Below are 56,444 nucleotides of genomic sequence, written 5' to 3' on the forward strand. Positions count from 1 at the left end.
CCGTTGGTCGTGATCGTCGTCGGCGTGGAATTGCCGGCGCTCGAGCCGACCGTCGCCGAGGCCGCCCCGCCCGAGCCGCCATCGCCGCCCGCCCCGCCGATCGAGGCGTTGATCGTCAATCCATATTGCTCGGTGGAATCGGGGAAGGTCGTCGTCGCGGTGGAGGCATCGCCGCCCGAGCCGCCGCCGCCACCGATCGATTGCACGAGGATGCCGTGCGAGCTTGCCCCGTTGGTGGTGATCGAGGAGGCGTCGGCCAGGGTGGCGGAGGCCGTGCCGCCGCTGCCGCCGTCGCCACCCGATCCGCCGAGCGCGAACTGCGCATTGAGGGTCAGCGTGAAATCGGGATCCTCGGGGTCGATCGGTATGCCCGTGGTGATCGCGCTCGCCGACGACGAGCCGCCCGTTCCGCCGCCGCCACCGATCGACTGGACCAGCATGCCGATCGCATCGTGTGCGCCGTCGACGGTCGTTCCGGTCTCGATCGACGTCTGCGTGAGGTCGGCGGAGGCAGTGTTGCCCGCACCGCCGCCTTTGGCCATCCCGCCGAGCGCGAAGCCGACGGAGATAAGGCCGAAGGACCGGCTGCTGGCGTTGCCGCCAGAGCCGCCGCCGCCGCCGATCGACTGGACCTTCACGCCCGCCGCCTGACTGCCGCCGGTGGTGATCGTGCCGTTGTCGAGGGTGACGTTCGCCGTGCCGCCGTTCCCGCCGGCGCTCCCGGAGCCGCCGATGCTCATCTGCACGTAGTCGATGGCCGTCACCGTGGTGGCATCGCCGCCCGAGCCGCCGCCGCCGCCGACCGACTGGGCGAAGACGCCTGTCGCGCCCCGGCCAGCGGTCGCCACGTCGAAGGCCTGCGTGTTGGCGACGGTGACGTCACCGCCGACCCCGCCGCCGCCGGACTGCCCGCCGATCGCCGCGGTCGGAATGTTGAGGACGCCGCCGGAAAAGGCGTCGCCGCCATTGCCCCCGCCGCCGCCGACGGACTGGGCGAAAAGGCCGTAAGCGTAGCCGCCGCGCGTCTTGATCTTGCCGACGTCGGTGATGTCGACCGTGCCGCCGTCGCCGCCGCCGCCGCCATTTGTGCCGAGGGTGAAGACGCCGTAGCTGTTGCCGTCGCTCTTGCGCGGCTTGCCGGAGGCGCTGCCGCCGCCACCGCCGACGGACTGCGCATGGACGCCGATCGCCGCGTCCGCGTTCGTCGTCACGCTGTTGGTGTTGCCGACCGTAACCTTGCCGGGCGCCGTTCCCGAATCCGATCCGCCGGTCCCGCCGATCGACAGGATCGCGGTGGAGACGCCGGCCGCACCGCCCGCGCCGACGATCGATTGGGCGAGGATGCCGGCCGCGCCATAGCCGTTGGTGACGATCGTGCCGTCATTGGTGACCTCGACCGTGCCGCTCTCGCCGCCCGAGCCCCCGCTGCCGCCGAGCGCCACACCGACCGCGTTCGCGACGCCACCGGAGCCGCCGCCACCACCGATCGATTGGGCGAGGATCCCGTTGGCCTGGATGCCCTTCGTGTTGATCGACCCGCCGGAGGCGACCGTAACGCTGACATCGCTGCCGATGCCGCCCTTACCGCCCGCGCCGCTCGCGCCGCCGAAGAGACCGTTGAAGTCCCCGCCATCGCCACCGCCGCCGCCGACGGACTAGGCGAGGATGCCGTGCGCGAAGTCGAGCTTGCTGCCGATCCGGTTCGTGCCGTCGGTCGTGATCACGCCGCTCGTCAGCGTCACGTCGACCGTGCCGCCATTGCCGCCCCCACCGGCCGATCCTGGGCTTCCGAAGACGACGTTGCCGGCACCACCATCGCCGCCGAACTGGCCGATCGACTGGGCGACCACGCCGCGCCCGGAATCGTTGCCGGCCGAGGAGGCCTCCGCCTTGATCGACTGGTCGGCCGTAATGTCGAGCGTGACCGAAACGTCACCCGCATTGCCACCGTTGCCGCCACGGGAATCGTTTGCGTTCGACAATCCGGCCCCGCCGGTGCCCCCTTGGCTGACCGCGAGGATCCCGTCGACGGCCGTGCCGGCGGCGAGCACCGCGATCCCGTCGCTCGAGAACGTGCTCGCGGGCATACTGACGGTGACGGAGCCGCCCGCCCCGCCGTTCCCGCCAGGCTCGCCATGCTGGCCCACGCCGCCGGTGCCGCCGGTCGAGATCGCCACGATCGTGCCGCTCTGATCGGTCGATGCGATCGTGCCGGACTGTGTGGCGCGAGCCGAACCGAAGACGTTCACGTCGACGGCGCCACCGACGCCCCCGGCCCCACCGGGTGCGAAGTTGCTGTCGACGCCGACATCATAGGAATAGCCGCCGTCCCCGCCGGTGCTTTCGGCGTAGACGCCGCGGAACGCCCCGTCGGTCGCCTGCCCGAAGGCGGTCACCGAATAGTTTGCCGTAAGGGTCACGGAGCCGCCCGCGCCCCCGGTGCTGCTGCCGCCGCCGCCTTGCGTCTCACCGTTGGAGGAGTTGTATGCGTTGGGGCCGCGCCCGCCTGCGGACTGCCCCCAGACACCGTAGACACTCTGGGCCGTCAAAGGATTGTCGGCGCTTCCGGTCACGATATTGCCGACGTCGACCTGGACCGTCCCGCCCGCGCCACCATTCCCGCCGAGCGGCATGAAGTTCGCGCCTTCATTGCCGCGGCCGCCCGTCCCGCCGATGCTGGAGACCCGCAACGCGGCGATCGTGCCGGGGCCCGTCACCCCGGAAATGCTGGTCAGGATCGTGTTGCTGCTCGCCTCGCCATTATAAGTAACGTTGCCGCCGGCCCCACCGGCGCCGCCGTTGCTCTTATTGTTCGAGTTGTCGTCGTTCCCGTTGCCGCCGGTCGAGATGAAGCGCGCGGCCTCCATCTCATAGGCGGTGCTGGCATATTCGTTGATCGTGTAGGTCGCACTGCTCGGCGGGGTGATCGTCAGGTCGCCACCCTGTCCGCCCGCCGACGGACCATTCGATGATCCGTTGCCGCCGACGGTGTTGACCCATGTGCCGTAGAGATAGTTGCTCGGGTTGCCGTCACCGGGCAACGAGACGTCGATGTCGCTGTTGTAGACGAAGGTCCCGCCGCCCCCGTTACCACCCGGCGTGTCCCCGCTGCCGGCCGATCCGTTGGACGTGTACAGAAACGGCTTGTCCGTGGTGGTGCCATTATCAAAAATGCAAGTATCGCCGCTGGGCTCGCAGCCATAACTGTTCTGTGCCAGGGCCATTTGCGGAAAGAATAACGCGCAGGACGACAGAACCGTCGACACCATGAGCGTCTGTTGAAACGGAATGGCACGCGTGGAAATTTTCATGGCTACCTGCACAATGTACAGGCGCGTTATTGCTGCCCACCAAGGCCGGCACAAGTTAATTAACCCGCCTTGGCGTCGTTCGGCGTGCATTGTTGGTTTATGGTGACAGTCAGGCGTTCAGCGCCCACGAATACGATCGTTAACCCAGATAAAATTGATGTGATGGACGCCTAACGATCGATCGATTGCTTTCAAACCTTGCCTCAATGTCAACCTATGCACCGTCATCAGTGCGGATGCCCGTCGCCCGGACGGCGGGGAGCACGCCTCACCGCCGTCAGCCCGCGAGCCGAAGGATCGTCGCCTCATAGCCGTGCGCCGCATCCACGACGTCGGCGACCGCGACGCGCTCCTCGTCGGTGTGGAACTGCGCCGGATCGCCGGGGCCCCATTTCACCGCCTCGATCCCATTGACGATGAGATAGCCGGCATCGAGCGAGCCCGGCGAATAGAAGGTGTCGCGTTCGGCGAGCCCCGCCTGCGCCAGCGCGGACTGGATCGACGACACCAGCGGGCCGGCTTCGTCGACGATCGAGCCGTACATGAAGGGCCCGCGCTCCACCTCGATCGCGAGCGGCGCATCGAGCGTGAACGCCTCTCGCAGGCCAGCAAGGACCGTCTCCGGCTCCTCTCCCGGCATCAGGCGGCGATCGAACATCATCCGCGCCTCGGACTGGACGGTGTGGGTGGCGTTGGGCGCGGTGCGGATCGCGGTGCACGTCAGCGTCGCGGGGCCGAGCGCATCGTGCGAGGGAAGGTCCGCGCCGATCGCCTCGGCGCGCTCCAAAAGGATGCGCACGCCCTTCGTCACGTCGACGCCCGCCCATGGCGTGCTGCTGTGGCTCGATTTGCCGTGGATCGTCACGTCGACATCGAGCCGGCCGCGATTGCCGAGCGCGATCTTGCCACCCGTTCCGATCGCGAGGATCCCGAAGCGCGGCGTCGCGCCGAGCGCGTCGAGCGCCACCGCGACGGCGTCGTGCCGGCCGGTCTCGCCGGCGGTGAGGAGCGCGAAACCGACGCGGCGCTTGAGCCGCCCGCCCGTTGCGGCGCTGATGAAGGCGGCGAGCGTCGCGGCGAGCGCCGATTTCTGCTCGCTCACCCCGCGCCCACGCACCGCGCCGCCGTCATGCTCGCCCGCGAACGGGTCACGCATCCGGTTCGCCGGATGCGTCATGGCGTAACCGAGGAGGAGAAGCGGCATCTCGGTCCCCGCCGGTCCTGCTTCCGCGATGAGGTTGCCGAAGCTGTCGATGCGGGTCGCAATGCCCGCCTCTTCGAGGAGCGGGCGCACGGCCTCGGTCACGAAGGAGAGCACGGCCGGATCGGCCTCCATCATGTCCGTCTGCTCGCTCGGATGGCGCACGAAACGCTGCATCCAGGTGACGAGGCGGTCTTCTGTGATGGGCAGATGGCTCATGGACGGCTCCTGCGTTCGGTGCGCGGGGACAGCGTTCCGAAAGTTTTCGACAAGATGTCGAGCGCGGCGCGCCGGTCGGGCTTGCCGGCGTCCGTGCGCGGCAACCCGTCGACGACGAGGACGGCGCGGGGAATGGCGAAGGTCGGACCGTTCGTGGCGCAGAACTCCTGCACCTCGACCGGCGCGAGGGATATGCCGGGCCGCGGCGCGACGAGCGCCGCCGGCGCGAACGACTTCGTGGTGTGCGGCAGGGGAACGACGATGACATCGTTCACCGAAGACAGCTTCAGGATGAGATTTTCGACATCCTTCGGATAGAGATTTTCGCCCCCGCAGGAAAACATGTCGTCGCTGCGGCCGACGAAATAGAGAAAGCCGTCACCATCCTTGCGGAAGATGTCGCCGGTCTTCAGCCATCCGTCCTGGAGCCGTTCGGCGGTGAGGTCCGGCCGGCCGGCATAGGCGGTGAGCACATAGGGGCTGCGGATCCACAATTCGCCGAAGGTCGCGCTTTCGCCGCCGGCCTCGTCCACCAGCTTGCCCTCATATTCCGGGGCGATGACGCCGACGCTGCCCTTCGGCGTCGGCCGTCCGTCCCCATGCGCGCGCGTCGGCCCACCCCCTTCGGTGAGGCCATAGCTCTCCTTGATCGCGACACCCGGAAAGGCGGCGGCAAGGCGCTCGCTCAACTCCTCCGGGACGGCGGAGGAGCCCATCGAAAGGGTTTCGAGGGCGGAGAAATCGAGGGTCTCGACTAGATCCGTCTCGCGCAAGATGTCGGCGAACATCGCCGGGACGCCGCCGCAGATCGTGACGCGATGGCGCGCGAGCGCCTCGAGATAAAGGCGCGGCTTGAAGGCGCGCATGATGACGACGGACGCGCCGCCTCGAAGCATCGGCTTGATCGTCCCGCGCATCGCATTCTTGTGGAACATCGGGGCGGCGACGATGCCGCGCTCCTCCGCGCGGCGCGGCCAATATTCCTCGCTATGCTCGATCCCCCAGAGCATCCCGCCATGGGTGAGGACGATGCCCTTCGGCACCCCTGTGGAGCCGGCCGTATACGGCTGGAACGCCTGATCCTCGAAGCGCATCGTCGCCACATGATCGGACGGCGCGGCCGCCTCGAAGAGCGCGCGCCATGCCCGCCAACGGCCTTTCCCCGAGCCGGAGAGATCGATGAGCGTTCCCGCCTCCATCTCGCCCGCGAGAGCGTCGAGCGCCGGCGTTTCGGCCAGATCGGCGAGGAGACCTGTGGCGCCGCAATCCTTGAGGACGAAGCGCAGCACATCGAGCGGAAGGCGCGGATTGAGGAAGGCCGGGATCGCGCCGAGCCGCATCAAAGCGAGGAAGATCACGAGGAAGGTGTGCGAGTTCGGCAGCGCCATCGCAAGGCGCGTGCCGCGCGTCACGCCGAGACCCTCGAAGAGGCCGACCGCCTTACGGATCGCCGCTTCGAGATCGTCATAGGTGAGGACGATCTCGCCCGCGCCCGAGATGTCGATGATGGCGACCCGGTCGCCCGGAACCGGCCGCGCCGCGACGAAGGCGCCGAGATTGCAGGCCGGGTGAAGGTCGGGGATCCGCGCCAAAGTCGGCCGGTCGATGGGGCTCGATGCGGCCGCCATGTCAGTGTGCCTTGGCGGGCGCGGTGGCCGGCGCGGTGGCGTTCATCGTCTCCCCGAAGGTGAGGACGACCTTGCCGACGACCTCCCGCCCCTCGAGCAGACGGTGCCCCTCCGCCGCGTCGGTCGCCGGAAGGACGTGGCTGATCAGCGGCCGCACGCCGCCATCGGCGACGAGGGCGAGCGACTTGGCGATATCGTCCTGGGTGTAGCCGTTGGAGCCGAGGATCTGGAGCTCGCGCGTCCAGATATAGCGGATGTCTGTTTTCGGGTCGAAACCACCCGTCGCCCCGCAGGTCACGAGGCGGGCGCGCCGTTTCATCGCCCGCAGCGACGGCACCCAGGTGTCGCCCCCGGTATAGTTCATCACGAGATCGACGCCGGTCTTGCCGGAAAAGCGCCAGGCGGCGGCGCTGAAATCCTCAGCCGCGCTGTCGACGACGAGATCGGCGCCCAGCTCTTGCAGCGGCGCGAGCTTCGCCGCGCCACGGGTGACGGCGATCACCGAGGCCCCGGCCCGCTTGGCGAGCTGGATCCCGGCCGTGCCGACACCGCCGCTCGCCCCGACGATGAGGACCATTTCGCCCGCCTGCATGTGGCCGATCGTGTCGAGCATTCGGAAGGCGGTCGCGAAGTTGATCGGCACGGCCGCGGCGGTGACATAGTCCATTCCGTCCGGCAGCGGCAGGATGTGGGTCGCAGGAACCCGCGCCATCTCCGCCATGCCGCCTTGCGTCTCCTCCCCCATCATCCCGTCCGGCGTCATCGGGTTGACGGCGACGCGGTCGCCCACCGACCACCCCGTCACCTCGCTCCCGCACGCGACGATCTCGCCCGCGATGTCACCGCCCGAGATGAACGGTGTCTGCACCGGAAAGCCCGGCATTCCGCGGCGCACGAACACGTCGAGATGGTTCATGCCGACGGCGTGCACCTTGATCACGACATCGCCGGGACGGGGCTCGGGATCGGGCCACTCCCGATAAGCGAGACCTTCGATGCCTCCCTGCTTTTCGATTACGACGGCTTTCATCGACGTTTCTCCCACGCGGCCGGACAGGGCCGCCTCTCATATCGTTCGGGCCGCCGGACCGTGCGGCCCGGCGAGGATGGAAAAGGGGTCAGGTGTTGGTCCGCACGTCGGTGCGGCGCCAGGAGATGAGGTATTCGGCGAGGCCGACGGCGCCATAGAGCACCATCCCGAGGATCACGGTGACGCCGACGCCGACGAACATGAGGTCGGTCCGCATGCTCGTCCCCCCATAGAGGATGAGGTAGCCGAGCCCGGAGTTCGCGCCGACCCATTCGGCGACGATCGCGCCGATCACCGCCGCCGCCATCGAGATCTTCAACCCGGCGAAGAAGTAGGGAATGCTCGACGGGAACTGCACCTTGCGGAAAATCACGCTCGTCGACGGCGTCACGAGGCGGACGAGATCGATGGCGTTCGGATCGGCCGACCGGAGGCCCTGCACGACGTTCACCGCCGTCGGAAAGAAGCACACCAGCGCCGTGACGATCACCTTCGGCAGGATGCCCGTGCCGAACCAGATGACGAGGAGCGGCGCGACGGCGAGCTTCGGCACCGTCTGCGAGACGATGAGGAAGGGGTAGACGATCCGCTCGGCGACCGACCAGCGCACGATGAGATAAGCGAGCCCCACCGCGACCGCATTGCCGACGAGGAAGCCGAGCAGGATCTCGTAGGTCGTCGTCCAGGTGTGCCCCCACAAAGCCGGTCCGAGATTGATCCCGGCCCGCACGATGCGCTCCGGGCTCGGCAGGATGAAGGCGCTGACGCCGAACAGGTCGACATAGAGCTGCCACGCGATGATGAAGGCGACGAAGCTGAGCACCGGCGGTGCGTAATAGAGCGCTTTGCGCCCGATCGACCGGATCGAAAACACCGGCATGACTATACGTCCTTCCGATTGGAGCACGGCCCGCATCCGTCCGGCCCGCTGGTTGGCCCGGTACCATCCGCCCGCACCGACGGAAATCGGATCCGAACGGCGTGGCGTTTCGCGGGGCGTGGCATGACGTCGAGCAAGGGAACGGAACTAGATGCGCGCATCGTCGGTCATCCGGCCCGGCGAGGCGGCGCCCGAGGCTCTAGTGGTAGCCGACATCGGCCTCGAGCTCGTCGAGGAGGACGCGGCAATGCTCCACGAACTCCATCTGAAGCCGGTGATCCTTCGTCCGCGGCCGGCCGAGATCGATGGGGCGGATCAGCCCCACCTTTCCCGGCCGCGCCGTCATCACGATGACGACGTCGGACAGGAACACCGCCTCCTGCACAGAATGGGTGACGAAGAGGACGGTTTTCTTGTCCCGCTTCCAGATGTCGAGAAGGTCGAAGGCCATCCGGTCCCGCGTCAGCGCGTCGAGCGCGCCGAACGGCTCGTCCATCAGAAGGACCGAGGGGCCGAACGCGAGGGCCCGGGCGATCGACACGCGCTGCTGCATCCCGCCGGAGAGCTGGTGCGGCATGTGCCGCTCGAATCCGCCGAGGCCGACGAGGTCGATATAATGACGCGCCGTCTCCTGCCGCTTGCGCCGCGGAACGCCCTGCAATTCGAGCAGGAAGCCCACATTCTCGATCACGTTGCGCCATTGGAGGAGCACCGGCGACTGGAAGACGACGCCGAGAAGCCCGTTCGTCCGCGCATTCTCCGGGTCGACCCCGCCGACGCTGACCGACCCGGAGGTCGGGTTGAGAAAGCCCGCGACGAGGCGCAGAAGGGTGGACTTGCCGCACCCCGAGGGCCCGAGGATCGACACGAACTCCTGAGGTCGCACATCGAAGGAGACGTCCTTCAAGGCTTCCACCTCGTTCGCCGTGCCGCGACCGTAGACGAGGCCGATATTCTGGAACCGGATCGCGGGGTGGGCGGCGGTCTGCGCCGCCCCGTCCGCACCCGGTCGGGCGTCGGTCATTGCCGTGCTCACGAGGCGGGGCCGTATCATGTTCAGTCGAGGTTGGCGATGAGGTCGGCCGGATCGTAGGCCGTGTCGATCAGGCCCGCGGAGGCGAACGTCTCGTAAGTGCTTTGCCAGCCCTCCACGCTCTGCGCACCGAACGGCACATCACCCGATGCGGCGCGCGTGCGCGGGATGATCTCCGTCCACTTCGCCGTTTCTTTCTGAATTTCGGTCTCGGGAACGTGCTTTTTGAGGATTTCGATCGCCTCGTCGACATTCTCGATCGTGTATTCCCACGACCTCAACGTCGCCTCGGTGAAACGCTTGGCAAGGTCGGGATTGTCCGCGACGACCGCTTCGTTCGCGAAGAGGACCTGGCCGTAGGAATTCACGCCATAGTCGCCGAGATCGATGACGTTGAGGTCGAAACCGTCCTCTTGGAGCGCGATCACCTCGTTGGTGGCGAGGGTGATCGTGGCGTCGATCGTGCCGGCGATGAGGACCGGCGAGGACGACGTCGTGCCGAGATCGGTCAGCTCGATCTGCGAGGCGTCGAGGCCCGCCGCGTCGACGAGCGCGCCCCAGAAGGCGAACACGGTGCTGCGCGAGGAGACGCCGACCGTCTTGCCATAGAGGTCTTCCGGCGTCTCGATCCCGCTGTCCTTCAGCGAAATCATGACATTGGGGCTCTGCTGCAGGAGCACGGCCGTCGCGACCACCGGAACCCCGCGGCTGCGCCCGATCGCGACGGCATCGGCGACCGCGACGCCGAACATGTCGTTGCCCGACCCGACGAGCTTCACCGTGTCGTTGGAGCCGATCCCGGGCGTGATGGTGATATCGATCCCCGCGTCGGCGTAGAAGCCTTTCTCGAGGCCGACATAATACGGCGCATGTTCGGCATTCGCGACGTAGTTTAGGCGCAATGTCGCAGGTTCGAGCGCCCCATCCTGCGCGAATGCATGTGATGATGCCCCGGCGATCAACACCAAGGCCGCACCAACACTAGAGAATACCGAAAATCCTGGCGAACGAACCAACGACCCCATAGACCGGACCTCTTCCTATTGCATCGAAGACAAGCCGATCGTGACCTCTTGGTTATTCAAATGGCAAATTCGAATTCTCAATACAGCGCTATCACGAGAGCGGATGCCCGCGGCGGGGCATCGCGCCCGCCGGATCGAGGGCGTCAGCCGGCCGGAGGCCGCGTGAAGAAGACCGCCCGCCCCTGCGCGGCGACGCGACCGTCCTCGCCCGCCACCACGACGTCGGCGCTGCCGAGATTGGCGCCGCTGCGCACGACCGTCGCCGTCGCCGTCAGCGGCAGGACCGCCGGCCGCAGATAGTCGACGCGCATGTCGATCGTCGGGATTCCGCGGCCGAGGCCGGCGTGAAGCGCGGCATGTGCGGCAATATCGACCAGCGCGGCGACGACGCCGCCATGCGCGACCGCCCCGTCCTCCCCGCGGTGGAGCTCTTCCCGGTCGGGAAGGTGCACCGTGACCGTGCCCGCGCTCCGGTCGCAGGCGAGGATGCGGCAATCGAGCCAGCGATGAAGGGGGGAGCGGTGAAGGAACGCGTTGAGGGCGTCGAGATCGTCCGAGGCGTCAGGCAACATTCAGCAAGGATTCTTCAAGGGTCGTTGAGGCGATCAGGTTGCGCAGCCACGTGAGGCCCGCATCATCATTCCGCCGCGAATGCCAGACCATCGAGACGGGAAAGCCGTGCGTGCGGAACGGAAGTCGGCGGATGTCGATCTTGCGCCCGCGCGAGAACTCGTGCGCGAGGCGGCGCGGCAAGGTGAGCATCAGATCCGACCCTTCGACGAGAACCGGCGCCGCAAGGCAAAAGGGCAGGCTCACCCGGTTCACACGCTCGAGATTCATCGTCTTCAACAGCCGGTCGACGTGGTTGCCGAGCCCGGTGCCGATGACGACATGGTTCGCCTCCAGATAGTCGGCGAGGGAGAGCGGTCCCCGCCCCGCGCCCTGGCTCGCACAGACCCATTCGTCCTCGAAGAGGACCTGTGTCTCGTGCTGCGGGTCGTCGCGCTCGTCGAAGGCGATGCAAAGGTCGGCATCGTCGCTGTCGATCGCCTGATGGATCGTGTCGTTGCCGATATTGTGGACGCAGATCTTGATGGTGCTCGACTGCGCCCGCACGTGCTCGACGATGCCGCCGAGGAGAACGAAGGCGCTATAATCGTTCATGCCGATACGGAAGGTGCGCTCGGAGGTGGCGGGGTCGAAGGTCTGCACTTCGCCGGTGAGGGCGCGGATCTGGGCGAGGGCCTGCGACACCGACCCCGCGATCTCGTAAGCGCGCTGGGTCGGAACCATCTCGTTCTTATGGCGCACGAAGAGCTGGTCATCGAACGCGAGCCGCAATTGGGCGAGGGAATTGCTGATCGCCGACTGGCTGAGGCCGAGGATCTGACCGGCGCGCGTCGTGCTCCGCTGCGACATCATCGCTTCGAACACGACCAGAAGGTTGAGGTTGAAGTGACGCAGGTTCATGGCCGATCGTTACGTCTGCCCAGACGAAGATCAAGCCACTAATTAAGGCAAACGCGTTCCGAAAGTGGGCAACCACCTCACCCCGTCGCGCGCGCGGGGGTGAGGCGGGCGATATCGGCCTTCGGCGGACGGCCGAACACCCGCGTATATTCGCGGCTGAACTGCGAGGGCGAGTTGAAGCCCACCGCAAAGCCCGCCTCGCGCGCCAGAACGCCCTCGGCGAGCATCAGCCGCCGCGCCTCCTGAAGGCGCAGCCGCGTCCGATATTGCAGCGGCGTCATGTCGGTGACGGTGCGGAAGTGGGCGAAGAACGAGGAGCGGCTCATGCCGGTGAGGCGGGCGAGCGTTGCAACGTCGATCTCGTCCCGGAAATTGACCGTGAGGTGGTCCACCGCGCGGGCGATGCGCCCGACCCGGCTACCGGGCGCGGCGATCGCGTGGATCAGCGCGCCTTGCGGACCGTTGAGCAGCCGCCAATGGAACTCGCGCAGCACCAGCGGCGCGAGCGCCTCGGCCTCGCGCGGATCGTCGAGCAGGCGCAGGAGCCGCACGGCGGCTTCGAGGATCCCCGGATCCGTCTCCGCAACACCCGTCGCATGGCGCGGCGGCGGCATGTCGGCCTGATCGGCGACGAGATCGCTGATCAGCCCGCGATCGAACTCCACCTTGAGGCACAGATAAGGGCGCTCAGGGCTCGCCTCGATGACCGCGCCGAGGGCCGGAAGCTCCACCCCCACAACGAGATAATGACCCCGGTCATAGACGAGGTCGCGGCCGGCCATGCGCACATGCTTGCGGCCTTCACCGATCAGGCAGCACGAGGGCGGATAGGTCGTGTCGACGAGCTCGGTCCGCTCGGACGCGCGAATGACGCCGACGCCGGGCAGCATCGTTTCGCTGGCGCCGTCCGTCGGTTGGTGGCGGGCGATCAGCCCGGCGAGCTCGTCGGTCAGTGTCATCCGAACCGAGATAGTCACTCTGGACGATCGTGCAAGCCTGCAAGATCTCCGTTCTATCGCCCCCAGGCTGCGCGCCCCACCTCCCCATTCGACCGCACGCGATGCGGCACGAGAGGAGAGACATGGAACTGAGGCCCTTGATGACACGGACAATGTTCACGACCGCGCTCACCGCCTTCGCCTTTGCTTTTGCCGCTGCGCCGGCCCAATCGACGGAGACCACGATGTCAGATCATCCCGCAGATCATCCCTATGTCGGAATGTGGGTGACCGAGGACGGCCGCGTTCGCCAGGAGCTGTTGGCGAACGGCCGCTATGACGAAGCCCGCGGCACGCGCGAAAGCGCCTATCAGGGACGCTATGAGGTCGACGGCAACACCATCCAATATTGGGACGACACCGGCTTCACCGCCGACGGCACCTTCATCGATGGTGTCCTCCACCATGGCGGCATGGTGATGTACCGCGAGGAGGCTTCGCAATGACGCATGCACCCCTGCCCCTCCGCCCCCGCCGCGGCCTCCGTCACGCACTGCTCTGCGCCATCCTCGCGCCCTTCATCGCCGCGTCCCCGGTCGCGGCGCAGCCCCCGGCGGCCGAGGCGACCACCGAGGCCAACCGGCAGCTCGTCCGCGACGCGTTCGACGCCTGGGCGAACGGCGAGAGCGTTTTCGGCGAACTCCTCGCCGAGAATGTCGAGTGGACGATCCACGGGTCGGATCCCGTCGCCGGGACATACACGAACCGCGCCGATTTCGTGGAGCGGGCCTCCGTGCCGCTCATCTCCCGGCTCGCCGGACCGCTGGTCCCCGAGGTGCACGCGATCTACGCCGATGGCGACACGGTGATCGTCCGCTTCGACGGCAGCGCGACGACGACCTCGGGCGCGCCCTATCGCAACCAGTTCGTCTGGATCTTCGAGCTCGCGGATGGAGAGGTCGTGCGGGCGGAAGCTTTCCTCGACCTTTCCGCCTACCGCACCGTCGTCGACAACAACGCGCCGCGCGGCTGACGCCGCCAGAGGGTCTGGCCCCGGCTCATAGGCGGGGCGGCGGGCACGCGTGACAGGCCCCGCCACGACCGACACACTGCGGGCGCGCGGACATCTGTTCGCGCGCCCTCTCTTGCCGGGCCGGCCGCGGACGTCCCCCGTGTCTATCCGACAGCGCGATAGCGTCCGCCGCTCGGGCCTCCGGCACAGCGCCTCACGACACCGCCTTCAGCGCCGCGTCCCCTTCAGCCTGCGCCTCACCCGTATCGATGCCGTCCACACGGCGGAGCCGCGCGATGGCGAACTCCGTGAAGGCGCGGACGACCGGCCGCATGAAGCGCACCGATGGGTAGGCGAAGAACGCGTCGGAGGCGCGCAGCTCGTAGTCGGGCAGAATGCGCACCAGGCGGCCGTCGCCGAGCTCATCGGGAACGAGAAGCCGCTGGATCGGCCCGACCGCGCGCCCTTCGATCAGCGTCCTCACCACGACATCCGGGTTGTTGCTGCGCAGGATCGGCCGCACGAGCGCCTCCGACGCCTCCCCCCCGCGATAAAGGGTCAGCGTGTCGAGCGGCGCCATCGACAGCGTGCTCACGACCGGAACGTCCGCCAGCTGGGCGAGCGAGTCGATCGGTCCGATCCGCGCCAGCAGCGCCGGCGTCGCGACGAGGATGCGCCGGACGACGCCGATCTGCCGGATGATGAGGCCCGGCGTCTCCGGCCGCCCGAGACGGAGCGCGAGATCGAAGTTCTCATAGACCAGATCGACCGTGCGATTTTCGAGCGCGAGGTCGACGGTCACGCCCGGATGCAGCTCCTGGAAATCGAGCACGAGCGGATGCAACTGCTTGGCGCCGATGCAGGTCGGGGCGTGGACGCGCAACAGCCCCTCCACCGCACCCATGTCGCGGCGCACGCCTTCCAATGCGGCGTCGATGGTGGCAAGCCCCTGCCGGCTCGCTTCATAAAGGGTCTGGCCGAGGGGCGTCGGCCGGACGAGGCGGGCCGAACGTTCGAGGAGGCGCGCGCCGACCTCCCCTTCGAGATTTCGGATATGCTTGCTGACGGCAGGTTGCGACACCGACAGATCGCGCGCCGCCGCGCTGATCGAGCCACGCTCGACGGTTCGGACGAAAGCGCGAAGGGCGAGGGCGAGGTCCATATCAAACTCTTGGTTATGGGCTACAGAACCCATAGCTCAGAAGCGCTCTTCTGTCGCCTCACCTATATGCCGGCAAACGCAGCGTTCCGAGAGACGATCGACCGGCCGGCCGTCGTGCCGCGCCCCGGACAAAGGGCCGACATCATGACCGACCTCGCCGAGAACAAGGCGAACGTGATCGCGTTCTACGAGATGATGTTCAACGATTGCCGACCGCGCGAGGCGATCGCCCTCTTTGCCGGTGACGACTATATCCAGCACAATCCGCACGTCGCGACCGGCAAGGACGGCTTCATCGCCTATTTCGAGCGGATGGCGCGCGAGTGGCCCGGCAAGCGCGTGGCGATCAAGCGCGCCGTAGCCGAAGGCGATCTGGTGGTTCTCCACTGCCACCAGCATTGGCCGGGCGGCGCCGACTATGCGGCGATGGACATTTTCCGCCTCGATCATAACGGCAAGATCGTCGAGCATTGGGATGTTTTGCAGATTTTGCCGGCCTCGTCCGCCAACGCCAACGGCATGTTCTGAGCGGCCGCTGCCACCCTCCCCCTCTCCTCTCCAACGAGATCGGATATGAGATGCCGAAACCGCAATTCTTCGTGACGCCCGGTTATGGCGAACGCCTTCGCGCCTCACACCACTATTCACAGGCCGTGAAAATCGGCGATCGGATCGAGACATCGGGCCAGGGCGGCGTGAACGACGATCTCGCCATCCCGCCCTCGCTCGACGACGAGATTGCGCTGGCGTTCCACAATGTCGAGCGAACCCTCGCCACCGCCGGGGCGAGCTGGCGCGACGTGGTGCACGTCAATTCCTACCATGTCGGCGGTTTCCCGCCGGAGGTCAATGCGATCATGACCCGGCTGTTTCGCCAGTATATGCCCGATCACGCCCCGATCTGGACGGAGACCGGCGTCGAGGCGCTCGCCCTGCCGGACATGCGGATCGAGATCCGCGTTACCGCCGTTCTCGCCTGAGGGGCCGGGCCGGCGGCGGGGATCGGGCCGGCGTGCGCCGACACGGTCCTCAACCGCGCGCGGTCATCAGCCCCGGCAGCCACAAGGCGATTTGCGGGAAGGCGATCAGCAACGCGACGGCGACCGCCATCAGCAGGAAGAACGGCGCCGAGGCGAGCGCGACGAACCAGAGCGAGCGGCCCGTCAGCCCCTGCACCAGGAAGAGATTGAAGCCGATCGGCGGGGTGATGAGCGCCATTTCGCCCACCAGCACCACGAAGACGCCGAACCACACCATGTCGATCCCGGCCGCCCGCACCATGCCTTCGACGATGACGATCGTGAGGACGATCATCGAGATCCCGTCGAGGACGCAGCCGAGCAGCATGTAGAAGACGAGGAGCACCAGGATCAGCGCCGTCGGCGACAGCGACATCGCGTTGATCCACGCGGCGAGATCGCGCGGCAGGCCGGTGAAGCCCATCGCCATGGTGACGAAGGCGGACCCGGCCACGAGAAGCACGATCATCGACGTCGTGCGCACGGTCGACATCAACGAGTCCGACAGCGCCGCGAGGGTGAGCTCGCCGCGGATGGCGGCGAGGATCAGCGCGCCGAGGACGCCGAGCGCGGCCGCTTCCGTCGGCGCGGCGATGCCGGCATAGATCGAGCCGATCACCATGACGATGAGGCCGACCACCGGCAAAAGCTCGACGAACCCGCTGAGGATCTCGCGCGGCTTCGCTCGTTCCTCGCGCAGCGCGCGGCCGGTCGGCGTCACGAGGCCCCAGATCATGAGATAGGCGAAGAAGAGGCCCGCCAGCATCAGCCCCGGAATGACGCCGGCGAGGAACAGCCGGGCGATCGATTCCTGCACCAGGACGCCATAGAGGATCATCGTGATCGACGGCGGAATGAGGAGGCCGAGCGTTCCCGCGCCGGCGAGCGAACCGGCGACGAGGCGATCCGGATAGCCGCGCTTTTTCAGCTCCGGCATCGTGATCTTCCCGACCGTCATCAAGGTGGCGGCGGAGGAGCCCGAGATCGCCGCGAACGCCGTGCAGCCCGCGACATTGACGTGAAGCAGTCCGCCCGGCAGCCGTCGCAGCACCGGCGAGAGGCCGTTGAACAGCCCCTCCGCGAGCCGCGCGCGGAACAGGATCTCCCCCATCCAGACGAAGAGCGGCAGGGACGCGAGGCCCCAACTCGAGATGCTCGACCAGACGGCGGTGGCCATCGCCGGCCCCATGGCCCGGCTCGTCGCGAGTTCCATCGCGACCATGCCGACGACGATGAGCGCCGCGCCGATCCACACGCCGAGGCCGAGCACGAGGACGAGAACGACGAGTAGGCCGATGCCGAGGGTAACGGGATCCATCGGCTCAACCGTCCTCGTCGACGAGGAGATTGCCGTCGCGGCGTCGCACCGGGGAGCGGCCGGTCGCGGCGTAAAGGACGAGACCATGCGTCAGCGCGATCGCGAAGACGACGACACCGACGGCGATGGGAAGTTGCGGGATCCACAGCGGCAGCGCGTCCGAGCGGTCGCTGATGTCGCCATAGCGCACCGAGATGCGCACGAGCCGGACGAGATACCAGGCGAGATAGGCGACCACGCCGGCCGTGACGGCGAGCGCCAGCATATCCACCCGCCGCCGCACCGCGCCGCCGAGGGCCGACAATGCAAGGTCGACGCGGATGTGACCGCCGGCGCGGAAGGTGTGGGCGAGCCCGAGGCTGCCGGCGGCGCCCAGCAAGTAGCCGGCCCCTTCGGTGAGGCCGGGCACATAGGCGCCGAAGAACCGGCTCACGATGCTGGTCAGGACGAGAGCGAAGATCGCCACCACCGAGAGCGCGGCGAGGATCGCGCACAGGCCATAAAGGCCTGACAACACCGTGTCCGCAGCGCGCGCGATCGCTCTCATACCGGCCCGTCGATCCTACTGCGCGGCGCGGTAGGCTTCGATGACAGACGCACCCTCGTCGCCAGCCGATTCGACCCATTCGTCGACCATGGTGTCACCGATGGACTTCAGCGATTCGGCAAGTTCGGCGGACGGCTCTTCGACGGTCATCCCGGCTTCGCGCATCGTGTCGATATAGCCCTGGTTCACGGTCTCCATCTCCTGCCAGACGGCGGCCTCGGCCTGCGCCGCAGCCTCCATCAGAGCGGTCTGCGTCTCCTCATCGAGGCCGTTCCAGGTGTCGAGGTTCACGAGCACCACCGACTTCGGCAACCACGCATTCACGAGATAGAAATAGTCCACATAGTCCCAGATCTTCTGGAACACGCCGATGGCGCCGGAGGCCATCATGCTTTCCGCCATGCCGGTGGAAAAGGCCTGCGCGATCTCGCTCGCCTCGGTCCGCGTCGGCACCGCGCCCATCAGCTCCGCAAGGCGGGTCGTCGACGGGTCGTAGGCGCGGAAGCGCTTGCCTTCCATGTCCTCGATCGTGGTCACTTCGCTGTTCACGAAGAGGCCCTGAGGCGGCCAGATCGGCGCGAAGAGGAGCTTGAGGCCGCGTTCTTCGAGGGCCGCCTCGAGCGCCGGGCGGGAGGCGTCGTAAAGGGCGCGCGCCTCGGCCGCGTTGGTGGCGAGGAACGGCACCGTGTCGAGCCCGAAGATCGGCGCCTCGGCGGAGTGCGCGCCGAGGAAGCGCGCGCCGATCGGCACCTGGCCCTCGCGCACCGCACGCAGGATCTCCGACCCGCCATAGAGCGAGCCGCCCGGATGGACGGTGATGTCGATCTCACCGCCGGTGCGCTCGCGCACGTCTTCGGCGAAGGCGATATAGGCCTGGGTGATGAAGTTGCCGGCGCCATAGGCGGTGGGCATGTCCCACTGCTCGGCGGCCGCGGGGGCGGCGGACGCGAGGAGGCCCGCAACGGCCGCCGCCAAGGCGGCCTTGGGGCGGAAGACGGCGAAAATCGGCTCAGACATGGTGGTCCCTTTCGTCGCTGGGCCGCCGCGGCGCGCCCACTGTGGCGGCCCGCTCGGCGTCGTGCATAGATCGTCGGTCGTCACGAAGCGCTTCAGTCGACCACGACGAGTTCGCGTGGATATCGGGTCAGCACCTCGCATCCCGTCGCGCTCACACGGACGCTGTCGCTGATCGCCATGCCGAAATCTTCGCGGAACATCGTCGGGATCACATGGAAGGTCATGTTCTCTTCGAGCACCGTCTCGTCATCGGGACGGATCGCATAGATATGCCCCTCGGCCCAATTCGGCGGAAAGCCGATGCCGATGCCATAGGCGGTCCGGCTCTTGAAATACTTCGCAAGGCCAAGCCGTTCGAGCCCCTCGCGGCAGCGCCGGTCGATCTCGCCGGCGGTTTCACCCGGACGGATCGTCGCGACCGCGGTTTCGAGAAGCGCGATCAACGCCTCGGCGCTCGCCTTCTGCTCATCCGTCGGCGGCCCGACGACAGCGGTGCGCGCCATCATGGCATGATACCGGTCGACGCAGCCCGCCCCCTCGATCAGCACCACGTCGCCACGCGCGATGGTGCGCCGGCGCCAGAGCGCGAAGCAGAGTGCCGAGCGCGGCCCGGACACCACCATCGGCGGATGCCCGATATACTCGCTGCCCGCCGCGATGGAGCCCTGATAGAGCGCGGCGGCGACGTCGTTGTCGCTGGCGCCCGGCTTCACGGCGGCGAGCGCCGCCGCCATCCCGGCCTCCACCGCCGTCGCGGCGCGGCGCATCCGCTCGATCGCCTCCGGCCCCTTGGTGCGCCGACGCATCTCGATGAGACCGTCGCAGTCCTCGAACGTCGCGCTCGCCATGGCGACGAGCTGGCGGTGATCGCGGACACTGAGATAGCGGGAGGTCGTCTCGAGGCCGATCCGCCCGCCCGCGGGCAGCGCGCCCGACAGGACCGCGACCGGATCCTCGGTGTCGAAGATCGCAACCGCCTCGCCGATCGTCGGCAGCGCCAGCGCCAGATCGCGGTTGACCACACGGGTGACGAGAACCGGAAGCCCCTCGCGCGGCAGCAGCATCGCCTGGAAGGTGAAGTAGCCGATGGTCTGATAACCAGTCAGCCAGAACATGTTCTCGGGATCGAAGAGGAGAAGACCGTCGAGATCCCGCGCCGCGAGGTCGGCCTGGATGGTGGCCATCCGCTCGCGCAGCATGTGTTCGTCGAAGGGCAGCTCGTCGCGCCAGATCCGGCGGTCGGCCGCCGGCACTGTGTCGATGGACACCGTTGGGCGATTTCCTTGTTTGAAAAGGTCGTTGTGCCGTACACGGACGGTAGTATAGCCTCAAATCGCTTTTTCGGCGTCTACACGAAACGCAGGTAATGACCCCACGTCAGGTCGAGGTCTTCCGCGCCATCATGCGCGCCGGTTCCATCACCGGCGCGGCCGGTCGCCTCAATCTCAGTCAGCCGGCCGTCAGCAAGCACCTGTCGCTGCTGGAGCAGGAGCTCGGCTTCGGCCTTTTCGAGCGCGGCCACAACCGCCTCGTGCCGACGCTCGAAGCCGAAGCGCTGTTCGAGCAGGTCGAGGCGCTCTATGGCGGCATCGAGGAGCTCGACCGCTTCGCCCAATCCCTTCGGCACAACAATCACGGCGCGGTCACCGTCGCGACGCTGCCGCTCCTGTCGCATCGCTGGATGCCCTCCGTCCTCGGAGGGTTCGCGGCGCGGCATCCCGATATCTCGCTGTCGGTGCCGGTGCGCAGCACGAGCTGGATCGGGCGGGCGGTGGCGGCGGGACGGGTCGATATGGGCGTCGGCCTGCGCTCCGCCGCCCAGCAGGGGATCGAGCAGCACCTTCTGATGCGCCTGCCGCTGGTGTGCGTCTCGCTGCCCGATCATCCGCTGGCGGGGTCCGGCCCGGTGGATCCGGCCGTGCTTCAGCCTTATGACGTGATCACCCTCAGCAATTTCGAGGGCGCCCCCCTCGCGCTCACCCCCGACCTGTCCGACCGTGTCGGGCGGCGGCGGCTCGAGGCGTTCACGGTGGAATTCGCATGCGAGTTCGCACGCGCCGGCGTCGGGCTCGCGATCGTCGATGCGCTGACGGCGATGCACTTCGCGGCCGACGGTCTCGTCGCGATGCCGCTGCGGGCGGACGCGGAATTCGCCCTTGCGCTGATGCGCCCGGCGCGGCGGCGCCCCTCGCAGCTCGCAAGCGTGATCGAGGCGCATCTGATGGACGCCGCCGGCGCGACCGAGGCGACCGTTCGCGCGTTCATGGCGAAACTCTCCGCCCCTCCCCCCTGATCGGCTCGAGCCGGCCGACCGCGCGCCCGGCGCCGATCCAGCCGACGCTGCGGCCACACCCGCAAGGCCTCAGGGATTCGAGGCGGATCAGTCCGCGACGGGTCGCAGCAGCGCGAGGATCGTCTCCGGCCGCAAGGGAAGCTGGTTGACGAAGGCCCCCGTCTCGCCGAGCGCATCGTTCACAGCGCCGGCGACCGCCGGAACCGCGCCGATCACGCCGCCTTCGCCGGCCCCCTTGAAGCCGCCGAGCGTCGCGTCCGTCTCCGATTCGATGTGCGCCATCGTGATGTCCGGGATGTCGCACGTGCTCGGCAGGAGATAGTCGAGGAGCTGGGTGGTCAGGAGCTGGCCGTCTTCGTCATAGACGACGGCCTCCATCAGCGCCTCGCCGATCCCTTGCGCGACGCCGCCATGCACCTGGCCCGCGACCAGCATGGGATTGATCATACGCCCGCAATCGTGCGCCACCGCATAGCGCTCCACGGCAACGCGGCCCGTGCCGACATCGACCGACACCACGGCGGCATGAACGGCGTTGGCGATCGACACGTTGGGCGGATCGTAGAAGGCACGGCTTTCGAGCCCGTATTCCTCGCCGTCGGGTAAGGGCCGCGCTTCGAGCGAATGGGCGATCGCGGCGAGCTCGCGAAAGCTCATCGTCATGTCGGACCCGGCGACCCGCGCCTCGCCGTCGACGAGCTCGACATCCTCCGGCGCGACCTCCAGATGGTGGCCGGCGATTCGCTTCAGCTTCGCCGCGAGCGCCTCCGAGGCGCGGAAGACCGCGCCGCCCGCGACCACTGCCGCGCGGCTCGCGAACGTGCCTGAGCCGAACGGGGTCGTCGCCGTGTCGCCCTCCTCGACGCTGATCGCGCTGGGATCGATGCCGAGATGCTCGGCGATGATCTGGGCGAACACCGTGAGGTGGCCCTGCCCCTGGGTCGACTGGCTGACCGCCGCGACGAGGCGGCCGTCGGCGGTCATGCGCACCGTCGCGCCCTCGAAGCCCGGAACGCGGTGGAGGCCGCGTGTGCGGTAGCGTGAGGCGCCCTGTCCGGTGTGCTCGGTGATGCAGGCGATGCCGATCCCGTAGCGCTTGCCGTCGCGGATTTCGCCGCGCGGGTGGTCGCGTCGGAAGCCGTCATAGTCGATCGCGGCGAGAGCCTGTTCGAGGCAGGCCGCGTGACTCTGTGTGTCGGAGGTGATGCCGGCCGCGTTGGTGAACGGCAGATCCTCCGGCTGCACGAGATTCTTGCGCCGCATTTCCAGCTTGTCGATGCCGAGGGCGGCCGCGGCACGGTCGATCAACCCCTCCTGTGCGAAGTGGGCGATCGGCGCGGCGACGCCGCGATAGACGCCGACGGGCGCGGTGTTGGTGAACACCGAGTGCGTTGCGTAGGCATAATGGGCGAATTTGTAGGCGCCCGGCAGATAGATCGCGCCGCCGCCCGCCTCGGCGCTGGAGCCGAAGGGAAAACAGGCATAGGCGCCGATATTGACGTGGAGGCGGTTGCGCACGGCGAGGATCGTCCCGTCCTGCGCGAGGGCCATCTCCACGTCATAGCGATAGTCGCGCGCGTGGGTACTCGTGACGAAATCGTCCTGACGGTCGCCGATCCACTTGACCGTCCCGCCATGGCGGCGGGCGAGCGCGGCGGCGATCACCTCCTCCGGGTAGACGTGCGCCTTGATGCCGAAGCCGCCGCCGACGTCGGGCGCCACGACGCGGATCCGGCTTTCGGCCATGTCGAGGAGCTCGCCGAGAGAGGCCTGCAGAAGGTGCGGGATCTGGGTGGACGACCAGAGCGTCAGCGCGCCCTTGCCCTTGTCGTAGGAGGCCATCACCCCGCGCGGCTCCAGCGAGACGCCCGCCATGCGCGCGGAGCGGAAGGTGTCCTTCACGACGAGATGGGCCGAGGCGAACACCGCGTCGAACCCCTCCGTCTTGTACTCGCCCGCAAAGGGGATGTTGCCCTCGATATCGTCGTGGACGGCGGCCGCCCCCTCGGCGATCGCGTCCTCGATGGAGACGACGACGGGAAGCGCCTCATAGTCGACGAAAACGGTCTCGAGCGCATCTTCGAGAAGGTAGGGATCCTCCGCGAGGAGCACGGCGACCGTGTCGCCGACATAGCGCACCCGGTCGGTCGGCATCACGTCGCGGAAGGTCGCCTTATAGCCGGGCTTCGGCCGGTCGGGCTCCATGGTGCGGATCGAGGGGGTGAGATCGGCGGCGGTATATCCGGCGACGACGCCCGGCATCTGCAGCGCCTCGGCAAGGTCGATCGAGAGGATGCGGGCGTGCGCGACGGGGCTTCGCACGCAGCCGAGATAGAGCGTGCCCGGCGGCTCCGGCAGATCGTCGACATAGGCGCCATAGCCGCGCAGGAGGCGGTCGTCCTCCTGGCGCGGGACGGGGCGGCCGATATGGCGGAAGACGGGACGCGGATCAGACATGGCTCGCCTCGCGGTTCGCGCGCAGATCTTCAGCCGCGCTCATGACGGCGCGCACGATGTTCACATAGCCGGTACAGCGGCACAGATTGCCCGACAGCGCAGTGCGGACCTCCTCCTCCGTCGGCGTCAGCGTCTCGGCGAGGAGCTGACGCGCCGCCATCAGGAAGCCCGGCGTACAGAAGCCGCACTGGAGGGCGTGGTTGCGGTGAAAGGCCGCCTGGATCGCCGACAGCTCCGCGTCGGGCGCCAGGCCCTCGACGGTTTCGAGCTCGGCGCCGTCGACCTGCACCGCGAAGGTGAGGCAGCTTCGCGCCGTGCGCCCGTCGATCGAGACCGTGCAGGCTCCGCAGACCCCGTGCGCGCAGCCCACATGTGTGCCGGTGAGGCGCAGATCATAGCGCAGGAAGTCGGCGAGGAGGCGCCGCGGCTCGACCGCGCGCCGATAGCGCCGACCGTTGACGGTGACGCTGATGTCGATCTTGTCGCCGGTCACGCGGCCACTCCCATCTTGTCCACGGCGACCCGCACGGCGCGCGCTACGAGCGTCGGCACGAGTTCGCGGCGGTAGGCGCTGGAGCCCTCCAGATTGTCGAGAAGGTCCGCATCGCCGAGCGGATCGGCGACGCCTGCGATGGCGCTCTCGACCTCGCCGAGCGCGCGGCCGGTAAGCGCCTCCTCGAGCGCGGCGAGCCGCACCGGCACCGGCGAGACGCCGATCGCGGCGAGCCGCACCCAGTCGATGCGCCCGCCCGCAATGCGCAGCGCCGCCGCGATCCCCGCGACCGCGAGGCCGTGGCCGCGCATCCCCGTCTCCACGAAGGCGGTGACGGTGCCGGGCGCGAGCACCGGAAAGCGCACCGCCGTCACCATCTCGCCGGGCTCGACGACAGTCGTCAGCGCATCGAGGAAGAAATCGGCCGCGGGGACGGTGCGCCGCCCGCCCTGCCGCTCGATGACGATCTCGGCGTCGAGCGCCACCGCAACGCCGGAGAGTTCGGCGACCGGGTCGGCATGGGCGATCGTGCCGCCGACGGTGCCGCGATGGCGTGTCGCCGGGTGGCCGTTCAGCGCCAGCGCCTCGGCGACCAGCGGGCAGGCCTCGATCACCACCGGCGACAGCTCCGCCTCGCGCTGGCGCACCATCGCGCCGATCTCGAGCACGCCGTCCGCGACGGTGATCGTCGCGAGGTCGGCGCAGGCATTGAGGTCGATCAGCGCGGAGGGCGCGGCAAAGCGCAGGTTCATGAGCGGCACGAGGCTCTGCCCGCCGGCGAGGGGACGGGCGTCCTCGTCCTCCTCGGCGAGCATCCGGAGCGCGTCCGCCTTGTCGGCGGGTCGGTGGTAACGGAAGGCTTTCGGTTTCATCGGGTCGTCACAGGAGGTTCGGAATGAAGGTGACGATCGGCGGGAAGGCCACCATCAGCGCCATGCCGAGGATGAACAGCGCCACGAACGGCCACACCGCGCGGAACACCTGCTGCAGGCTGATCTGCGGCGTCACCGACTGGAACGCGAAGAGGGTGTAACCGAGCGGCGGCGTGATCCCGCCGAGCGTCATGTTGATGAGGAAGAGGAGCCAGAACCACACCGGATCGAAGCCGAAGCTCTTCATGATCGGCTCGAACAGCGGGATCAGGATCAGCATGATCGCGATCTGATCGACGAACATGCACAGGACGAACGGCACGATCAGCATGACGATGAGCATCGGCAGCGCGTCGAGCCCGAGCCCGGCGATGACGTCGACGAGCGCGCGCGTCGAGCCGGTGAAGGCGAGGAGCTGGGTCAGCATCTTCGACATCGCCATGATGATGAGGATCGTGCAGGCGATCGAGGCCGCGGCGGCGAGCGATTCCACGATCATCTTCCAGGAGAGATTGCGGTAGATCGCAGCGGTCACGAGGGCGCCGACGACGCCGGTCGCGGCCGATTCGGACGGCGTCGCGACGCCGAGCATGATGAGCCCCATCACCATGAAGATGACGATGAGGAACGGCAGGCACCGCACGACCGCCATCACCTTCTCGCGGCCCGAGACCTCCGTCACCTCCCCCGCCGAAGGGGGCGAGCGCGACGGGTCGATCCCGACGACGATGAAGACGTAGCCGAGAAAGAGGGTCGCAAGGAGAAGGCCCGGCACCACGCCCGCGACGAGGAGCTTCGCAATCGACACGTCCGCGATGGTGCCGACGATGATGGCGAGGATGCTCGGCGGAATGATCGGCGCGAGGCTCGCCCCGGCGAGGATGGAGCCGGCCGACAGGTTCACGTCATAGCCGCGCTTCAGCATCCCCGGCACCGCGGCACGGCCGAGCATGGCGGCGACGGCCATCGCCGATCCCGACAGCGCGCCGAAGACGGCCGAAAGCACGATGACGAGGACGTATTGCCGCCCCTTCACGCGGCCGACGAGCTTGTCGACCGAGTTGAAGAGGACGTCCATCGTGCCGGAGCGGAAGAGGAGCTCACCCATCAGGATGAAGAGCGGGATGCTGGCGAGCGATGTGGTCGTGGTCGCCTCGTAGAGGCTGTTCACGAACATCGAATAGCCCGCCGGCCCGATGATGGCCGCGATGCCGACGATGATGACGACGAGGAAGGACAGGAAGATCGGCGTTCCGAGGAGGAACAGGCCGAAGGCGAGTCCCCCGCCGATCGAAAGGTAGGTGTACCAGGGCAGCATCAATGAGCCTCGGTTGCCGCGCCACGGGCGGCGGGGGCGAGCGGAGCGGGCTGACGGTCGGTCATCGTCAGTATTGAAGCGCCTCGCGCGCCTCGTCCGGCGGCCGGACGACATGGCGCAGGAAGTGGATCGCGGCGAGGAGGAGGCCGAAGGTGATGAACCCCGTGACCCAGTATTTGGGGATCGGCTGGTTGGCGATCGTCATGATCCCCTTCTCGGCCTGGCGCACATTCTCGTTGAAGGAGAGCCACGCCGCGTAGCCGCAGAAGACCGCGCCGAGAAGATCGATGAAGCGCAGGAGCCGCTTTTCGGTGGCTTTTCCGACGCGCTCGAAGATCAGCGTCACGGCGACATGGCCACGTGTCGCCGTGACCTTAGGCAGGAGGAGGAAGACGCCGGCGCACAGCGCGTACCCGACAAGGTCGGCGGCCCATTTGGTCGGCGCGGTAAAGAAGTACCGCGCCACCACTTCGTAGACATAAGACCCGGTGATCACGACCAACATCACCGTGCCCAAGACGAAGGCGACGGTCGTGAGGGCATCATGCAGCTTGATGAAGCTCGTCCAAAGCGCGCGCATCGTGATCACCGCCCTCGCCTGTCGCGCCGATTTACTCGGTCATGCCCTTTTCGCGGGCGAACGCGCGAAACTCTTCCGCCTTTTCGCCGGACTGCTCGGCCGCCATCGACCACGCCTTTTCGGCGAAGGCCTTTTGCGCCTCGGCGCCCCACGCCTCGTCCTGCTCGTCGATCCGCGCACCGCACGCGATCATCTGCGCGTCCTCGTCGGCGAGGATCTCCTCGAAGGTGGCGACGGTGTTCTCTTCGAGCTTCTCGCCCTCGGAGAGGAGGAGTTGCTGCTCGCTCTCGTCGAGCGCGTTGAACTTATCGAGGTTCATGAAGATGAGGTAGGAGACCGCGCCGAAGGACGGGCGCACCATGTTCGGCGTCACTTCGCACAGCTTGAAGCCGATCGCGCCGACCGCCGGCCAGGAGATGCCGTCGACGATGCCGCGCTCGGCCGCGGCGTACATCTCGCCCGCCGGAAGGATGACCGGGGCACCGCCGAGCGCCTCGATGAGCCCGTGATAGACCGAGGTGCCGCGCACCTTGAGGCCGGTGAGCTTACCGTCGGCCATCGGTTGCCGCAGCAGGATCTGATAGCCCGTCAGCGCCGTCGGGATCGAGATGAGCTTGAGGTTGTGGTTCTCCTGATAATACGCGTCGAGCCAGTCCCACACGCCCGACTCGCGCCGCTTCGCCGGGTCGCCCTCGATCGCGTCGATCGCCGTCGAGATGCCGGTCTCGCCGCTATGATAGCCGCCATGGGTGAACAGCAGGTCGAAGATGCCGAGAGAGACCGGCTGGAGCTGCTCGAACGGCGGCACCGCTTCCGGTCCGGTCATCGTGATGGTCGTGTCTCCGCCGGAGGCTTCGGCGACCGAATCCATGAACACCTCGACGATGTTCGGAACCGCGGTGTAGCTCGCGTCCCAGGACGAGAGCAGCCGCAGCTCCGTCGCGCTCGCCGGGCCGGAAAGAGCCACGATCGCCGCGGCGAAGGCAGCGCCAAACGAATATCTCATGCAACTTCCCCTTCGAGAATTAGAGCGTAGACGTAGGAGATTGGGCGTCACGCGAATTCCTCGAATGAGAGAGTAGATTGCGTTTCTTGTCAACGAATCTGCGTGATTATTGACGACTGGCGTTGTCCGGGTGACGATGCCTGAAACGTTGATTTTTCTTTGCATACACACAATTGCACAAAGTCACGGCAATGGCCGGACGATTGTGCGCCACAGGCGAGCCAAATCTATGCAGTATGTGCGCCTCGGCCGCAGCGGCCTCAAAATCTCACGTATCGGGCTCGGCGGTTTCTCGTTCGGCGACAAGGCGTGGCAGCCGTGGGTTTTGCCGGAAGACGAGAGCCACCCGATCATGGCGCGGGCGATCGAATGCGGCGTCAACTTCATCGACACCGCCGACATGTATTCCAACGGCGTGAGCGAAACGATCATCGGCCGTATCTGGCCGGACCTTGCGCGGCGTGAGGAGCTAGTGATCGCCACCAAGGCGTTCGGCGTCACCGGCCCCGGCCCCAACGAGCGTGGCCTTTCGCGCAAACACCTCTTCGACGCGATCGACGGCTCGCTGACGCGCCTCAAGACCGACTATGTCGACCTCTATCAAACCCACCGGACCGACCACGACACCCCGATCGAGGAGACCCTCGAAGCGATGCATGACATCGTGAAATCGGGCAAAGCGCGCTATTTCGGAATGTCCAACGTCCTCGCCTATGAGCTGATGCGGGCGATCGCGATCTGCGAGAAGAACGGCTGGACGAAGCCCATCTCGGTGCAGAACCACTATAACCTCGCTTATCGCGAGGAAGAGCGCGAGATGATCCCGCTCTGCATGCTCGAAGGCGTCGGCGTGACGCCGTGGAGCCCGCTCGCGCGCGGCTTCCTCGCCGGCAAGACGACGCGCGGCGGCGTGACCGGCTCGACCCGCGCCGAGGCCGATCCCTTCATCCAGCGCTTCTTCTCCGGCGACGCCGACTATGACGTGCAGGACGCCGTCCGCGCGCTCGCCGCGGCGAAGGGCGCTTCGATGGCCGAGATCGCCATCGCCTGGATGTTGTCGAAGCCCTATGTCGCGGCGCCGGTGATGGGGGCGACCAAGCCGGAGCAGATCGAAAGCGCGGTCCGCGCGCTCGATGTGAGCCTCACCGCCGAGGAGATCGCCGCCCTCGAAGCCCCCTACAAGCCCCACCCGGTGCTGCTTCACCTGTGACGGCATGGGGCTTGCAGGCGCGGAGGACAGTCAATTTATAACGTGTACATATAAATTGACTTGCCGGTCATCGGCTGGAAGTATTGTGTACACGTTGAATTATCGCGCCGACGAGCGCTCCCGTCCGGCCCCGTTCGCGCCTGTGGCGACCGGCGCCGACCGGCCGCTCCGGCATGGGGAGAAGTGACATGACGTCGATGCTCGAAGTCTTCCGCAAGGAATTGGAGCTTTGCAAGGTCGGCAGCGGCCAGACGCTCGCGGTCCTGACCGAAGACGGCAATCGCCAGGATTATGCCGACGCCTTCCTCGCCGCAGCGCAGGAACTCGGCGCCTCCGCCTTCCAGCTCAACCTCTCGCGCAGCGGCCAGGGCGGCCGGGGCGACCGCGCCGTCGGCGCGACCTCGCTCGCCGGCAACCGCCCCGCGATCGAGGCGCTGAAGTCCGCCGACATCGTGATCGACCTCATGTTCCTCCTCTTCTCCGAGGAGCAGATCGAGATCACCGACAGCGGGACGCGCATGCTCCTCGTCGTGGAGCCATTCGAGGTGCTCTCGGAGCTGCTGCCGAACGAGACGCTGCGCAAGCGCGTCGAGGCTGGCGGCGAGCGCCTCAAGAATGCGCGCACGATGCGCATCACCTCCCCCGCCGGCACCGACGTCACCTACGAGCTCGGCAAGTACCCGACCCTCACCGAATATGGCTACACCGACGAGCCCGGCCGCTGGGATCACTGGCCCTCCGGCTTCCTCTTCACCCAGGGCAATGACGAGGGCGTCAACGGCACCGTGGTGATCGGGACCGGCGACATCATCTTCCCGCTGAAGCGCTATGTGGTCGACCCGATCACGCTGACGATCGAGAAGAGCATGGTCACCAAGATCAGCGGCGACGGGCTCGATGCCGCGATCATGCGCGACTACATGGAATCCTATAAGGACCCGCGCGCCTACGCGATCAGCCACATCGGCTGGGGCCTCAACGAGCTTGCCCGCTGGAGCCAGCTCGCCACCAGCGCCAATATCGGCGAGGAGATCGGGATGCACGGGCGCGCCTTCTACGGCAACGTCCTCTTCTCCACCGGCCCGAACACCGAGCTCGGCGGCACCAACGACACCATGTGCCACCTCGACATCCCGCTGAAGGGCGCGAGCCTGTGGCTCGACGGCGATCATATCGTCGATCTCGGCAAGATCGTCCCCAAAGAGATGCAGCCCGCCTGATGGGGACGAACCCGATCGGAGGATGGCTGAAGCGTGACGGTGTGCTCCTGCACACCTTCACCTATGAGGGGGACGGGCCCGACCTCCTCCTCGTCCCCGGCATCACGAGCCCCGCGATGACGTGGGGCTTCGTCGCCGAGCGCCTCGCCGAATTCGCGCGCGTCACCGTCGTCGACGTGCGCGGGCGCGGCCTCTCGGACCACACGCCCGGCCTCGATTATTCGCTCGACGCGCTGGCGCGGGACACGCTCGCGGTCGCCGCGACGCTCGACAAGCCGATCCTCGTCGGCCACTCGATGGGCGGGCGGATCGCGGTGGCGGCGAGCGCCATCGACCCCGCGGCCTTCGCCCGCACGATCGTGGTCGACCCGCCGGTCAGCGGCCCCGGCCGCCGTCATTATCCGAGCCCCCTCCCGCCCTATCTCGAGATGATGGACGAGATCGCGCGCGGCGGCGGGATCGAGGCGGTGAAGCGCACGCTGCCGACCTGGACGGAGGCGCAGTGCCGCGCCCGCGCCGACTGGCTCCCGACCTGCTCGGTCGAGGGCGTGGTCGCGACCTACGAATCCTTCCACGAGGAGGACATGCACGCCCTCCTGCCGAAGGCGACGCTCCCGATGCTGCTGATCTACGCCGAGAATGGCGACGTGGTGCGGGAGTCGGACGCGGCCGAGTTCAGCAGCCTCGCGCCCGATTGCACGGCCGAGCGGATCGACGGCGCCGGCCACATGATCCCATGGGATCGGCTCGACGCCTTCATCGCCTCCGTGCGCGCCTTCGCCCTCGCCTGACGGCCGGTCCGAAGCGGCTCAGGCCGCTTCGGTCGCCTTCAGGAACGCGTCGCGCTCCATCAGCGTGGCGTATTTCTGACTCATGTCGAAGAGGTTCGCCTCGTGCGGGCCGATCGCGCGGTCGCCGACACAATCGGTCAGCACGACCGGCGTGAACCCGGCATCCATCGCATCGACGACGCTCGCGCGCACGCACCCGCTCGTGGTGCAACCAGCGACCGCGAGCGTCCTCACCCCGCGCCGTGTGAGCCACGGCCCGAGATCGGTGCAGGCAAAGGAGGACGGCGTGCGCTTGCGCACGACAAGCTCACCGTCGGCCGGCGTCAGCTCCTCGACGATCTGGGAGAGCGGCGAGGATTCGGTGAGGACGAGCAGGTTCGGCAACTTGGTGGAAAAGACGTTTCCGTCCGACCCGTCATCGGCGAAGACGATCCGGGTGTGCGCAACCGGCCAGCCCCGCTCGCGCGCGGCGGCGAGGAGCCCCTCGGTCTTCTCGATCGCCGGGCCGATATTGCCACCGCCGAAGACATCCGGCGAGGCGAAGCTCGCGACGAAATCGATGATGAGGAGACCGATGGGAGGCACGACGGGAAGCGCCCCACCGAAACCTTGCCGCTGATAGACCGAGACGTCGTCGCTCATTCGCTCCGTTCCTTTCAGGCCGCCGCAGTGGTGCGCAGCGGCTCGCCGAAGACGTCATAGCCGAAAACCCAGCTCGGGTCCGTCTCTTCGCGTAGCCACGTGTTGTAGCGCGAGGTGGCCTGGACGCGGGAGGTCCGCTCGTGCCGGTTCAACTCGTAGAGCTTGAAGGCGGTCGTCACGTCGTCGCCGGTTTCCTTCAGGCAGCGCACGAGCATCGCCGCGTCCTCGATCGCCATCGCGGCGCCCTGCCCCATGTGCGGCTTCATCGGGTGGCACGCATCGCCGAGAAGGACGACCGAGCCCTCGCTCCAGAAGGGCAGCGGGTCGCGCTCGAAGAAGGCCCATTTGGTGATGCCGTCGGCCGGCGCGCACTCCAGGATATGGCGACAGTTCGGCTCGAACCCGGCGAAGGTTCCGACGAACTCGTCCTTGCTGCACGGCAGGAACGAGGCCTCGGACGTCCACTCGGGATGCGGCGCGCCGGTGACGATATACACCTCGTCCCGGTTGTGGGTGATGTAATAGACGATGACATGCAGCTCCGGCGCCCACCATTTGGTGAAGTCCTGCATGTCGAAATTCGTCAGGAGCTCGCGCGGATAGAGCGAGCGATGGCCGACGACGCCCGTATAACGCGGCTTCTCCGCACCGAGGAGCACGTCGCGCACGCACGAGTTCAACCCGTCCGCGCCGATCACGATGTCGGCGGTCGCGCTGGTGCCGTCCATGAAGGCGAGGTTGATATCACTCCCCTTCGTGTCGAGCCCCACGAGGCGCTTGCTGAATTGGATCGAACCCGGCGCGACGGCGTCGACGAGGACTTTGTGGAAGTCGCCGCGATGGACGGTGAGGTAAGGCGCGCCCCACCGCTCCACCGACACGTCGCGGATCGCCATGTCGCACAGCACCTCGCCGGTGTCCCACATGCGCGAGATCCAGGCCTCGGGCTGGACGCCGGTCTCGATCAGACGTTCGCCGACGCCGGCTTTGTCGAGCACCTTGACCACGTTGGGGCCGAGATGGATGCCGGCGCCGAGGCGGGAAAAGCCCGGCGACTGCTCGTAGACGTCGACCGAGTAGCCCTCTTTTTGAAGGAGGATCGCCGCCACAGATCCACCGAGACCGGCGCCGATCACGGCCACTTTCGGTTTCGTCGTCATCCCGTCTCCTTCCGCGTCGCCGCCGTTCCGGCGCAACGCTTAAACTGCGTCCACGTGCATATTTTACTACGTGTACAAAATAAATTTCAACACAGATTCGCCGACATCCGCCGACTCACTCACGGCAGGATCGAACGTAAGCACACTATCGTCAGATCATGAGGCTCGGCAGGAAGAGCGCGATCTGTGGGAAGGCGATCAACAGCGCGAGAAGGATCAGGTCGATGACGAGATAGGGAAAGGCGGCGCGCGCGACGTCGCTGATCGTCGTCCCTTTCGGCGCCGCCCCCACCATCACGAAGAGGAGGAGGCCGAACGGCGGCGTCATGGTGCTCATCTCGAGCGCCAGAAGGACGATGAGGCCGAACCAGACCGGATCGAAGCCGAGCGACTGGGCGAGCGGGATGAAGATCGGGATCGTCAGCATCATCTGCGACGTCTGATCGATGAACATCCCGAGAAAGAGCAGCACCGCGAACATGATGAGGAGCATCGGCAACGGGCCGAGATCGAGCGCGCCCGTCATCTCGATGAGACCGGCCGTCGCGCCGGAAAAGGCCATCACCTGACTGAAGGTCAGCGAAGCAAGAAGGATCGCGAGCAGCATGGTCGAGACCTTGAGGCTCGCCTTCAACGATCTGTAGAGCGTCTGAACCGTGAGGAGGCGGAAGGCCGCCGCAACCACGAGCACACCGAGCACCCCGAAGGCGGCCGACTCGGTCGGCGTCGCGATGCCGAGAATGATGAGACCGATGACGCAGAAGATGATGACGCCCGTCGGCAGGAGGTTCGTGACGACGAGGCGCAATTTCTCCCGGGTCGTCGCCGGATCGACAGGATATTGCGGCGCGATCTCCGGGTTCAGGCGGACGCGGATATAAATGTAGACCACGAACATCAGCGCGAGCAGCAGCCCCGGCAGAACGCCGGCGATGAGGAGCGCGCCGATATCGATCTTCGCGAGGCTGCCGAGAAGGACGGCGAGCGCCGATGGCGGGATCAGCACCGCAAGGCCGCCGGTCGCCATGATCGGCCCCATCGCGAAGCGCTTGTCGTAGCCGCGGGCCTCCATATCGGGGACCAGCATCGAGCCGAGCATCGCGGTGTTGGCGATGCTGGAGCCGGAGAGCGAGGCAAAGAGCGACCCACCCGCGACGCTGATATAGCAAAGCCGCCCCGGCACCCGCCCGAAGAGCCGGTCGATCGCGTGGAACACCCGCTTCGACACGCCGGTGTGGAAGAAGAGCTCGCCCATCAGCACGAAGAGCGGCACAGGGACGAGATAGAACGCGCTGATCGAGCGCGACATATTGAGGATGAGCTGATGGAGCCCCGCCTCGCCGCCCATATAGAGAAACACGCCGACGATGTTGGCGGTGAGGAAGGCGAAGGCGACGGGCATCCCGATCGCCATCATCGCCATCACCAGGCCGAGCATGACCGACAGCGGCGCGATCCAGCTCATCGCCGCACCCCGGCGCCGGAACGAAGAATGGCCATCCCCGTCAGTGCTCCTGCAGCTCGCTCGAGAAGACGCCGCGCCAGGCAAGGCGGGCGAACTCGATCGTGAGAAGCGTGAAGCCCACCGGCATCGTGACGAGGACCGTCCAGCGCGGCACCGCGACGGAGCGAATATCGTAGCCGGTGATGGTGAGCGTCGCGCGTGTCGCGTAATAGGCGACGATCGCGCAGGAGAGCGCCGCGATCACGAAAGCGACGCGGCGGATCTGGATTTGCGCGGCGGGCGGCAGCTTTTCGAGGAATGTCGTCACGGAGACGTGGGCGTGCTCGCGCAAGACCCAGGGCGCGGCGAGCACCGTCATGTGCAACATGCCATATTCCGTCGCCGACATGGTGAAGGCCGGCGGCTGGATCCGCAGCGAGCGCAGCGACACGTCCCAGATGATGGCGACGAAGATGAACGCCAGGATCGCCCCGCCGATGATGGCGCAGATATTGACGATCCAGTCATAGACGCGAACCGCGTCCGCCCACACTTTCGACAACGGAGGATCCTTTCCGGCTGCGCGGCCCAGGATGGCCCGGCACGCGGCCGGACCGGCCTCGATCAGTTCTTGGACGGGTCGTAGAAGGCGCCCTTCAGCTTCTCGACCTCTTCGGGGGCGACATTGGCCTTCATGTCCTCCCACAGATTGCCGATGGCGGCGTCGACATAGGCCTCGCGCGCAGCGCCTTCGAGGTCGATATCGACGATCCCCGCCTCGTGGAGCGTCTGCTCCTCGGCGATGGCCTGTTTCTGGTAATTCTCGTGGGCGGTGATCTCGTTCTCGGCGATGACCTTCGTCAGCAGCGCCTGCGCCTCTTCCGACAGACCGTCCCATTTCGACAGGTTGGCCATCAGCGCGATGTCGCCCTGCCGCCAGCTCGGCGCGATCCTATACTTGATGAATTTCGGCCAGCCATCGTCCGTCACGGAGACGGACGTCCAGACGAGCCCGTCGATCACGCCGCGCTCCATGGCAGCGTACATGTCCGGCGGGAAGATGCTGATCATGATGACGCCGAGACGGTCGAGGAAGGTCTTGTAGGGCGAGCCGCCGCGGATCTTCCAGCCTTCGAGGTCGACCGAGCCGTCGTCGTTCATTTCCGGCTCTTTGAGGAGGTAGATGTAGAAGTTATAGCCGGAGCCGAAATAGCCGAGATATTTCGTATTCACCCGCTCCTCGAAATAGGCGCTGAGGAGGTCGAGGGCGCCCCTTTCGCGCAGCTCGGCCGCGGACAGGTTGCTGCCATTCTGAGCGACCGCCTCCGGCACGTCGCCGGAGAAGAGCGAGGATGCGCCATAGAAGAGATCGACGACGCCGCCCGAGAGCGCCTGCAGCATCTCCCCGCTCGGCATCGCCTCGGGCCCGCCGAGAAAGTCGATCTGGACGACGCCCTTGCCCTGCTCGTTCACGTCCTCGATCAGCGCGAGGAGCGGCTTGTTGAGATTGTGCGTCTTCGGATAGGCGGAAATCAGACGCAGCCGCGCCTCGGCCGCTTCGACGGGCTGGGCGAACCCGGCGACCGACACCGCCAACGCCACGAACGCCACGGCCGCGGCCCGCAGGCACCAACGTGCGCGCATTTCATATGTGTACATATAAACCCCCGATTCTGATCCGAGCGATCGCGCATCGAGACATCCGGGTACGACAGCGCGACCATTCCGCCGAACTCGGCTTCCAGCCCAACGTTAGCGCTACTCTTTGACTTTGAGCAAGTTGGACAAGTGCCGAGATTTGATGCGACCGCCCGCCGCGGCATTATTATGTATGCCCTGATTCTGGGCAATCCTCGCGGCAGGCATGACACCATGGGGGACGCGCCGGCTTGCGGCGGCCATCCCCGGCCCGGCTCTCGCGCCGGAGATCAATTGTCGGCGCTGATTTTCTTCAGGAGGTAGGTGAGCGCGACCTGTTCGGCGACCGAGAGGCCCTGAAGCGTCAGGCGGGTGATCTCACCGGCATTGGCGACCGATCGCGCGACGCTTTCCGCTCCGATATCGGTGAGCGAGACGAGGACCTTCCGCCGATCCGCTTGATCGGGCGAAAGGGCGACGAACCCGCGATCGCGCAACCGCTCGACGACACCGCGCATCGTCGCCGGGTCCACGGCCGTCGCGCGGCCGAGCGTCGTCAGCGACGCCGGCCCCTGCTCGGCGAGTGCGCACAAGACGCACAATTGCACCGATGTCATCTGCGGATCGGGCGACAGCTTCTGGAAGATCGCCGTATGGCGCTGATAGGCCTTGCGCAGAAGGTGGCCGGCCTGCTCGGAGAATTCGTAGCGCTGGCTTGCCTCCGGCAGCGTGAGCGCGTCGAGAGACGGCCCGTCGATCGCCACCGGCTCAACCTCGGCCGAACGCACCTTCTCCGCACTCTTCCGCTTCCGCGCTACCGCCACGAAACCCTCACCTGTCGTAAGTTGGCCGCAATCGTCCAAGGATGCGGCAAATATGTTTATCGGATTTTCACGCCAGTCGCATCCTGCCGCTCCGTATCCGTCCCAAGGACGGCCCGCGACCGGCGGTCTCTCCAGGGATCGACGACCGGACTGCCGATCCGTCGGCGCGCAATGCCCGCTCGTGGTCACGGCGCGGCGCGCCAATCGTCGCCCGCATCGAGGAGGCTCTCTGACGACCGGCCGTTGCGGGAATGTTGTGCTCTTCGCCGCCGCAGCGCACTCTGTTGTCCATGGCGACAACAGTCGATCTCATCGAGATGCAAGCCTTCGTCACGGTGGTGACGCGTGGATCCTTCACGGCGGCCGCGGAGGATCTCGGCACCGACAAAGCGCGCGTCAGCCGCATTGTCCGGCGGATCGAGGAAAAGCTCGGCGCGCGCCTCCTGAACCGGTCGACACGGCGGCTCGGACTCACCGAGGTCGGGCGCGAGTATTTCGAGCGGGCTTCGTCGATCCTGATGGCGGCCGAGGCGGCGGAGGCCGTCGTCGCGGATCGGAGCCGCGCACCGACGGGACGCCTCAACGTGACCGCCGGAGCCGAATTCGGAACGAGCCGCGTCGACGGATGGATCGCCGCCTTTCTCCACCGTTGGCCGGCGGTGACGGCGCACGCGGAATACACCAACCGTCTCGTCGACATCATCCATGAAGGGATCGACGTCGCGATCCGCATCGGCCCACTGGACGATTCGGAGCTTTCGGCCCGCCGGCTCGGAGAGCTCGCTTATGGGCTCTACGCCGCGCCCGAATATCTGCGAGGAGCGGCGCCGCTTCGCACGATCGAGGATCTCGATCATCACGACCTCATCATGCATGCGCCGCGCGGCCGTCCGGTCTGGACGCTCGTCAATGGCGACGAGACGGTGAAGGTGACGAAGACGCCGCGCTGTACGATCGACAACACCGTGAGCGCCCGGAATCTCGCACTGTCCGGGCTGGGGGTCGTCCAGCTCCCGCAATACTTGGCCGATCCCTATGTGGCCGAGGGGGCCCTTTTCCATGTCCTGCCGGGCTGGGGGCGCCTTCCCGTGCCGGTCCACGCCGTGTTCGCATCCACCCGCTATGTGGATCCCAAGGTCCGCGCCTTCGTCGACCTCTGCCGCGATCGATTCGACGGGAACGGCGAAAGCCGGGGCTGAGCGGGCGCCGCATTGTTGCCCCGACCGGCAACAGTGCGTTGCCTGACCCGTTACTGTCGGCCTCAACTCCACAAACTTATGTCCGGGTCGCGCCACCGGCCACGGCATCCGCCGGCCGAGGGCGTGCAAAGAGGCGCGCCGCACCCGAGCGGTCGGCGGGCCGATCCAAGAAGGACATCGACGTTGACGCAGACTATCGGAATTATCGGCTCCGGCCTCGTCGGCAAGGCGGTCGCGCACCTCGCCGTCGCCGCCGGCTACCATGTGGTGATCAGCAATTCGCGGGGCCCCCACACCCTCACCGCACTGGTCGACGAACTCGGCCCGCTCGCCCGCGCTGGAACCGTCGAGGAGGCGATCGCAGCGGGCGATATCGTCACGCTATCCGTCCCTTTGCCGACGGTCGAACGACTGCCGGCCGCACGGTTCGCCGGGAAGATCGTACTCGATCAGACGAACTACTATCCCGGCATGGGCGATTTCCGCAGCACCGATCTCGACGCGGGCGCGCTGACATCGAGCGAACTCGTGGAACGGCACCTCGACGGCGCGGCGGTCATCAAGGGGCTCCACAATCTCGGCTGGATCCATATGCAATATAACGCCCGGCCGAAGGGCGACACCGAACGGACCACCCTGCCCATCGCCGGGGACGACGCCGGCGCGAAGGCGGCGGTGACGCGGTTCCTCGAGAGCGTCGGCTATGATGTGGTCGACGCCGGTTCGCTCGCCGAAAGCTGGCGTATCGAACCCAACACCCCGATTTATTTCTGGCCTTACGCACCCGTCATCCCGGAGGGTATGGCCGAGGAGGAGGCGAAAGCGCTGTTCCAGCAGCCCGGCCAACCCCTGTCCCCGGACGCCGCACGGGCCTTGATCGAGAACACGCAACGCCCCTCACCCATCGGAGGCACGCTGGAGGGAATGCCACCCGTCCACGTCGCCTTGTTCCTCGAACTGGCGAGCGCCGACACCGTTCGGCCCTAGCCCCCGGATGGCGGACCGATTGCGCCGGCGCGTCCTCCGCCTCCCTCTTCGCTGACAGACTCTGAACGATGTTGCTCACACGGTGGGCGCTGCGGCGTTGCGGCGTTCGCGCGCCGCCGCCTCGTGCCCGCGCCCGAACGGGGCGCCGCGTTGAATTGGATCCCACCATGAAAATCGGAATCTTGAATGCCGGCAATATCGGCGGCCGCCTCGCACGCGCGTGGGCGGCCGCCGGTCACGATCTCGTCGTCGCGAAGGACGGCGAGGCGCGAAAGCTCGGCCCCCTTCTCGAAGATCTCGGCGACAGGGCTCGTTTCGGCACGATCCGCGAGGCTGCCGCATTCGGCGACGTCGTCCTGTTCTCGGTCTATTGGCCTCGGGTGGGCGCGATCGTCGAGGCGGCCCGCGACGCGCTCGACGGCAAGATCGTGATCGAGACGATGAACCCGCTCGGCGTGACCGCCGACTTCAACCACGTCCACGATCTGGCGTTCATGCGCGACGGGTCGACCTCGGAAGATCTGCAAAGGCGGTTGCCGAGAGCCCGGATCGTCAAGGCGTTCAACCTGTTGGCCGCGCCCGCGCTCGACGCGGCCGCGTGGGCCGAGGTTCCCGCGAAGCCGAGCATCTTCTTCGCGAGCGACGATGCGGGGGCGGGCGACGTCACGCGCCGTCTGATCGGCGATGCCGGGTTCAAAGCCGTCAACGCCGGACCGCTCCAGGTCGCGCGCCAGCTCGAACAGCTCGGCGTCCTTCTTCACCATATCGCCGAGCACGAATTCGCCGGCGAGGCCGATCTCGTCCGCCTCGCTTTCACCGTGGTCGAGGCGAAGCCCGGTCCGGTCATGCGCGAACGGATCGCGTGACGGCGCGGGAACGCGCCCTCCGCACGACGAAAAACTTCAAATTTCTCGCAATGAAGGAAACGCATATGGCGACGCCACTTGCAGGCAAGACCGCGCTCATAACCGGCGGATCGCGAGGCATCGGGCGAGCGATCGCCGAACGGCTCGCGGCGGATGGGGCGACCGTCGCGATCACCTACAATCAGTCCGCCACCGGCGCCGCAGACGTCGTCGCGACGATCGAAAAGGCCGGCGGCAGCGCGTTCGCGCTCCAGGCCGATCTCGTCGACGCCGGATCCATCCCCGCCTTGTTCACGCGCCTCGCTGACGAACTTGGCCGCCGCAGGACGAGCGACGCGCTCGACATCTTGGTGAACAATGCCGGAAATTCGGGATGGGGCGGTCTCACCGACGCAACGCCCGAAGCGTGGAACACGATGTTCGCGGTCCACGCCCGCTCGCCCTTCTTCCTCGTACAAGCCGGCCTCGGCCGTTTGTCCGACGGCGGGCGCATCGTCAACATCTCGTCCAGCGCGGCGGCGCGACCGCTTCAGGCCGTCCCGATTTATTCGATGGCAAAGGCGGCGATCAACAATCTGACCCACACGCTGGCGATGGAACTCGGACCGCGCGGGATCACCGTCAACGCGGTCGCGCCGGCGTGGACGCGAACCGACATGAACGCCGCCGTGCGCGAGAATGCCGACATGGTGAAGGCGATCGAGGCGGACACCGCCCTCGGCCGCTTCGGCGAGGCTTGCGATATCGCGGCGGTGGTCGCCTTCCTCGCCTCGGAGAACGGCCGCTGGGTGACCGGCCAAGTCATCGAGGCGAGCGGGGGCTATCGGCTCTGAGGCCGTAGCTGGCGATTACGGCCCGCATAGCGGGCGCGCCGCAGCGGCCAGGCGCTGGGGAGGAACCGGACCGCGCTCCTCCCATTTTGCCGCCGGGGAGCCCTCAACCCAGGCTGCCGGCGAAGCGCTCCGGCCAGTTCTCGCGCGCGAATACCTCTGCCACGAAATCCACGAAGACGCGCGTTTTCGCCGGCAGCAGCGTCCGGTTGGCGTAGTAGATCGAGATCGGTCCCATATCGGCGTACCAGGCCGGCGCGAGGCGGACGAGCGCGCCGCTGTCGAGGGCCGTCAGGACGTCGGGTTTCGACAGCAGCGTCACGCCGAGACCCGCGAGCGCCGCGGCGCGGATCGCTGCGGGATCGTTCAACACGATGCTCTCGCGCAGGCGCGCGGACGCCTCGCGTCCCGCCGCATCGCGCATCATGACGTGGCGGACCCGCCCGGTGAAATCGGAGCGCATGACGATGCCGTTCATCTCGCTGAGTTCCTCGGGATTCCGCGGCGCGATCCGGCCCTCCATATAGGCCGGAGAGGCGACGGCGACGGCGTGAACCGGCGCGAGTGAGCGCGCCACCATGTCGGCCGTCAACTCGAAGCCGCCGCCGATCGCCACATCATAGCCTTCCGCCACGAGATCGACCTGCCGGTTCTCGAACGACCAGTCCGCCTTGATGTGCGGATAGCGGGCGAGAAACTCCGGCAGACGCGGCAGGATGTACTCGATCCCGAAGGCCGGCGCGATCGACACCCTCAGCGTTCCTGCCGGGGCGCCGTCCTTTGATGATGCGGCCGCGATCGCATGCTGGAGCGCCTCGAGATTGCCGCGCACCGAGCCGAGAAAGCGCTCGCCCTCTTCGGTGAGTGTCAGGCTCCGGGTGGAGCGGTGGAAGAGGCGCACGCCGAGATTTCGTTCGAGCGCCGCCACGTTGCGGCTGACGCCGGCCGGCGTCAGCCCGAGCCGTCGTGCGGCTGCGGAAAAGCTGCCGAGCTCGGCACTGCGCACGAAGGATTCGAGGTTGGCGAGCGATTCCATTTTCAACAACCGCTTGAAACAGATTGGCGTGATTCACGCCTAATCTTCACGGAGTTGGCAAGCGATATCCGCCTCAACGCACCGGCTCTGCGGCCGGTCTCAGCACACCGAACACGTCCCTCGGGACCCGGAGGAGGCATCGCATGACCAACCCGACACCGCTTGCCGGTAAGGCTGCCCTCGTCACCGGCGGATCGCGCGGTATCGGCGCGGCGATCGTCACCCGTCTCGCCGCGGATGGCGCTGACGTCGCGTTCAGCTACGTCGCCGCGACGGACCGCGCCGAGGCCCTGGTGCGTGAGGTGGTCGCACTCGGACGCAGGGCCTTCGCCATCCGCTCCGATCAGTCGGACCCGGCCGAAGTGAAGCGCTTTGTCGAAACCGCACACAAGGCGCTCGGCGCCATCGACATCCTCGTCAACTCGGCGGGCGCCGGCGTCTTCGGGACGGTCGACGATCCGGCGGGCGATCCCGCCGCGCTCGACCGGCAGATCGACATCAACGTGCGTGGAACGGCCGCCGCCGTGCGCGCTGCTGTGCCGCTGATGAAGGATGGCGGCCGGATCGTCTCCATCGGCACGTCGGGGTCGGACCACATGCCCTTTCCGGGCTTTGCCGACTACGGAGCGACAAAGGCCGCGGTGCGGGCCTATGCGCGCGGCTGGGCCCGCGATCTCGGCGCCCGCAACATCACCGTCAATGTCGTCGAGCCCGGTTCCATCGACACCGAGTCCAATCCGCAGACGGGGCCGCACGCCGACGTGCAGCGGGCGCTGAGCCCGCTCGGCCGCTATGGCCGCCCGGAGGACGTCGCCGGCGCCGTCGCCTTCCTCGTCGGTCCAGACGCCGCCTACGTCAACGGCGCCGCGCTGAAGGTCGACGGCGGACAGTCCGCCTGATGCCGACCGAAACCCGAGGGAACGAAGCCATGTCCATTGGTATCATCGGCGCCGGCAATCTCGGCGCCGCGTTCGCCCGTGCCCTTGCGCGCAACGGCATCGCCGCCTCGATCGCCAACAGAAGCGGGCCAGAGACCCTTGCGCCGCTGGTGGCCGAGCTCGACCCCCACATCACCGCGACGCTCCTTGCCGAGGCGGCGGCCGCCGACATCGTCCTCGTCGCGGTGCCCTGGTCGAAGCTGCCCGCCGCGCTCGCCGATCTGCCGGATTGGAACGGGCGCATCGTCATCGACGCCAACAACCCGATCGAGGCGCCGCTTTTCGAACCGGTCGATCTCGGCGGCCGCCTCTCCACCGAGATCGTCAGCGCGCTCGTTCCCGGCGCGCGGGTGGTGAAGGCGTTCAATCATCTGAGGCCGGAGAAGCTCTCCGGCAATCCGGCGGCGGAAGGCGGCACGCGCGTTTTGTTCTATTCGGGGGACGATGCGGCGGCGAAGACCGAAATCGGCGCGCTCATCGAGCGGCTCGGCTTTCTCGGCATCGATCTCGGGCCGGTCGCCGTCGGTGGCAAGCTCGTCCAATTCCCGGGCGGACCGCTGCCCAACTTGAACCTCGTGAACTTCAAGTAGGCGCGCTATGGCGAGGATCATCGAGATCCGGTCGACCGGCCGCCCTTCGGCCCTCGGGTGGAGGGCCTCGCGGTCGGCGACCGTGTCGCGTCGATGCCCTCCCTCGCCGCAATCGCCGTCCTCATCGGCGGCATGACTTTCACCGGGGACGGCGGCACGCTGATCTGAGCGCGCCGCACGCGATCGTGTGACCCGCGAACGGGTCCCGCGCCGACGGATGCCCCATTCCATGAGCCACTTTCATCAAACTTATCGCGATTTATGCGATAGTTGCCTCGCCATACGCCCATATCTCAACACCCTGCCGTCGGCGCTCTCGCCGGACGGGTCTTGCAACAGGGGTATGGAGAGAGACATGCGAAAGATTGCGGCACTCGCCGGTGCGCTCACGGCGATCGGCCCCGCGGCGCACGCACAGGAGACGCCTCCGGCCCCCATGGAGACGCTCGCCGCCGTGTCCCCGGCCCTTCATGCCTATACGCAGGACGATCTGTTCGGGTCCGTCTGGGGGAATGAAAGCCTCTCGCCGCGCGACCGCTCGCTCCTGACCGTCGCCGCTCTCATCGCGCGCAGCGAGTCGGAGGGGCTGGCGCAATATCTCGACTATGCCGTCGACAATGGCGTCACCGCGGCGGAACTCTCCGAGACGATCACCCATCTCGCCTTTTACGCCGGCTGGCAGAACGCGATGAAAGCGGCAGCCGCCGCGGCGGACGTGTTTGCGGCGCGCGGCGTCACCGCGGACGAGCTTCCCGCCGCGGAGCCGGCCGACATGCTCCCCCTCGACCAGGAGGTGGAGGACCAGCGCCAGTCTTTCGTGCAAGAGCGGTTCGGCAATGTCAGCCAAGGTGTCGTCGACAACACCGAGCAGTTGCTTTTCCTCGATCTGTGGCAACGTCCGGCGCTCGCCCCGCGCGATCGAAGCCTCGTGACCGTCTCCGCCCTCATCGCCACCGGCAAGGTCGAGCAGGTCACCTTCCATCTCAACCGTGCGATGGACAACGGGTTGACGAAAGAGGAAGCGTCCGCTGCCTTGGCGCACCTCGCGTTTTATGCCGGCTGGCCGAACATTTTCTCCGCGATGCCCGTCGTCAAAGAGGTCTTCGACAGTCGCGAGGGCTGACGCGCGGGATCGCGCCGCCGGCCGCCCAAAGCCCGCCGCCCGCCGCGTCTACGGGTTGTAGCGCAGCGCGTCGACGAGAACGGCGAAGGCGGGCGAGGCCTGCCGGCGGTGGGGGTAATAGAGATAATAGCCCGGAAAGGGTGGGCTCCAGTCCTCGAGGACGGACACGAGCCGCCCCGCCGCAATATGCTCCTCGACAAGGCTCTCCGGCACATATCCGAAGCCATAGCCTTCGAGCGCGGCGGCGACGACCGGGCCGACATAATTGAAGGTCAGCTGTCCATCGACACGCACGCGGATCTCGCGACCGTCCTTTTCGAACTCCCAAGCATAGAGGCCGCCATGCGTCGGCAGGCGCAGGTTGATGCAGACATGGTTCGTCAGCTCCTGCGGCGAGCCGGGATGACCGTGCTCGGCGACATAATCGGGCGAGCCGACTACCAGCATACGGAAATCCGGCCCGATACGGACCGCGATCATCCCATCGGCGACCGACTCGCCGAGGCGAACGCCCGCGTCGAACTTCTCGCCGATAATGTCGGTCAAGCCATAGTCGGCGATGACTTCGACTTTGAGGTCCGGATAGTCTCGGAGAACCGGGAAGAGTTTCGGCCACAGGACGGTGTCGGCCGCATAGTCCGTCGCGGTGATGCGGATCATGCCGGCGGGGCGATCCCGCATTTCGATGAGGGCCTGCAACTCCTCGCCGATCTCGTCGAGGCGGGGGGCGATCCGCTCCAACACGCGCGTGCCTTCGGTGGTCGGCGTGACCTTGCGCGTGGTGCGGGTCAACAGGCGCATACCGAGCCGCTCTTCGAGGCCGCGCATTGCGTGGCTGAGCGCCGACTGTGACACCCCGATCTGCGCCGCCGCCCGCGTGAAGCTGCCCTCCCGCGCCACGATGATGAACGACATCAGATCGGAAATGTTGTCCTTCAGCATTTATGAACCTGCATCATAAGAACGCGCCCATTTTACGGGTTCCGTTCCCACCGGACAACGCGACATCATCGCCGCGCTCGTCACGCAAGCCCACGCCCCAGCGCCGCCAACGAGTTTCATGAACGCTCTTCATGAGTGATTGTGCGCCCTGGCCGGTTATCGATCCCGCGCGTCCCCCTATTTTTGGAAAGCGACAGAGATCGCCGAGGAGGATCGACACCATGAAGATCACGAGAGCCGGCACCCAGCCGTCCACGCCAGGCCCCGAGGACTGGTTCACCGGGCGCGTGCGGATCGATCCGTTGTTCGCCGCCGAGGCGCCCGCGCGCACGTCCGGCGCTGCCGTGACGTTCGAGCCGGGCGCGCGTACGGCCTGGCACACCCACCCGATCGGCCAGACGCTGATCGTGATCCAGGGCAAGGGACGCGTGCAGCGCGAAGACGGCCCGGTCGAGGAGATCCGCCCCGGCGATGTCGTCTGGTTTCCCGCCGGAGAGAAGCACTGGCACGGCGCGGCCCCCGATGTCGCAATGACCCACATCGCGATCCAGGAGGCGCAAGATGGATCGGCGGTGACGTGGCTCGAAAAGGTCAGCGACACCGATTACGGGCGCTGACGACCACGCCCCAACGCCAGACGCTTCGACCGCGAGATCATCCGACAGTTATCCCGAAGGACGACCATGCGCCCGACGATCACCTGCCACATGATCACGTCTTTGGACGGCCGCCTGTTTCCGCATCGCTGGACTGGTCCCGATGGCGCATCCGCGATGGACATGGTCATGCGCGTCTATAATGAAGCGGATCGGCGGCGACGGATGGATCGTCGGCCGCAAGACGATGGCCGACTCCGTGGCCGAGCATCCCGCCCCTCCGTTGTTGCCGGAACCCTGCATCCGTCCGCATTTCGTCGGGGAGCGTGCCGGGAGGGCGCTGGCGGTCGCCATCGACCCGTCCGGCCGCCTCGCCTTCGACGGCAACGATGTGGATGGCGATCACGCCGTCGTCATCCTTTCCCCGTCGGTCCCGCAGTCGACGCTCGATCGGCTGCGCGAGCGGGGCGTTTCCTACGTCTTCGCCGGCGCGGACGGCCACGATCTCGCCGCCGCGCTCACGACGATCGGCGAAGCGTTCGCCGTCCGCCGCCTCACCTTGCAGGGAGGTGCGACGACCAACGGGCGCTTCCTGGCCGCCGACCTGATCGACCACGTGTCCACCCTGATCATGCCCGCGATCGACGGCCTTTCGGGCGTCCGCGCGATCTACGAATTCGACGGCCCGGACGCGACCCGTCCCTTCGAGGGGCGGCACCTGCGGCTCGTCTCCAGCGAAACGCTGGAGGGTGGCGTCGTCTGGCTTCGCCACGAGGTGCGGCGCGGCTGACCCCGCCCGCCTCCTGACCCATCCCGACACTCGATCGCCTCGTGGCGTTCCGCCCCGCGCGGGAGCCGCAGGCTCGTGCCCGGCCGAACAGGGCCATTTTTCCCAACCGACTGGAGACTTCGATGCTGAAACAATCCGCATTCGCGATCGCCACCATCGTCTGCGTATCGAGCGCCGCCGCGCAGGATATGCAGATCACCAAAAATGGCAGCCGAGACGGCATGATCGGCTCGTCCGAGCTCTTTACCGGCACGGTCTATGTCGAGCCCGTCTTCGACAATCCTGACCCGTTCATGGTGAACGCGGGCAAGGTGACGTTCCTGCCCGGCGCCCGCTCCAATTGGCACACCCATCCGGCGGGTCAGATGCTGATCGTCATCGAAGGGACCGGCTGGGTCCAGGAAGATGGCGAGGAGAAGCACGTCATGCAGCCCGGCGACGTGATCTGGTGCCCGCCCGGCGTGAAGCATTGGCACGGCGCGACCGACACCACCGCCGTCACCCATTATGCGATCCAGCAGTTCGAGGACGGCGAGAACGTCACCTGGATGGAGCCTGTGAGCGACGAGCAATATGCGGGTGAAACCGAATAAACGGCGGTCGACGAGCCGCGCTCCCGTCAGCCGGCGACCATAAGGCGCCGCCACGCGCATCCCCTCGCCGCGACCCGGTGCTCGCGGCGATCACATTCTCGGAGCCGCCACGATCGCGCGACGAGCGGCCCGTCGGACGGATCGACCCGCCACTCGTCACGCCGGCGTATGAGGCGCGGCATGTTCCCCGGTCGCGCCTTCCGGCCGTCCGACGCGGCGACTCGCGCGGGCGGTTTCACGAATGGCGTCGATTAGACTTATGAGCCCGGCCGCCATTATCCGCCCGCGATCGCAGCTTAGATTTATTCCATTGAAGATAGTCCGGGTGAGTTCGGCCGCCCCGGCTATCCCGCCATGCTCGCCGCCCTCCGCGAGCACCAGCAAAGGGAAGAGCTTTGATGGACCATCCGAAAAGCTTCCGTGTCACGCGCCGTGACGCGATGATCGGAGGCGTGGCGACGACAGCCGCCGCCGCCATCCCGACCGACGTTTTCGCCCAGACGCCGAATGCCCCCGTCAGCGCCGCAACCGCACCGACACGGGCCGTCACCACCGATATCGGCTTCACCGTCAACGGCACCGTCCGCGAGATCGCGGCGGCCGACAATCGCATGACGCTTCTCGATGCGCTGCGCGAAAGTCTGCAACTGACCGGCAGCAAGAAGGGCTGCGACCATGGCCAGTGCGGCGCCTGTACGGTGATGGTCAACGGCCGGCGCATCAACGCCTGTCTGACGCTCGCCGTGATGCACGAAGGGGACGAGATCACGACGATCGAGGGTCTCGGCACGCCCGACAAGATGAGCCCGATGCAGACCGCCTTCGTCGAGCATGACGGCTACCAATGCGGCTATTGCACGCCGGGTCAGATCTGCTCGGCGACGGCCGTGCTGGAGGAGATCGAGGCCGCCGTGCCGAGCCACGTGACCGGCGATCTCACAGGCGCGATCCGCCCCACCGCCGAGGAAATCAAGGAGCGCATGAGCGGCAATATCTGCCGTTGCGGCGCCTACGCGAACATCCTCGCCGCCATTCAGGACGTTTCGGAGAACAACGCGTGAGAGCCTTTTCATACGAGCGCGCAACCTCCCCGCAAGGCGCAGCCCGAGCGCTCGCCGCCACCGAGGGCGCCAAATTCATCGCCGGAGGCACCAACCTCCTCGACCTCATGAAGCTCGAGATCGAGACCCCGACCCACCTCGTCGACGTCAACGATCTCGGCCTCGATACCATCGAGGACAGCGCGGACGGGGGTCTGCGCATCGGCGCAATGGTCCGGAATACCGACCTTGCGGCGCACGCCCGCGTGCGCCGCGATTATGCCGTTCTGACGCGCGCGCTGGTCGCGGGTGCGTCGGGCCAGCTTCGCAACAAGGCGACCACGGCCGGCAATCTCCTCCAGCGCACGCGCTGCCCCTATTTTTACGACACGAACATGCCCTGCAACAAACGCGCGCCCGGCTCCGGCTGCGCCGCGATCGACGGCTATTCCCGCCAGCTCGGCATCATCGGCACGTCGGAGGCCTGTATCGCCACGCATCCGTCCGACATGGCCGTCGCCATGCGCGCGCTCGACGCTTCGGTCGAGACGGTGAACGCCGATGGCGACACGCGCACGATGCCCCTTGCGGACCTTCACCGCCTCCCAGGCGACACGCCCGAGAACGAGACGACGCTCGAACCCGGCGAGATGATCACAGCGGTGACGCTGCCCCCGGCGATCGGCGGCCGCCATTTTTATCACAAGGTCCGCGACCGCTCTTCCTACGCCTTCGCGTTGGTTTCGGTGGCGGCGGTCGTGCAGGCGGACGGCACGGGCCGGGTCGCGCTCGGCGGCGTCGCGCCCAAGCCATGGCGGCGCGAGGAGGCGGAAGCCGCCCTCCCCGACGGCGCCGCGGCGGCGATGGCGGCCATCCTCGACGGCGCGACCCCCACCGACGACAACGCATTCAAGGTGACCCTGGCGGAGCGCACGCTGACCGCCGTGCTCGCCCAAGCGCAGGAGTGAGGCATGAAGTTCGACAGTCCTGCCGGCGAAAATCTCTTCGACCGCGCAACGGTCATCGGCCAACCGATCCATCGCATCGACGGGCCCTTGAAGGTCACGGGCCACGCGCCCTACGCCTATGAACGACACGCCGTCGTCGAGGGGCAGGTCTACGGCTACCCGGTCGGCGCCGGTATCGCGAAGGGCCGCATCCTCGCGATCGACACCACAGCGGCCGAGGCGGCGCCCGGCGTCCTCGGCATCGTCACCACACTCGAACACGATCCGATCGAGGGGGTCTTCGACTACGATCCCGTTCGCCATTTCGGCGGCGACGAGGTGCTCCACTACCACCAGGCGATCGCCGTCGTCGTGGCGGAGACATTCGAGCAGGCGCGGGCCGCCGCGAACCGTCTCGGTATCGAATATGAGCGTGACGACAGCGCCGCCTTCGACCTAGCCGCCACGCCCGAGGCGGCCGGCGAAACGGACACCGCGCCGGCGCAGACCGTCGGCGACTTCGAGAGCGCCTTCGCGAGCGCCGCGGTCACACTCGACGAGACCTACACGACGCCCGCCGAGAGCCACGCGATGATGGAGCCGCACGCGACGATCGCCGCCTGGGACGGTGACAGCGTCACGCTGTGGACCTCCAATCAGATGATCGCCTGGGGACGCGGCTCCATCGCCAAGGCCTTCGATGTTCCGGCCGAGAATGTGCGGCTCGATTCGCCCTATATCGGCGGCGGCTTCGGGGTGAAGCTCTTCGTGCGTTCGGATGCGATCATGGCGGGCCTTGCCGCGCGCAAGGTCGGGCGTCCGGTGAAGGTCGCGCTGCCGCGGCCGATGATCGCCAACAACACCACCCACCGCGGCGAGACGATCCAACGCATCCGCATCGGCGCCGATGCCGACGGCCGCATCACCGCCATCGGCCACCACAACGCCACCAACGCACTGACAACGGCCGGCGGGGAGAACTCGACGTTGCCGACCGTCGCCTTCTACGCCGCCGCCAACCGTCTGGTGGTGAACGATCCGGCGCGCATGGATCTGCCGAACTCCAACGCGATGCGGGCGCCCGGTGAGACCGCCGGCCTCATGGCATTCGAGGTCGCCATGGACGAGATGGCCGAGAAACTCGGCATGGATCCGGTGGAGCTGCGCATCCTCAACGACACGCAGGTCGATCCCGGCAACCCCGACATTCCGTTCTCGGATCGCCATTATGTCGAGTGTCTCAATCGGGGCGCCGAGGCCTTCGGCTGGTCGAGCCGCAACAGCGCTCCGGGCGCGACGCGCGACGGCGTGTGGCTGATCGGCCATGGCGTCGCGGGCGCCTACCGTCCGGCTCCGGTCCTCGCCTCCGGGGCGCGCGTCGTCCTGACGCCGGACGGCCGGTTGCGGATCGAGAGCGACATGACCGATATCGGCACCGGCTCCTATACCGTCATGGCGCAGACCGCGGCTGAGGTCATGGGGCTGTCGGTCGCGGATGTTTCGATCGGGCTCGGCGATTCCGACTTCCCCGTCTCCGCCGGCTCCGGCGGTCAGTGGGGCGCGGCGAGCGCCACGGCCGGCGTCTATGCCGCGTGTGTGGCGCTCCGTCAGGCGATTGCCGAACGCCTCGACATGGCGGAGGGCGATCTCACCTTCGAGAATGGGATGGTGCGCACGGGCAATACCTCGGTGCCCCTCGGCGAGGTCGGTGGCGGGACGGATCTCGTCGGGGAAGACGCCATCGAGTTCGGCGCCTTCCGCTCGCAAGAGGTGCTGGTCGCGACGTTCGGCGCGCACTTCGTCGAGGTCGGCGTTCACGCTCATACGGGCGAGATCCGCGTACGGCGCATGCTCGCGGTCTGCGATGCGGGCCGCATCCTCAACCCGATGACGGCGCGGAGCCAGGTCATCGGCGCGATGACGATGGGTGTCGGCGCGGCGATCATGGAGGAGATGGCGGTCGACCATCGCTACGGCTTCTTCGTGAACCACGATCTTGCCGGCTACGAGGTGCCCGTCCATTTCGACATCCCGAGCCAAGACGTGATCTTCCTCGAAACGGCCGACGCCTATTCGACCCCGCTCAAGGCCAAAGGCGTCGGCGAGCTCGGCCTGTGCGGCGTGTCGGCAGCCGTCGCCAATGCGATCACCAATGCGACGGGCGTGCGCGTGCGCAATTACCCGGTCACGCTCGACAAGCTGCTTTCCGGCCTCCCCGCCGCATGATGGCGGCGGCGGCCGCCCCCTCCCGTTTCAACGCATCATGACGACCGCGGGCCCGGCGATCATCCGCCGGGCCCGCGCCATGTCGAGCGACCGACACAGGCGTGCCGGCCATCGTCCCCTTCAAGAAATCTGATGTGGATCGCCAGCCCGGCGGCCGTTCCGGCCGAGCCTCGCGGTCGGAACCCGTCTTTACCGTTCATCATCGCCGCCGGCTAAACGGCGTCGCGTGCCCCACAGGGCGCATTTTCTGCCCCACAGTTGACCCCATAGGAGAGGTGGGGCTTCGCGGCGAGCTATGGCGTGGAGTTGGATCGGGCGACACGAAATAGCCGCGGAAATTCTGGCCTATGACGGCATATGGTCTGGAAAGGCAGGTGGCGGAGAGAGAGGGATACCATCATCCGCAGATCTTGCGGCATTTCTCCGGCAATTGGCGGAATGCCCCACAGGTTGCCCCACTATATGGCGGTGGCTACCGGAATGGTCCTGATGGATAGACTCGCAGGGTGCGATAATGGTCGCCCCTGGACAAGGATGCCGCGCCATGACCGCTTCAAGGATGCCGCGCCATGACCGATTCGAAGCACACCGACCTCGCGAATCCACCCGTCAGTGTCGAAACGCTCGGCCAAATGATGGCCCGCGGCATCGCCTAAGGCTCGGAGTTCGGTCGCAACGGATATTCTCTTGCCTCAATTAGCCCGCTTAGGTAGCATAAGATAATTCGAGCACCCAGTGATTGCTCCGAGATTAATGCTTCGCGAGGCTGTGATGAATCAAAGCGACCACCAGCGATCTGTCCGCTCGCTAAATCGTCATATCGGGGAGAAGGCCCGCCAGCGTCGGGAGACGCTAAGCCTGCCGTTGGCTCGAGTCGCGTCCGAGCTAGGAATCTCAAAATCCAAAATGGCGAAGTATGAAGATGGAAGGGAGCGAATCGTGTCGAGCGACCTAGCCAAGCTGTCTGTGATCCTATCCGTTCCAGTGGCCTACTTTTTTGAAGAAGGCGCCAGCGATCGATCGGCTGGTTCCAGAACGCTCCATTGAAAGCATAATCTCATCGACGAAGACCGGTTCGTCACAAAGAATGGCCCGGTTGAAGCAGGGGCCGGATGCGGGATCCCGACCACGATTCGATTTGCTACGCATTCGTTAATCAATCGGTAGGAGTGGCAGATTCGAACCTACTGCGCCCTCGTCCCGAACTATGCGCCCTCGCCTCTCAGGCAGGGAAACTTGCGGGTATCGGCGCAGCCCACACGTCCGGTTCTGGTCATCTGTTCTCTATGCGTGCGCGTTGGCGTGTTCATATGAACCGGGTGCGCACATCGTCGTTTTGCGGTGTGCGATTGTCCACTGATTACCAATTGCGCACACCAACTGAGGGGGCAAGCGCCTTCGAGGCGGACGTTCTGGCATTCGCATAATCGACCGAGGCTGTTGAAGAACTCCGTCGCGACAGGCTTGTTGCCGATCGCCCGCTCCTCGATCTGCCGCCTGCCGACCGGCGGATCACTCCTCGCCGGAACCGCCGGGCGGCTTACGCGGCGGCCGTCCTTGTCCTTGGGCCATCCGCGGGGAGGAGCTTCGTCATTCGCTTCAAATTCTGCGCCGCTGCGGCGAGGACAAACTGCTCATCGGCGCCACGCAGACTGCGTAGCCGAAGGCGGTGGAGGCCATCGTTGTGCTTCACGCAGGCGAACAGCCGCTCGACGCGTTTGCGCAGCCTCAGCGAGCGCTCGAACGCCTCCGTGGCTTGGCGAGCCTGAACCGTCACCCGAACGTCCTGATGGAGCGATCGGCTGATCGCTCGCGTCGAGCTCGTCGTACAGCGCGCCTTGATCGGGCATCCCTTGCAATCGCTGGCGCGGCTTCGATAGGCGGTCGTGCCGCTGCGTCTGGCCTCTCCGCTGGCGTCGCCGACACGCCGCAGCGGCTTGCCTTGAGGGCATAGGTATTGGTCGCCCTCTTTGTCGTAGCCGAAGTCGGCATGGGTCATCCGTCCCGCCGTCTGATGCGTGCGATCGATGACGGGAACATGCGCCTCGATCCCGCGCTCTTCGATCCACGCCAGGAACGGGCCCGATCCATAGGCCTTGTCCGCGGTGAGAACCTGCGGGACCGCGTCGTGCCTGACCCGCAGTCGTTCGAGCATCCGGCGTGCGGCTTCGGGCTCGTCGGCAAAGCGCTCGGGCGCCGCCTGGACGCCCAGTACCATGCCCGATCCGGTGTCGATGAGCGCGTTCATGCCGTAGGCGAACCGCGCCTTGCCGTGTTTGCGGCTCAGCGCTGCCGCCGGGTCGGTCAGCGAGACGCGCTTGGCCGCCGAACGGCGCACGCCTTCCAGATCCGGGCTGGCCTGGTCGAGATCGGAAAGGTATTCGCGCACGGCGCGCGAGGCCCGATCTGCGCTGGGAAGGTCGGTGACGGACGCGACGCAGCGATCCTGCGCCGCCGACGCCCGCATGTGGCTCCCGTCGACCGCCACATGCGTGGTGCTCGCAGTGCCCGCCGCCAGGCACTGTTCGACAGTCATCTCGAACACGGTCCGCATCAGATCGCTCTCGCGGAAGCGCCCGTGGCGGTTCTTCGTGAAGGTCGAGTGGTCAGGGACCTTGCCGGCCAGATCCAGCCTGCAGAACCAGCGATATGCGAGGTTGAGGTCGACCTCCTCGCAGAGGCGCCGCTCGGAGCGAATGCCGAACAGATAGCCGATGAGCAGCATCCGAACCATCAGCTCCGGGTCGATCGACGGCCGCCCGGTGACGCTGTAGTGCGAGGCCATGTGACGACGCACGAAGCTCAGGTCGAGAACCTCATCGATCCGGCGCAGGAGGTGACCGGCCGGGACGCGATCCTCCAGATTGAACTCATAGAAGAGCGACGCGTGCTCGATCTGCCAGCCCATCATCGCGCTGCTCCACTTTCGCGCTACCCGCTGAGCATCGATTCAGATCGGCGGCTTCCCGACCATGAACGACCGGCGTTTTTCAACAGCCTCGGTCGATTTAGAGAATTCGCATCAGAGAGCTTTGAAATAAGTCGCTTCGCTTATTCGGATGGCCCCGGAAGCGGAGGCGGTACCTGATAGGCTTCAAGTTGCCACGGCCCCTGATAGTTCTCGATAATACCGTCAGTCGGTGCGGGCAGGCCGGCGACAAGTGCGATCTGACCCAGACATCGGCTCAGGTGACCACGTAGAATTTCTAAGCCATCAAAATAGGCTTGGCGCACATCCGGTGGACGATGAGCCTCGCCAAAACGCAGATGAGGCGGCGCATCCTCCGCGCGGCGCAATAGTTCTTCGAAGGTCATGAACTGACGAATTGCGGTAGCCATCGCGTCGAGCAGAAGGAAAAGTGGTCCATCCTGAAGTTCAGATAGTTCGACTTCTTTATCGACGATGAAATGACGGATTTCCCCGAGCGAGGAGAGCGCTCTGTCGATGCAATCATCGCAGCATTCCCAAGCGGATAGCACGCGGCGATCGCGCAGGCGGAGGACTACCTCGCGCGCCACACGGCGTTCGCGATCCTTCGGACTAACGGCGATGCTGATAAAGGGCAGGTTCAGGGTGACGTCCCCGATCCGGCTGGCGACTTGGCGCCGGGCACGCACAAGCACATCGGTAAGATCAAACTTGAAGGGAATATCGCCGCTTCGCATGGTCAGGCCTCTGGCAGCGTGATGGATACGGCTAATGCCGCACCGATGGGTCCAGATCGGCGTTCGAGAAAGTAGCGGACGCGATCGTCTTTGCTGTCATCGAACTGCTGCCCGACCTGACAGGTCAGCAGGAGATCGGCCGCCCAAGTTTCCAGCGCCCAGTTTCGACCTGCACAAGTGGATTTCAACAAGCTGTAGCTAGGAGATTGGCCATGGTTGAGGCCCGTAAGGGCGCGGTGGACGTCGTCGGCATCGACCACTCGGTTTCCTATGGGCATATCGTCGATGCGGATCCGCTGCTGTAGGGGATAGGTGACTGTATACGGAAGCGCGGGCGGGCCGTAGAGAAGGTAGAAGACGGCCTTGCCGAAGTCCCGATTGAGCGTGTCGATCAGGCCGATTTGCCGATGCCCGGCTTGGATCGCAGCGAAAGTGCAATTCTCGTCGAAGCAATAGGTTCGATGGAGCGTGGCGGCCGCCTGTTGTCCGTCGCGGCGAATAAATGCGTTCATGCCATGCAAGAAGCCGATCTCATCGTCATCCTCGACATCTTGGTTTGTCGGGAAGAGCCGTTTGGACTGGAGCAGACCGATCTTCTTCGCTATCAACGTGTTTCGTCGATAAATAAATACAAGGACCGCAATATCCGCCGTTTCCCAGCGATGGCGTTGCGGAAAATCCCAGCCCCAATGAGGAGCGCCCAAGCGGCGCAGGCCGCCGATGTTATGCGTATCCATGCGGACTATCGCGCCCGAAGGCAAAAGCGTCGGCGCGCTATCAGGGATGAGCGCCTCGATCAACCCGTCATCTAGTGATGTCTCGCGAATATTGGGTAGATTTACAAGTCGCTCGCACACACAGCGGTTTGCATCCGCGAAGACGCTGCGGAACCAAGATATGACGTCGTCGGGTATGCTTGGCCAATGAGTCAACGTCGCCTCCTCGGGCGGCGAAGGGTAGTCACCTATCCCACCTCGACCAAGAGCTATTTCCGGTAAGGACGCCCTCGGCTTCACGGCCCTCAAAAACGAACCTTTTTCGCGCCTTGTTAGTTCAGTGTCGAGTCTGCCTCACTCGGCTTTATGATCATTTCCCAAATCCGTCTCTCGAAACCTGAGCTCTCGGAATTCCTGTGCTCGGCGAGTTTTAGGAGGTTGACGCCTCCTCAACCCGTGTCGGCTTACCGAGTCTTCTCACCGGCGGGCGAACGGCCGGGTTGGGTCAGAGGCGGAAACTCGTGTGCGCCCTATATCCGTTGCAAACTAACGATGACTATGCGGAGGCTTTCCCGCCAGATTCTCATTCTGGAAAGAATGG

General features: G+C 66.6%; 55 protein-coding genes (1 of these 55 running past the window's edge). 22 read left to right on the forward strand and 33 right to left on the reverse strand.

Features of this window, described 5'->3' with window-relative positions; genetic code table 11:
• From L1787_RS16130 to L1787_RS16180, 11 genes are all read right to left on the reverse strand, one after another.
• Positions 1-1,442 carry the start of an autotransporter outer membrane beta-barrel domain-containing protein gene (locus L1787_RS16130; protein ID WP_235709855.1) on the reverse strand. 3,607 nt of this gene lie to the left of the window's left edge, so the window shows 1,442 of its 5,049 coding nt (coding positions 1-1,442); its start codon is at positions 1,440-1,442; its stop codon lies beyond the left edge, outside the window.
• A gap of 213 nt (positions 1,443-1,655) precedes the next feature.
• Positions 1,656-3,311, reverse strand: a complete 1,656-nt coding sequence (locus tag L1787_RS16135; protein ID WP_235709856.1) for a hypothetical protein — start codon at positions 3,309-3,311, stop codon at positions 1,656-1,658.
• A 277-nt stretch (positions 3,312-3,588) separates the two neighbouring features.
• On the reverse strand, positions 3,589-4,731 hold the full coding sequence (locus L1787_RS16140; protein WP_235709857.1) for a M20 family metallopeptidase: 1,143 nt from the start codon (positions 4,729-4,731) through the stop codon (positions 3,589-3,591).
• Complete coding sequence (locus tag L1787_RS16145) at positions 4,728-6,359, reverse strand: class I adenylate-forming enzyme family protein (RefSeq protein WP_235709858.1); 1,632 nt, start codon at positions 6,357-6,359, stop codon at positions 4,728-4,730. The genes L1787_RS16140 and L1787_RS16145 overlap by 4 nt, the downstream gene beginning before the upstream one ends.
• A 1-nt stretch (position 6,360) precedes the next feature.
• The gene (locus L1787_RS16150; RefSeq protein ID WP_235709859.1) at positions 6,361-7,389 is read right to left on the reverse strand and encodes a zinc-binding dehydrogenase; all 1,029 of its coding nucleotides are present in this window, start codon (positions 7,387-7,389) and stop codon (positions 6,361-6,363) included.
• An 88-nt stretch (positions 7,390-7,477) separates the two neighbouring features.
• Positions 7,478-8,269: an ABC transporter permease gene (locus tag L1787_RS16155; RefSeq protein ID WP_235709860.1), complete on the reverse strand. Its 792-nt coding sequence runs from the start codon at positions 8,267-8,269 to the stop codon at positions 7,478-7,480.
• A gap of 199 nt (positions 8,270-8,468) precedes the next feature.
• Complete coding sequence (locus tag L1787_RS16160; protein ID WP_235709861.1) at positions 8,469-9,293, reverse strand: ABC transporter ATP-binding protein; 825 nt, start codon at positions 9,291-9,293, stop codon at positions 8,469-8,471.
• A gap of 32 nt (positions 9,294-9,325) precedes the next feature.
• Entirely contained in the window at positions 9,326-10,267 is a 942-nt protein-coding gene (locus L1787_RS16165; protein ID WP_235710069.1) for an ABC transporter substrate-binding protein, read from the reverse strand.
• 203 nt (positions 10,268-10,470) lie between these two features.
• A complete protein-coding gene (locus L1787_RS16170) occupies positions 10,471-10,899 on the reverse strand; it encodes a PaaI family thioesterase (protein ID WP_235709862.1) in 429 nt (142 codons plus the stop codon).
• Positions 10,889-11,797, reverse strand: a complete 909-nt coding sequence (locus L1787_RS16175) for a LysR family transcriptional regulator (protein ID WP_235709863.1) — start codon at positions 11,795-11,797, stop codon at positions 10,889-10,891. Before L1787_RS16175 ends, L1787_RS16170 begins: the two co-directional genes overlap by 11 nt.
• Positions 11,798-11,874: 77 nt before the next feature.
• Entirely contained in the window at positions 11,875-12,774 is a 900-nt protein-coding gene (locus tag L1787_RS16180; RefSeq protein WP_235709864.1) for an AraC family transcriptional regulator, read from the reverse strand.
• A 122-nt stretch (positions 12,775-12,896) separates the two neighbouring features.
• Between L1787_RS16180 and L1787_RS16185 the strand changes: the two genes are divergently transcribed.
• The gene (locus L1787_RS16185) at positions 12,897-13,241 is read left to right on the forward strand and encodes an Atu4866 domain-containing protein (protein WP_235709865.1); all 345 of its coding nucleotides are present in this window, start codon (positions 12,897-12,899) and stop codon (positions 13,239-13,241) included.
• Positions 13,238-13,768 (forward strand): nuclear transport factor 2 family protein, encoded by a 531-nt coding sequence (locus L1787_RS16190; protein ID WP_235709866.1) that lies wholly within the window; start codon positions 13,238-13,240, stop codon positions 13,766-13,768. The genes L1787_RS16185 and L1787_RS16190 overlap by 4 nt, the downstream gene beginning before the upstream one ends.
• 193 nt (positions 13,769-13,961) lie before the next feature.
• Here the strand turns inward: L1787_RS16190 and L1787_RS16195 are convergent, their stop codons facing one another.
• Entirely contained in the window at positions 13,962-14,909 is a 948-nt protein-coding gene (locus L1787_RS16195) for a LysR family transcriptional regulator (protein ID WP_235709867.1), read from the reverse strand.
• A 144-nt stretch (positions 14,910-15,053) separates the two neighbouring features.
• Here L1787_RS16195 and L1787_RS16200 point away from each other — a divergent pair, with 144 nt between their 5' ends.
• Together L1787_RS16200 and L1787_RS16205 are read left to right on the forward strand one after the other, a co-directional pair.
• Positions 15,054-15,437, forward strand: coding sequence for a nuclear transport factor 2 family protein (locus tag L1787_RS16200; protein WP_235709868.1), 384 nt, complete (start codon positions 15,054-15,056; stop codon positions 15,435-15,437).
• A gap of 50 nt (positions 15,438-15,487) precedes the next feature.
• Entirely contained in the window at positions 15,488-15,889 is a 402-nt protein-coding gene (locus L1787_RS16205; RefSeq protein WP_235709869.1) for a RidA family protein, read from the forward strand.
• A gap of 49 nt (positions 15,890-15,938) precedes the next feature.
• On the opposite strand, the gene L1787_RS16210 is transcribed toward L1787_RS16205, so the two are convergent.
• The 4 genes from L1787_RS16210 to L1787_RS16225 form a co-directional block, all read right to left on the reverse strand.
• Positions 15,939-17,246: a TRAP transporter large permease gene (locus tag L1787_RS16210; protein WP_235709870.1), complete on the reverse strand. Its 1,308-nt coding sequence runs from the start codon at positions 17,244-17,246 to the stop codon at positions 15,939-15,941.
• A gap of 4 nt (positions 17,247-17,250) precedes the next feature.
• On the reverse strand, positions 17,251-17,793 hold the full coding sequence (locus L1787_RS16215) for a TRAP transporter small permease (protein ID WP_235709871.1): 543 nt from the start codon (positions 17,791-17,793) through the stop codon (positions 17,251-17,253).
• Positions 17,794-17,808: 15 nt separating this feature from the next.
• Complete coding sequence (locus tag L1787_RS16220; protein WP_235709872.1) at positions 17,809-18,810, reverse strand: TRAP transporter substrate-binding protein; 1,002 nt, start codon at positions 18,808-18,810, stop codon at positions 17,809-17,811.
• A gap of 92 nt (positions 18,811-18,902) precedes the next feature.
• On the reverse strand, positions 18,903-20,078 hold the full coding sequence (locus tag L1787_RS16225; protein ID WP_235709873.1) for a M24 family metallopeptidase: 1,176 nt from the start codon (positions 20,076-20,078) through the stop codon (positions 18,903-18,905).
• Between the two features lie 98 nt (positions 20,079-20,176).
• Between L1787_RS16225 and L1787_RS16230 the strand changes: the two genes are divergently transcribed.
• Positions 20,177-21,103 carry a LysR substrate-binding domain-containing protein gene (locus tag L1787_RS16230; protein WP_235709874.1) on the forward strand — a complete coding sequence of 309 codons (927 nt, stop codon included), beginning with the start codon at positions 20,177-20,179 and terminating at the stop codon, positions 21,101-21,103.
• 87 nt (positions 21,104-21,190) lie between these two features.
• Here L1787_RS16230 and L1787_RS16235 read toward each other — a convergent pair whose 3' ends face one another.
• The 6 genes from L1787_RS16235 to L1787_RS16260 all read right to left on the reverse strand — a co-directional run bounded on the left by L1787_RS16235 (position 21,191) and on the right by L1787_RS16260 (position 27,829).
• Positions 21,191-23,560, reverse strand: coding sequence for a xanthine dehydrogenase family protein molybdopterin-binding subunit (locus tag L1787_RS16235; protein WP_235709875.1), 2,370 nt, complete (start codon positions 23,558-23,560; stop codon positions 21,191-21,193).
• A complete protein-coding gene (locus L1787_RS16240; RefSeq protein ID WP_235709876.1) occupies positions 23,553-24,053 on the reverse strand; it encodes a (2Fe-2S)-binding protein in 501 nt (166 codons plus the stop codon). Before L1787_RS16240 ends, L1787_RS16235 begins: the two co-directional genes overlap by 8 nt.
• Entirely contained in the window at positions 24,050-24,925 is an 876-nt protein-coding gene (locus L1787_RS16245; RefSeq protein ID WP_235709877.1) for an FAD binding domain-containing protein, read from the reverse strand. Before L1787_RS16245 ends, L1787_RS16240 begins: the two co-directional genes overlap by 4 nt.
• A gap of 7 nt (positions 24,926-24,932) precedes the next feature.
• The gene (locus L1787_RS16250) at positions 24,933-26,243 is read right to left on the reverse strand and encodes a TRAP transporter large permease (protein ID WP_235709878.1); all 1,311 of its coding nucleotides are present in this window, start codon (positions 26,241-26,243) and stop codon (positions 24,933-24,935) included.
• A 67-nt stretch (positions 26,244-26,310) separates the two neighbouring features.
• Positions 26,311-26,823: a TRAP transporter small permease gene (locus tag L1787_RS16255; protein ID WP_235709879.1), complete on the reverse strand. Its 513-nt coding sequence runs from the start codon at positions 26,821-26,823 to the stop codon at positions 26,311-26,313.
• A gap of 31 nt (positions 26,824-26,854) precedes the next feature.
• Positions 26,855-27,829: a type 2 periplasmic-binding domain-containing protein gene (locus tag L1787_RS16260; RefSeq protein ID WP_235709880.1), complete on the reverse strand. Its 975-nt coding sequence runs from the start codon at positions 27,827-27,829 to the stop codon at positions 26,855-26,857.
• 229 nt (positions 27,830-28,058) lie between these two features.
• On the opposite strand from L1787_RS16260, the gene L1787_RS16265 reads away from it, so the two are divergent.
• From L1787_RS16265 to L1787_RS16275, 3 genes are all read left to right on the forward strand, one after another.
• The gene (locus L1787_RS16265) at positions 28,059-29,039 is read left to right on the forward strand and encodes an aldo/keto reductase (RefSeq protein WP_235709881.1); all 981 of its coding nucleotides are present in this window, start codon (positions 28,059-28,061) and stop codon (positions 29,037-29,039) included.
• A gap of 188 nt (positions 29,040-29,227) precedes the next feature.
• Positions 29,228-30,259 carry a 2,5-dihydroxypyridine 5,6-dioxygenase NicX family protein gene (locus L1787_RS16270; protein ID WP_235709882.1) on the forward strand — a complete coding sequence of 344 codons (1,032 nt, stop codon included), beginning with the start codon at positions 29,228-29,230 and terminating at the stop codon, positions 30,257-30,259.
• Positions 30,259-31,050 carry an alpha/beta fold hydrolase gene (locus L1787_RS16275; protein WP_235709883.1) on the forward strand — a complete coding sequence of 264 codons (792 nt, stop codon included), beginning with the start codon at positions 30,259-30,261 and terminating at the stop codon, positions 31,048-31,050. The genes L1787_RS16270 and L1787_RS16275 overlap by 1 nt, the downstream gene beginning before the upstream one ends.
• An 18-nt stretch (positions 31,051-31,068) precedes the next feature.
• Here L1787_RS16275 and L1787_RS16280 read toward each other — a convergent pair whose 3' ends face one another.
• The 6 genes from L1787_RS16280 to L1787_RS16305 form a co-directional block, all read right to left on the reverse strand.
• The gene (locus tag L1787_RS16280; protein ID WP_235709884.1) at positions 31,069-31,692 is read right to left on the reverse strand and encodes an isochorismatase family protein; all 624 of its coding nucleotides are present in this window, start codon (positions 31,690-31,692) and stop codon (positions 31,069-31,071) included.
• Between the two features lie 14 nt (positions 31,693-31,706).
• Positions 31,707-32,852, reverse strand: a complete 1,146-nt coding sequence (locus L1787_RS16285) for an FAD-dependent monooxygenase (protein ID WP_235709885.1) — start codon at positions 32,850-32,852, stop codon at positions 31,707-31,709.
• 151 nt (positions 32,853-33,003) lie between these two features.
• Positions 33,004-34,317: a TRAP transporter large permease gene (locus L1787_RS16290; protein ID WP_235709886.1), complete on the reverse strand. Its 1,314-nt coding sequence runs from the start codon at positions 34,315-34,317 to the stop codon at positions 33,004-33,006.
• A 40-nt stretch (positions 34,318-34,357) separates the two neighbouring features.
• A complete protein-coding gene (locus L1787_RS16295) occupies positions 34,358-34,849 on the reverse strand; it encodes a TRAP transporter small permease (protein WP_235710071.1) in 492 nt (163 codons plus the stop codon).
• A 71-nt stretch (positions 34,850-34,920) separates the two neighbouring features.
• The gene (locus L1787_RS16300) at positions 34,921-35,955 is read right to left on the reverse strand and encodes a type 2 periplasmic-binding domain-containing protein (RefSeq protein WP_235709887.1); all 1,035 of its coding nucleotides are present in this window, start codon (positions 35,953-35,955) and stop codon (positions 34,921-34,923) included.
• A gap of 269 nt (positions 35,956-36,224) precedes the next feature.
• Positions 36,225-36,758, reverse strand: coding sequence for a MarR family winged helix-turn-helix transcriptional regulator (locus tag L1787_RS16305; protein WP_369415103.1), 534 nt, complete (start codon positions 36,756-36,758; stop codon positions 36,225-36,227).
• 290 nt (positions 36,759-37,048) lie between these two features.
• Between L1787_RS16305 and L1787_RS16310 the strand changes: the two genes are divergently transcribed.
• The 4 genes from L1787_RS16310 (at position 37,049) to L1787_RS16325 (ending at position 40,643) form a co-directional block, all read left to right on the forward strand.
• Positions 37,049-37,957 carry a LysR family transcriptional regulator gene (locus tag L1787_RS16310; protein WP_235709888.1) on the forward strand — a complete coding sequence of 303 codons (909 nt, stop codon included), beginning with the start codon at positions 37,049-37,051 and terminating at the stop codon, positions 37,955-37,957.
• A gap of 78 nt (positions 37,958-38,035) precedes the next feature.
• A complete protein-coding gene (locus L1787_RS16315) occupies positions 38,036-38,944 on the forward strand; it encodes an NADPH-dependent F420 reductase (protein ID WP_369415104.1) in 909 nt (302 codons plus the stop codon).
• Between the two features lie 167 nt (positions 38,945-39,111).
• Positions 39,112-39,810 (forward strand): NADPH-dependent F420 reductase, encoded by a 699-nt coding sequence (locus L1787_RS16320; protein WP_235709890.1) that lies wholly within the window; start codon positions 39,112-39,114, stop codon positions 39,808-39,810.
• 65 nt (positions 39,811-39,875) lie between these two features.
• Positions 39,876-40,643 carry an SDR family NAD(P)-dependent oxidoreductase gene (locus L1787_RS16325; protein ID WP_235709891.1) on the forward strand — a complete coding sequence of 256 codons (768 nt, stop codon included), beginning with the start codon at positions 39,876-39,878 and terminating at the stop codon, positions 40,641-40,643.
• A 103-nt stretch (positions 40,644-40,746) separates the two neighbouring features.
• Here L1787_RS16325 and L1787_RS16330 read toward each other — a convergent pair whose 3' ends face one another.
• The gene (locus L1787_RS16330) at positions 40,747-41,676 is read right to left on the reverse strand and encodes a LysR family transcriptional regulator (protein WP_235709892.1); all 930 of its coding nucleotides are present in this window, start codon (positions 41,674-41,676) and stop codon (positions 40,747-40,749) included.
• A 143-nt stretch (positions 41,677-41,819) separates the two neighbouring features.
• Here L1787_RS16330 and L1787_RS16335 point away from each other — a divergent pair, with 143 nt between their 5' ends.
• From L1787_RS16335 to L1787_RS16345, 3 genes are all read left to right on the forward strand, one after another.
• On the forward strand, positions 41,820-42,575 hold the full coding sequence (locus L1787_RS16335) for an SDR family NAD(P)-dependent oxidoreductase (RefSeq protein WP_235709893.1): 756 nt from the start codon (positions 41,820-41,822) through the stop codon (positions 42,573-42,575).
• A 29-nt stretch (positions 42,576-42,604) separates the two neighbouring features.
• Entirely contained in the window at positions 42,605-43,204 is a 600-nt protein-coding gene (locus tag L1787_RS16340; RefSeq protein ID WP_235709894.1) for an NADPH-dependent F420 reductase, read from the forward strand.
• 355 nt (positions 43,205-43,559) lie between these two features.
• The gene (locus L1787_RS16345; protein WP_235709895.1) at positions 43,560-44,327 is read left to right on the forward strand and encodes a carboxymuconolactone decarboxylase family protein; all 768 of its coding nucleotides are present in this window, start codon (positions 43,560-43,562) and stop codon (positions 44,325-44,327) included.
• 48 nt (positions 44,328-44,375) lie between these two features.
• Here L1787_RS16345 and L1787_RS16350 read toward each other — a convergent pair whose 3' ends face one another.
• Positions 44,376-45,269 carry a LysR family transcriptional regulator gene (locus L1787_RS16350; protein WP_235709896.1) on the reverse strand — a complete coding sequence of 298 codons (894 nt, stop codon included), beginning with the start codon at positions 45,267-45,269 and terminating at the stop codon, positions 44,376-44,378.
• Positions 45,270-45,490: 221 nt separating this feature from the next.
• Between L1787_RS16350 and L1787_RS16355 the strand changes: the two genes are divergently transcribed.
• The 7 genes from L1787_RS16355 (at position 45,491) to L1787_RS26105 (ending at position 52,508) form a co-directional block, all read left to right on the forward strand.
• The gene (locus tag L1787_RS16355) at positions 45,491-45,886 is read left to right on the forward strand and encodes a (R)-mandelonitrile lyase (protein WP_235709897.1); all 396 of its coding nucleotides are present in this window, start codon (positions 45,491-45,493) and stop codon (positions 45,884-45,886) included.
• Between the two features lie 181 nt (positions 45,887-46,067).
• Complete coding sequence (locus L1787_RS16360) at positions 46,068-46,655, forward strand: dihydrofolate reductase family protein (protein WP_235709898.1); 588 nt, start codon at positions 46,068-46,070, stop codon at positions 46,653-46,655.
• A 122-nt stretch (positions 46,656-46,777) separates the two neighbouring features.
• The gene (locus tag L1787_RS16365) at positions 46,778-47,248 is read left to right on the forward strand and encodes a (R)-mandelonitrile lyase (RefSeq protein ID WP_439648293.1); all 471 of its coding nucleotides are present in this window, start codon (positions 46,778-46,780) and stop codon (positions 47,246-47,248) included.
• A gap of 398 nt (positions 47,249-47,646) precedes the next feature.
• The gene (gene paoA, locus L1787_RS16370; protein WP_235709899.1) at positions 47,647-48,309 is read left to right on the forward strand and encodes an aldehyde dehydrogenase iron-sulfur subunit PaoA; all 663 of its coding nucleotides are present in this window, start codon (positions 47,647-47,649) and stop codon (positions 48,307-48,309) included.
• Positions 48,306-49,256 carry an FAD binding domain-containing protein gene (locus L1787_RS16375; RefSeq protein WP_235709900.1) on the forward strand — a complete coding sequence of 317 codons (951 nt, stop codon included), beginning with the start codon at positions 48,306-48,308 and terminating at the stop codon, positions 49,254-49,256. The genes paoA and L1787_RS16375 overlap by 4 nt, the downstream gene beginning before the upstream one ends.
• Before the next feature lie 3 nt (positions 49,257-49,259).
• The gene (gene paoC / locus L1787_RS16380; RefSeq protein WP_235709901.1) at positions 49,260-51,461 is read left to right on the forward strand and encodes an aldehyde oxidoreductase molybdenum-binding subunit PaoC; all 2,202 of its coding nucleotides are present in this window, start codon (positions 49,260-49,262) and stop codon (positions 51,459-51,461) included.
• A 771-nt stretch (positions 51,462-52,232) separates the two neighbouring features.
• Entirely contained in the window at positions 52,233-52,508 is a 276-nt protein-coding gene (locus L1787_RS26105) for a helix-turn-helix domain-containing protein (RefSeq protein WP_369415105.1), read from the forward strand.
• Positions 52,509-53,001: 493 nt separating this feature from the next.
• Here L1787_RS26105 and L1787_RS16385 read toward each other — a convergent pair whose 3' ends face one another.
• The 3 genes from L1787_RS16385 to L1787_RS16395 form a co-directional block, all read right to left on the reverse strand.
• The gene (locus L1787_RS16385; RefSeq protein ID WP_235709902.1) at positions 53,002-54,372 is read right to left on the reverse strand and encodes an IS1182 family transposase; all 1,371 of its coding nucleotides are present in this window, start codon (positions 54,370-54,372) and stop codon (positions 53,002-53,004) included.
• A 140-nt stretch (positions 54,373-54,512) separates the two neighbouring features.
• Positions 54,513-55,127 (reverse strand): DUF6650 family protein, encoded by a 615-nt coding sequence (locus L1787_RS16390; RefSeq protein ID WP_235709903.1) that lies wholly within the window; start codon positions 55,125-55,127, stop codon positions 54,513-54,515.
• Between the two features lie 2 nt (positions 55,128-55,129).
• Positions 55,130-55,927, reverse strand: coding sequence for a hypothetical protein (locus tag L1787_RS16395; RefSeq protein WP_235709904.1), 798 nt, complete (start codon positions 55,925-55,927; stop codon positions 55,130-55,132).
• Between the last annotated feature and the right edge of the window lie 517 nt (positions 55,928-56,444).

Origin of the sequence: Acuticoccus kalidii, from assembly GCF_021556395.1 — a bacterium.
GTDB classification, from domain to species: domain Bacteria; phylum Pseudomonadota; class Alphaproteobacteria; order Rhizobiales; family Amorphaceae; genus Acuticoccus; species Acuticoccus kalidii.

Excerpts from the sequence above, each read along its gene's own strand:
- paoC (WP_235709901.1), top strand. The coding sequence starts at position 49,260 with ATGAAGTTCGACAGTCCTGCCGGCGAAAATCTCTTCGACCGCGCAACG.
- L1787_RS16195 (WP_235709867.1), bottom strand. The coding sequence starts at position 14,909 with ATGGACCTCGCCCTCGCCCTTCGCGCTTTCGTCCGAACCGTCGAGCGT.
- L1787_RS16310 (WP_235709888.1), top strand. The coding sequence starts at position 37,049 with ATGGCGACAACAGTCGATCTCATCGAGATGCAAGCCTTCGTCACGGTG.
- L1787_RS16260 (WP_235709880.1), bottom strand. The coding sequence starts at position 27,829 with ATGAGATATTCGTTTGGCGCTGCCTTCGCCGCGGCGATCGTGGCTCTT.
- L1787_RS16330 (WP_235709892.1), bottom strand. The coding sequence starts at position 41,676 with ATGGAATCGCTCGCCAACCTCGAATCCTTCGTGCGCAGTGCCGAGCTC.
- L1787_RS16350 (WP_235709896.1), bottom strand. The coding sequence starts at position 45,269 with ATGCTGAAGGACAACATTTCCGATCTGATGTCGTTCATCATCGTGGCG.
- L1787_RS16170 (WP_235709862.1), bottom strand. The coding sequence starts at position 10,899 with ATGTTGCCTGACGCCTCGGACGATCTCGACGCCCTCAACGCGTTCCTT.
- L1787_RS16155 (WP_235709860.1), bottom strand. The coding sequence starts at position 8,269 with ATGCCGGTGTTTTCGATCCGGTCGATCGGGCGCAAAGCGCTCTATTAC.
- L1787_RS16175 (WP_235709863.1), bottom strand. The coding sequence starts at position 11,797 with ATGAACCTGCGTCACTTCAACCTCAACCTTCTGGTCGTGTTCGAAGCG.
- L1787_RS16210 (WP_235709870.1), bottom strand. The coding sequence starts at position 17,246 with ATGGATCCCGTTACCCTCGGCATCGGCCTACTCGTCGTTCTCGTCCTC.
- L1787_RS16355 (WP_235709897.1), top strand. The coding sequence starts at position 45,491 with ATGAAGATCACGAGAGCCGGCACCCAGCCGTCCACGCCAGGCCCCGAG.
- L1787_RS16150 (WP_235709859.1), bottom strand. The coding sequence starts at position 7,389 with ATGAAAGCCGTCGTAATCGAAAAGCAGGGAGGCATCGAAGGTCTCGCT.
- L1787_RS16265 (WP_235709881.1), top strand. The coding sequence starts at position 28,059 with ATGCAGTATGTGCGCCTCGGCCGCAGCGGCCTCAAAATCTCACGTATC.
- L1787_RS16185 (WP_235709865.1), top strand. The coding sequence starts at position 12,897 with ATGACACGGACAATGTTCACGACCGCGCTCACCGCCTTCGCCTTTGCT.
- L1787_RS16160 (WP_235709861.1), bottom strand. The coding sequence starts at position 9,293 with ATGACCGACGCCCGACCGGGTGCGGACGGGGCGGCGCAGACCGCCGCC.
- L1787_RS16200 (WP_235709868.1), top strand. The coding sequence starts at position 15,054 with ATGACCGACCTCGCCGAGAACAAGGCGAACGTGATCGCGTTCTACGAG.
- L1787_RS16325 (WP_235709891.1), top strand. The coding sequence starts at position 39,876 with ATGGCGACGCCACTTGCAGGCAAGACCGCGCTCATAACCGGCGGATCG.
- L1787_RS16315 (WP_369415104.1), top strand. The coding sequence starts at position 38,036 with ATGTCCGGGTCGCGCCACCGGCCACGGCATCCGCCGGCCGAGGGCGTG.
- L1787_RS16190 (WP_235709866.1), top strand. The coding sequence starts at position 13,238 with ATGACGCATGCACCCCTGCCCCTCCGCCCCCGCCGCGGCCTCCGTCAC.
- L1787_RS16250 (WP_235709878.1), bottom strand. The coding sequence starts at position 26,243 with ATGCTGCCCTGGTACACCTACCTTTCGATCGGCGGGGGACTCGCCTTC.
- paoA (WP_235709899.1), top strand. The coding sequence starts at position 47,647 with ATGGACCATCCGAAAAGCTTCCGTGTCACGCGCCGTGACGCGATGATC.
- L1787_RS16320 (WP_235709890.1), top strand. The coding sequence starts at position 39,112 with ATGAAAATCGGAATCTTGAATGCCGGCAATATCGGCGGCCGCCTCGCA.
- L1787_RS16360 (WP_235709898.1), top strand. The coding sequence starts at position 46,068 with ATGAAGCGGATCGGCGGCGACGGATGGATCGTCGGCCGCAAGACGATG.
- L1787_RS16270 (WP_235709882.1), top strand. The coding sequence starts at position 29,228 with ATGACGTCGATGCTCGAAGTCTTCCGCAAGGAATTGGAGCTTTGCAAG.
- L1787_RS16335 (WP_235709893.1), top strand. The coding sequence starts at position 41,820 with ATGACCAACCCGACACCGCTTGCCGGTAAGGCTGCCCTCGTCACCGGC.
- L1787_RS16275 (WP_235709883.1), top strand. The coding sequence starts at position 30,259 with ATGGGGACGAACCCGATCGGAGGATGGCTGAAGCGTGACGGTGTGCTC.
- L1787_RS16145 (WP_235709858.1), bottom strand. The coding sequence starts at position 6,359 with ATGGCGGCCGCATCGAGCCCCATCGACCGGCCGACTTTGGCGCGGATC.
- L1787_RS16140 (WP_235709857.1), bottom strand. The coding sequence starts at position 4,731 with ATGAGCCATCTGCCCATCACAGAAGACCGCCTCGTCACCTGGATGCAG.
- L1787_RS16290 (WP_235709886.1), bottom strand. The coding sequence starts at position 34,317 with ATGAGCTGGATCGCGCCGCTGTCGGTCATGCTCGGCCTGGTGATGGCG.
- L1787_RS16215 (WP_235709871.1), bottom strand. The coding sequence starts at position 17,793 with ATGAGAGCGATCGCGCGCGCTGCGGACACGGTGTTGTCAGGCCTTTAT.
- L1787_RS16205 (WP_235709869.1), top strand. The coding sequence starts at position 15,488 with ATGCCGAAACCGCAATTCTTCGTGACGCCCGGTTATGGCGAACGCCTT.
- L1787_RS16300 (WP_235709887.1), bottom strand. The coding sequence starts at position 35,955 with ATGTACACATATGAAATGCGCGCACGTTGGTGCCTGCGGGCCGCGGCC.
- L1787_RS16245 (WP_235709877.1), bottom strand. The coding sequence starts at position 24,925 with ATGAAACCGAAAGCCTTCCGTTACCACCGACCCGCCGACAAGGCGGAC.
- L1787_RS16340 (WP_235709894.1), top strand. The coding sequence starts at position 42,605 with ATGTCCATTGGTATCATCGGCGCCGGCAATCTCGGCGCCGCGTTCGCC.
- L1787_RS16345 (WP_235709895.1), top strand. The coding sequence starts at position 43,560 with ATGCGAAAGATTGCGGCACTCGCCGGTGCGCTCACGGCGATCGGCCCC.
- L1787_RS16385 (WP_235709902.1), bottom strand. The coding sequence starts at position 54,372 with ATGATGGGCTGGCAGATCGAGCACGCGTCGCTCTTCTATGAGTTCAAT.
- L1787_RS16390 (WP_235709903.1), bottom strand. The coding sequence starts at position 55,127 with ATGCGAAGCGGCGATATTCCCTTCAAGTTTGATCTTACCGATGTGCTT.
- L1787_RS16230 (WP_235709874.1), top strand. The coding sequence starts at position 20,177 with ATGACCCCACGTCAGGTCGAGGTCTTCCGCGCCATCATGCGCGCCGGT.
- L1787_RS16235 (WP_235709875.1), bottom strand. The coding sequence starts at position 23,560 with ATGTCTGATCCGCGTCCCGTCTTCCGCCATATCGGCCGCCCCGTCCCG.
- L1787_RS26105 (WP_369415105.1), top strand. The coding sequence starts at position 52,233 with ATGAATCAAAGCGACCACCAGCGATCTGTCCGCTCGCTAAATCGTCAT.
- L1787_RS16220 (WP_235709872.1), bottom strand. The coding sequence starts at position 18,810 with ATGTCTGAGCCGATTTTCGCCGTCTTCCGCCCCAAGGCCGCCTTGGCG.
- L1787_RS16365 (WP_439648293.1), top strand. The coding sequence starts at position 46,778 with ATGCTGAAACAATCCGCATTCGCGATCGCCACCATCGTCTGCGTATCG.
- L1787_RS16135 (WP_235709856.1), bottom strand. The coding sequence starts at position 3,311 with ATGAAAATTTCCACGCGTGCCATTCCGTTTCAACAGACGCTCATGGTG.
- L1787_RS16280 (WP_235709884.1), bottom strand. The coding sequence starts at position 31,692 with ATGAGCGACGACGTCTCGGTCTATCAGCGGCAAGGTTTCGGTGGGGCG.
- L1787_RS16255 (WP_235709879.1), bottom strand. The coding sequence starts at position 26,823 with ATGCGCGCGCTTTGGACGAGCTTCATCAAGCTGCATGATGCCCTCACG.
- L1787_RS16285 (WP_235709885.1), bottom strand. The coding sequence starts at position 32,852 with ATGACGACGAAACCGAAAGTGGCCGTGATCGGCGCCGGTCTCGGTGGA.